The 57,671-nt window shown below is 31.6% G+C and carries 28 protein-coding genes, 1 tRNA gene and 4 pseudogenes (2 of these 33 cut by a window edge); 17 read left to right on the top strand and 16 right to left on the bottom strand.

The genetic code is table 11. The features are described from left to right. Both AAGD42_RS06335 and AAGD42_RS06330 read left to right on the top strand, forming a co-directional pair. Positions 1-31,249: the 3' portion of a non-ribosomal peptide synthase/polyketide synthase gene (locus AAGD42_RS06335; protein WP_341752674.1), read on the top strand. The gene continues 8,576 nt to the left of window position 1, outside the view; only the last 31,249 of its 39,825 coding nucleotides appear in the window; its start codon lies off the left edge, out of view; it ends in the stop codon at positions 31,247-31,249. Positions 31,250-31,277: 28 nt separating this feature from the next. Then, positions 31,278-32,480 carry a hypothetical protein gene (locus tag AAGD42_RS06330; RefSeq protein ID WP_341752673.1) on the top strand — a complete coding sequence of 401 codons (1,203 nt, stop codon included), beginning with the start codon at positions 31,278-31,280 and terminating at the stop codon, positions 32,478-32,480. 279 nt (positions 32,481-32,759) lie between these two features. Here the strand turns inward: AAGD42_RS06330 and AAGD42_RS06325 are convergent. Beyond that, positions 32,760-33,317 (bottom strand): annotated as a pseudogene (locus tag AAGD42_RS06325) (integrase core domain-containing protein); the annotation flags it as partial. A 51-nt stretch (positions 33,318-33,368) separates the two neighbouring features. Here AAGD42_RS06325 and AAGD42_RS06320 point away from each other — a divergent pair. Continuing rightward, positions 33,369-33,740 (top strand): helix-turn-helix domain-containing protein, encoded by a 372-nt coding sequence (locus AAGD42_RS06320; protein WP_341749594.1) that lies wholly within the window; start codon positions 33,369-33,371, stop codon positions 33,738-33,740. Then, positions 33,704-34,225: an IS630 family transposase gene (locus AAGD42_RS06315; RefSeq protein WP_341749620.1), complete on the top strand. Its 522-nt coding sequence runs from the start codon at positions 33,704-33,706 to the stop codon at positions 34,223-34,225. Before AAGD42_RS06320 ends, AAGD42_RS06315 begins: the two co-directional genes overlap by 37 nt. Here the strand turns inward: AAGD42_RS06315 and AAGD42_RS06310 are convergent. Genes AAGD42_RS06310 through AAGD42_RS06290 form a run of 5 tightly spaced genes read right to left on the bottom strand, consistent with a single transcriptional unit; the run spans position 34,178 to position 37,557 of the window. Beyond that, positions 34,178-35,434 (bottom strand): TraB/VirB10 family protein, encoded by a 1,257-nt coding sequence (locus tag AAGD42_RS06310; protein ID WP_341752672.1) that lies wholly within the window; start codon positions 35,432-35,434, stop codon positions 34,178-34,180. The genes AAGD42_RS06315 and AAGD42_RS06310 overlap by 48 nt on opposite strands. Further along, positions 35,427-36,161, bottom strand: a complete 735-nt coding sequence (locus tag AAGD42_RS06305; protein ID WP_341752671.1) for a type-F conjugative transfer system secretin TraK — start codon at positions 36,159-36,161, stop codon at positions 35,427-35,429. Before AAGD42_RS06305 ends, AAGD42_RS06310 begins: the two co-directional genes overlap by 8 nt. A 27-nt stretch (positions 36,162-36,188) precedes the next feature. Further along, entirely contained in the window at positions 36,189-36,800 is a 612-nt protein-coding gene (locus tag AAGD42_RS06300; protein WP_341752670.1) for a TraE/TraK family type IV conjugative transfer system protein, read from the bottom strand. 50 nt (positions 36,801-36,850) lie between these two features. After that, the gene (locus AAGD42_RS06295) at positions 36,851-37,135 is read right to left on the bottom strand and encodes a hypothetical protein (RefSeq protein ID WP_341752669.1); all 285 of its coding nucleotides are present in this window, start codon (positions 37,133-37,135) and stop codon (positions 36,851-36,853) included. 59 nt (positions 37,136-37,194) lie between these two features. After that, positions 37,195-37,557 (bottom strand): hypothetical protein, encoded by a 363-nt coding sequence (locus tag AAGD42_RS06290; protein WP_341752668.1) that lies wholly within the window; start codon positions 37,555-37,557, stop codon positions 37,195-37,197. A gap of 542 nt (positions 37,558-38,099) precedes the next feature. Between AAGD42_RS06290 and AAGD42_RS06285 the strand changes: the two genes are divergently transcribed. From AAGD42_RS06285 to AAGD42_RS06275, 3 genes are all read left to right on the top strand, one after another. Then, entirely contained in the window at positions 38,100-38,345 is a 246-nt protein-coding gene (locus AAGD42_RS06285) for a hypothetical protein (RefSeq protein ID WP_341752667.1), read from the top strand. A gap of 256 nt (positions 38,346-38,601) precedes the next feature. Next, the gene (locus tag AAGD42_RS06280; RefSeq protein ID WP_341752666.1) at positions 38,602-39,414 is read left to right on the top strand and encodes a hypothetical protein; all 813 of its coding nucleotides are present in this window, start codon (positions 38,602-38,604) and stop codon (positions 39,412-39,414) included. Positions 39,415-39,512: 98 nt separating this feature from the next. Continuing rightward, complete coding sequence (locus AAGD42_RS06275) at positions 39,513-40,235, top strand: HD domain-containing protein (protein ID WP_341752665.1); 723 nt, start codon at positions 39,513-39,515, stop codon at positions 40,233-40,235. On the opposite strand, the gene AAGD42_RS06270 is transcribed toward AAGD42_RS06275, so the two are convergent. From AAGD42_RS06270 to AAGD42_RS06260, 3 genes are all read right to left on the bottom strand, one after another. Continuing rightward, positions 40,126-41,472 (bottom strand): MFS transporter, encoded by a 1,347-nt coding sequence (locus AAGD42_RS06270; protein WP_341752664.1) that lies wholly within the window; start codon positions 41,470-41,472, stop codon positions 40,126-40,128. The two genes, AAGD42_RS06275 and AAGD42_RS06270, sit on opposite strands and share 110 nt — an antisense overlap. Positions 41,473-42,035: 563 nt before the next feature. Next, entirely contained in the window at positions 42,036-42,683 is a 648-nt protein-coding gene (locus tag AAGD42_RS06265; protein WP_341752663.1) for an HD domain-containing protein, read from the bottom strand. Positions 42,684-42,853: 170 nt separating this feature from the next. Beyond that, complete coding sequence (locus AAGD42_RS06260) at positions 42,854-44,476, bottom strand: Sca4 family protein (protein WP_341752662.1); 1,623 nt, start codon at positions 44,474-44,476, stop codon at positions 42,854-42,856. A gap of 773 nt (positions 44,477-45,249) precedes the next feature. On the opposite strand from AAGD42_RS06260, the gene AAGD42_RS06255 reads away from it, so the two are divergent. From AAGD42_RS06255 to AAGD42_RS06240, 4 genes are all read left to right on the top strand, one after another. Further along, complete coding sequence (locus AAGD42_RS06255; RefSeq protein ID WP_341752661.1) at positions 45,250-45,537, top strand: GIY-YIG nuclease family protein; 288 nt, start codon at positions 45,250-45,252, stop codon at positions 45,535-45,537. Positions 45,538-46,127: 590 nt separating this feature from the next. Next, positions 46,128-49,019, top strand: a complete 2,892-nt coding sequence (locus AAGD42_RS06250; RefSeq protein ID WP_341752660.1) for a sodium:solute symporter family protein — start codon at positions 46,128-46,130, stop codon at positions 49,017-49,019. Positions 49,020-49,044: 25 nt separating this feature from the next. Beyond that, a complete protein-coding gene (locus AAGD42_RS06245; protein WP_341749594.1) occupies positions 49,045-49,416 on the top strand; it encodes a helix-turn-helix domain-containing protein in 372 nt (123 codons plus the stop codon). Beyond that, entirely contained in the window at positions 49,380-49,901 is a 522-nt protein-coding gene (locus AAGD42_RS06240) for an IS630 family transposase (protein WP_341749620.1), read from the top strand. Before AAGD42_RS06245 ends, AAGD42_RS06240 begins: the two co-directional genes overlap by 37 nt. Positions 49,902-50,137: 236 nt before the next feature. On the opposite strand, the gene AAGD42_RS06235 is transcribed toward AAGD42_RS06240, so the two are convergent. The 5 genes from AAGD42_RS06235 to AAGD42_RS06215 form a co-directional block, all read right to left on the bottom strand. Then, on the bottom strand, positions 50,138-50,425 hold the full coding sequence (locus AAGD42_RS06235; RefSeq protein ID WP_341752659.1) for a helix-turn-helix transcriptional regulator: 288 nt from the start codon (positions 50,423-50,425) through the stop codon (positions 50,138-50,140). A 13-nt stretch (positions 50,426-50,438) separates the two neighbouring features. Continuing rightward, positions 50,439-51,095: a hypothetical protein gene (locus AAGD42_RS06230; RefSeq protein ID WP_341752658.1), complete on the bottom strand. Its 657-nt coding sequence runs from the start codon at positions 51,093-51,095 to the stop codon at positions 50,439-50,441. 151 nt (positions 51,096-51,246) lie between these two features. Beyond that, on the bottom strand, positions 51,247-51,549 hold the full coding sequence (locus tag AAGD42_RS06225; RefSeq protein ID WP_341752657.1) for a hypothetical protein: 303 nt from the start codon (positions 51,547-51,549) through the stop codon (positions 51,247-51,249). Beyond that, the gene (locus AAGD42_RS06220) at positions 51,536-51,976 is read right to left on the bottom strand and encodes a DUF1376 domain-containing protein (protein ID WP_341752656.1); all 441 of its coding nucleotides are present in this window, start codon (positions 51,974-51,976) and stop codon (positions 51,536-51,538) included. The genes AAGD42_RS06225 and AAGD42_RS06220 overlap by 14 nt, the downstream gene beginning before the upstream one ends. 519 nt (positions 51,977-52,495) lie before the next feature. Further along, positions 52,496-52,735 carry a hypothetical protein gene (locus AAGD42_RS06215; protein ID WP_341752655.1) on the bottom strand — a complete coding sequence of 80 codons (240 nt, stop codon included), beginning with the start codon at positions 52,733-52,735 and terminating at the stop codon, positions 52,496-52,498. Between the two features lie 671 nt (positions 52,736-53,406). On the opposite strand from AAGD42_RS06215, the gene AAGD42_RS06210 reads away from it, so the two are divergent. The 3 genes from AAGD42_RS06210 to AAGD42_RS06200 all read left to right on the top strand — a co-directional run bounded on the left by AAGD42_RS06210 (position 53,407) and on the right by AAGD42_RS06200 (position 55,627). Next, positions 53,407-53,790, top strand: a complete 384-nt coding sequence (locus tag AAGD42_RS06210; RefSeq protein WP_341752654.1) for a hypothetical protein — start codon at positions 53,407-53,409, stop codon at positions 53,788-53,790. A gap of 64 nt (positions 53,791-53,854) precedes the next feature. After that, positions 53,855-54,016, top strand: a complete 162-nt coding sequence (locus AAGD42_RS06205; protein WP_341752653.1) for a hypothetical protein — start codon at positions 53,855-53,857, stop codon at positions 54,014-54,016. 123 nt (positions 54,017-54,139) lie between these two features. Then, the gene (locus AAGD42_RS06200) at positions 54,140-55,627 is read left to right on the top strand and encodes a recombinase family protein (protein WP_341753412.1); all 1,488 of its coding nucleotides are present in this window, start codon (positions 54,140-54,142) and stop codon (positions 55,625-55,627) included. On the opposite strand, the gene AAGD42_RS06195 is transcribed toward AAGD42_RS06200, so the two are convergent. Then, a tRNA-Arg gene (locus AAGD42_RS06195) sits at positions 55,583-55,659 on the bottom strand. The genes AAGD42_RS06200 and AAGD42_RS06195 overlap by 45 nt on opposite strands. A 591-nt stretch (positions 55,660-56,250) precedes the next feature. Between AAGD42_RS06195 and AAGD42_RS07185 the strand changes: the two are divergent. The 3 pseudogenes from AAGD42_RS07185 to AAGD42_RS07175 all read left to right on the top strand — a co-directional run. Continuing rightward, positions 56,251-56,484: pseudogene (locus AAGD42_RS07185) on the top strand (transposase); the annotation flags it as partial. 25 nt (positions 56,485-56,509) lie between these two features. Continuing rightward, positions 56,510-56,725, top strand: a pseudogene (locus AAGD42_RS07180) (hypothetical protein); the annotation flags it as partial. Between the two features lie 77 nt (positions 56,726-56,802). Next, a pseudogene (locus AAGD42_RS07175) lies at positions 56,803-56,937 on the top strand (transposase); the annotation flags it as partial. Positions 56,938-56,957: 20 nt separating this feature from the next. On the opposite strand, the gene AAGD42_RS06190 reads toward AAGD42_RS07175, so the two are convergent. Beyond that, positions 56,958-57,671: the 3' portion of a glutamine synthetase gene (locus tag AAGD42_RS06190; protein WP_341750899.1), read on the bottom strand. It continues 96 nt past the right edge of the window; only the last 714 of its 810 coding nucleotides appear in the window; its start codon lies off the right edge, out of view — the gene reads right to left on this strand; the stop codon is at positions 56,958-56,960.

The raw sequence follows: 57,671 nt of genomic DNA, 5'->3' as shown, positions 1-57,671 counted from the left end.
CACTCTTATAATAGGAGGAGATACAATTGATAAGAAATTATTAAGTTGTTATCAGAATAGTAATTTAACAATAATAAATGCTTATGGTCCTACGGAAATTACCGTATATACAAGTTTAAAGCACTATAATTCCAGATTTTCTAAAGAGATAGGCAAGCCTATTTCAAATACTAAAGTATATATTTTAGATAATAACCTAACTCCTCTTCCTATTGGAGCTATAGGTGAGTTGCATGTAGGAGGAGTGGGACTTGCCAGAGGATATTTAAACAGAGCGGATTTAACGGCTGAGAAATTTATAGCAAACCCGTTTAGAACAGAGGAAGAACTAGGGCAAGATAAGAATGCAAGATTGTACAGAACAGGAGACCTGGCTCGTTTACTTCCTGATGGTAATTTGGAATATATAGGACGAAATGACTCTCAGGTTAAGATTAGGGGATATAGGATAGAGCTAGGAGAGATAGAGTCAGCTCTTCTGTCATATGAGGATATTAAGCAAAGTGTTGTAGTAACTCGAGAATACGTAAGTGCTGATGATTCTACAGGTAACAAATATCTGGTGGGATATTACGTATCGGAACACAAACTCAAGGAATCAGATATTCTTACTTATCTAGAGTCTAAATTACCAGAATATATGGTACCGAGTACTTTAGTACATTTAGAGAAACTACCATTAACAATCAATGGCAAATTAGACAGAAAAGCATTACCAGATACTGAGTTTACTGATAAGGATAATTATCTTGCCCCACGCAATGAACTGGAAGCAAAGGTGTGTCAAATATGGGCTGAAGTATTGGGGATAGAAGTAGATAAAGTAGGAATTCATGATAATTTCTTTAGATTGGGAGGGAATAGTATTCTAGCAATTAGGCTAGTAAGTAAATTAGGTAAAGAGTTAAATATAAATGTAAGTATAGCCAGCATTTTTAAATCTCACAGCATAGAAAGATTAATAGAGTATTTAAAAGGCAATGCAGAATCTGGCACTAATATAAGTAAAGTTAGTATAAGTAATGCAGAAAAACAAAAGTTATCATTTGCACAAGAGCGTCTATGGTTTATTGAAAAGTATGAAGAAGGAACAAATGCATATAATATACCAATGTTATACAAGTTATCTGCTGATATCAATCTTGATACATTAGAAATGAGCCTTAAAGCTGTAGTAGCAAGACATGAGATTTTAAGAACATTAATTAAGGAAAATACAGAAGGACTAGGGTATCAACTAGTATTGGATAATACCAAAGAGTTATTAGAGATAAATAAAATATCTATAACAAGCAAAATAGAATTAGAAACGGAATTACAAAAAGCAGTAAATTATGTATATGATTTATCAAATGAAATACCAATAAGAGTTTGTTTTTATTACTTACAACCTAACAAAGAGTACTATACAAGTATAGTAGTACATCATATAGCATTTGATGGATGGTCAACCAATATATTTTTTAATGAGCTACAAGAATATTATAACTATTATTTAGCCAAATTAAAAGGGCTTGAGGCTAAACTAAATCTTCCTGATATTACTATTCAATATAGAGACTTTGCATTATGGCAAAGGAATTACTTAAGTGGCGACAGGCTAGATAGTCAGTTAAACTATTGGAGAAGTAAACTAGAAAATTATGAGACATTAAATCTAGTTACAGATAAACAAAGACTAAAACAGGTAAATTATAGTGGAAAGAATATTTATTTTGAAATTGATAAAGGAGTATCAATAAGCTTAAGAGAGCTGGCAAAAGAATTAAAAGTAAGTCTATATAGTGTATTATTGTCAGCATATTATTTAATGCTAAGAGTTTATAGTAATCAGGATGATATAGTAATAGGGACAGCTGTATCTAACAGGCATTATAATCAAGTAGAGAGCTTGATAGGATTTTTTGTAAATACTATAGTTTTAAGAACTAAAATAAGGTCAACAAGCACAATTAAAGAGTTTATAGAAACTGTAAGCAAGGAGGTAATAGAAGCACAACTTCATCAAGATTTACCATTTGAGAAATTAGTAGAAGAGTTACAAGTAGAAAAGGATACAAGTAGGCACCCTATATTCCAGGTTATGTTTGGGTTGCAAAATTTTGGTTTTAATACAAAATCAGAGCTATTACAAGGATATGTATCAGATACAAATTTGTATAACGTGGCAAAATTTGATATAGAAACATTTATAGATGATAGTCAAGAGATTTTAAGAGGAGGTTTTAATTATGCAGTAAGTCTATATACAGAAGAGACAATAAATAGATTAAAGGATACATATCTTGAAATAGTGAAGCAAATAAGTAATTGTCAAGTAGAAGAGAAGATATCAGATATAGGTTACTTAAATAAGGAAGAGTATGAACGGATAGTTTATGGTTGGAATGATACAGGTAAAGAATATCCATGTGATAAGACGATACATGGATTATTTGAAGAGCAGGTAGAAAGGAGTCCAGACAGTATTGCACTGGTATATGAAGATATACATCTTAGCTACAGGGAAGTGAACGAAAGAGCAAACAAGCTAGCACATTATATAAGAAGTAGAGAGGAGATTGAGCCTGATACATTAATAGCACTTTGTTTGGATAGAAGTGAACACATGCTAATTAGTATACTTGCGGTACTTAAGGCAGGGGGAGCATATGTACCAATGGATCCAGGCTATCCTGATAGCAGAATAGAGTATATAGTTAATGATACGAGAACGAAGGTGTTATTAACTAACAGTGTATATCAGGAAAGACTTGATGGTATTGATAAGGGAGCTAATACAAATGTGATTGCAGTAGATTCTGCAGAAGTGCAAGAAGCCTTGGTCACTGCATCTATATTCTCTCCTGTTACTAGAATAGAAAGTACGAACCTTGCCTATGTAATATATACTTCAGGTACTACAGGTAATCCTAAAGGTGTAATGATAGGGCATAAGGGAATAACAAACTTAGTAACACTACAAAGCGAAGAACTTGGGTTAAATGATGCTAAGAAAAGTAAAAATTGTTTGTGGTATGCAAATTATGTATTTGATGCTCACGTATGGGAAATTTATTCAACTATATGCAACGGAAATACTACATATGTAATAAATAATAATATTAGGCAAGATATAAGCTTATTAAGCGGATACATAGAAGATAATGCTATTGATATAGCACTTTTGCCACCTATATTATTAAATAATAATGATATTTTAAAATTAGACACTCTTATAATAGGAGGAGATACAATTGATAAGAAATTATTAAGTTGTTATCAGAATAGTAATTTAACAATAATAAATGCTTATGGTCCTACGGAAATTACCGTATATACAAGTTTAAAGCACTATAATTCCAGATTTTCTAAAGAGATAGGCAAGCCTATTTCAAATACTAAAGTATATATTTTAGATAATAACCTAACTCCTCTTCCTATTGGAGCTATAGGTGAGTTGCATGTAGGAGGAGTGGGACTTGCCAGAGGATATTTAAACAGAGCGGATTTAACGGCTGAGAAATTTATAGCAAACCCGTTTAGAACAGAGGAAGAACTAGGGCAAGATAAGAATGCAAGATTGTACAGAACAGGAGACCTGGCTCGTTTACTTCCTGATGGTAATTTGGAATATATAGGACGAAATGACTCTCAGGTTAAGATTAGGGGATATAGGATAGAGCTAGGAGAGATAGAGTCAGCTCTTCTGTCATATGAGGATATTAAGCAAAGTGTTGTAGTAACTCGAGAATACGTAAGTGCTGATGATTCTACAGGTAACAAATATCTGGTGGGATATTACGTATCGGAACACAAACTCAAGGAATCAGATATTCTTACTTATCTAGAGTCTAAATTACCAGAATATATGGTACCGAGTACTTTAGTACATTTAGAGAAACTACCATTAACAATCAATGGCAAATTAGACAGAAAAGCATTACCAGATACTGAGTTTACTGATAAGGATAATTATCTTGCCCCACGCAATGAACTGGAAGCAAAGGTGTGTCAAATATGGGCTGAAGTATTGGGGATAGAAGTAGATAAAGTAGGAATTCATGATAATTTCTTTAGATTGGGAGGGAATAGTATTCTAGCAATTAGGCTAGTAAGTAAATTAGGTAAAGAGTTAAATATAAATGTAAGTATAGCCAGCATTTTTAAATCTCACAGCATAGAAAGATTAATAGAGTATTTAAAAGGCAATGCAGAATCTGGCACTAATATAAGTAAAGTTAGTATAAGTAATGCAGAAAAACAAAAGTTATCATTTGCACAAGAGCGTCTATGGTTTATTGAAAAGTATGAAGAAGGAACAAATGCATATAATATACCAATGTTATATAAGTTATCTGCTGATATCAATCTTGATACATTAGAAATGAGCCTTAAAGCTATAGTAGCAAGACATGAGATTTTAAGAACATTAATTAAGGAAAATACAGAAGGACTAGGGTATCAACTAGTATTGGATAATACCAAAGACTTATTAGAGATAAATAAAATATCTATAACAAGCAAAATAGAATTAGAAACGGAATTACAAAAAGCAGTAAATTATGTATATGATTTATCAAATGAAATACCAATAAGAGTTTGTTTTTATTACTTACAACCTAACAAAGAGTACTATACAAGTATAGTAGTACATCATATAGCATTTGATGGATGGTCAACCAATATATTTTTTAATGAGCTACAAGAATATTATAACTATTATTTAGCCAAATTAAAAGGGCTTGAGGCTAAACTAAATCTTCCTGATATTACTATTCAATATAGAGACTTTGCATTATGGCAAAGGAATTACTTAAGTGGCGACAGGCTAGATAGTCAGTTAAACTATTGGAGAAGTAAACTAGAAAATTATGAGACATTAAATCTAGTTACAGATAAACAAAGACTAAAACAGGTAAATTATAGTGGAAAGAATATTTATTTTGAAATTGATAAAGGAGTATCAATAAGCTTAAGAGAGCTGGCAAAAGAATTAAAAGTAAGTCTATATAGTGTATTATTGTCAGCATATTATTTAATGCTAAGAGTTTATAGTAATCAGGATGATATAGTAATAGGGACAGCTGTATCTAACAGGCATTATAATCAAGTAGAGAGCTTGATAGGATTTTTTGTAAATACTATAGTTTTAAGAACTAAAATAAGGTCAACAAGCACAATTAAAGAGTTTATAGAAACTGTAAGCAAGGAGGTAATAGAAGCACAACTTCATCAAGATTTACCATTTGAGAAATTAGTAGAAGAGTTACAAGTAGAAAAGGATACAAGTAGGCACCCTATATTCCAGGTTATGTTTGGGTTGCAAAATTTTGGTTTTAATACAAAATCAGAGCTATTACAAGGATATGTATCAGATACAAATTTGTATAACGTAGCAAAATTTGATATAGAAACATTTATAGATGATAGTCAAGAGATTTTAAGAGGAGGTTTTAATTATGCAGTAAGTCTATATACAGAAGAGACAATAAATAGATTAAAGGATACATATCTTGAAATAGTGAAGCAAATAAGTAATTGTCAAGTAGAAGAGAAGATATCAGATATAGGTTACTTAAATAAGGAAGAGTATGAACGGATAGTTTATGGTTGGAATGATACAGGTAAAGAATATCCATGTGATAAGACGATACATGGATTATTTGAAGAGCAGGTAGAAAGGAGTCCAGACAGTATTGCACTGGTATATGAAGATATACATCTTAGCTACAGGGAAGTGAACGAAAGAGCAAATAAGCTAGCACATTATATAAGAAGTAGAGAGGAGATTGAGCCTGATACATTAATAGCACTTTGTTTGGATAGAAGTGAACACATGCTAATTAGTATACTTGCGGTACTTAAGGCAGGGGGAGCATATGTACCAATGGATCCAGGCTATCCTGATAGCAGAATAGAGTATATAGTTAATGATACGAGAACGAAGGTATTATTAACTAACAGTGTATATCAGGAAAGACTTGATGGTATTGATAAGGGAGCTAATACAAATGTGATTGCAGTAGATTCTGCAGAAGTGCAAGAAGCCTTGGTCACTGCATCTATATTCTCTCCTGTTACTAGAACAGAAAGTACAAATCTTGCCTATGTAATATATACTTCAGGTACTACAGGTAATCCTAAAGGTGTAATGATAGGGCATAAGGGAATAACAAACTTAGTAACACTACAAAGCGAAGAACTTGGGTTAAATGATGCTAAGAAAAGTAAAAATTGTTTGTGGTATGCAAATTATGTATTTGATGCTCACGTATGGGAAATTTATTCAACTATATGCAACGGAAATACTACATATGTAATAAATAATAATATTAGGCAAGATATAAGCTTATTAAGCGGATACATAGAAGATAATGCTATTGATATAGCACTTTTGCCACCTATATTATTAAATAATAATGATATTTTAAAATTAGACACTCTTATAATAGGAGGAGATACAATTAATAAGAAATTATTAAGTTGTTATCAGAATAGTAATTTAACAATAATAAATGCTTATGGTCCTACGGAAATTACCGTATATACAAGTTTAAAGCACTATAATTCCAGATTTTCTAAAGAGATAGGCAAGCCTATTTCAAATACTAAAGTATATATTTTAGATAATAACCTAACTCCTCTTCCTATTGGAGCTATAGGTGAGTTGCATGTAGGAGGAGTGGGACTTGCCAGAGGATATTTAAACAGAGCGGATTTAACGGCTGAGAAATTTATAGCAAACCCGTTTAGAACAGAGGAAGAACTAGGGCAAGATAAGAATGCAAGATTGTACAGAACAGGAGACCTGGCTCGTTTACTTCCTGATGGTAATTTGGAATATATAGGACGAAATGACTCTCAGGTTAAGATTAGGGGATATAGGATAGAGCTAGGAGAGATAGAGTCAGCTCTTCTGTCATATGAGGATATTAAGCAAAGTGTTGTAGTAACTCGAGAATACGTAAGTGCTGATGATTCTACAGGTAACAAATATCTGGTGGGATATTACGTATCGGAACACAAACTCAAGGAATCAGATATTCTTACTTATCTAGAGTCTAAATTACCAGAATATATGGTACCGAGTACTTTAGTACATTTAGAGAAACTACCATTAACAATCAATGGCAAATTAGACAGAAAAGCATTACCAGATACTGAGTTTACTGATAAGGATAATTATCTTGCCCCACGCAATGAACTGGAAGCAAAGGTGTGTCAAATATGGGCTGAAGTATTGGGGATAGAAGTAGATAAAGTAGGAATTCATGATAATTTCTTTAGATTGGGAGGGAATAGTATTCTAGCAATTAGGCTAGTAAGTAAATTAGGTAAAGAGTTAAATATAAATGTAAGTATAGCCAGCATTTTTAAATCTCACAGCATAGAAAGATTAATAGAGTATTTAAAAGGCAATGCAGAATCTGGCACTAATATAAGTAAAGTTAGTATAAGTAATGCAGAAAAACAAAAGTTATCATTTGCACAAGAGCGTCTATGGTTTATTGAAAAGTATGAAGAAGGAACAAATGCATATAATATACCAATGTTATATAAGTTATCTGCTGATATCAATCTTGATACATTAGAAATGAGCCTTAAAGCTATAGTAGCAAGACATGAGATTTTAAGAACATTAATTAAGGAAAATACAGAAGGACTAGGGTATCAACTAGTATTGGATAATACCAAAGACTTATTAGAGATAAATAAAATATCTATAACAAGCAAAATAGAATTAGAAACGGAATTACAAAAAGCAGTAAATTATGTATATGATTTATCAAATGAAATACCAATAAGAGTTTGTTTTTATTACTTACAACCTAACAAAGAGTACTATACAAGTATAGTAGTACATCATATAGCATTTGATGGATGGTCAACCAATATATTTTTTAATGAGCTACAAGAATATTATAACTATTATTTAGCCAAATTAAAAGGGCTTGAGGCTAAACTAAATCTTCCTGATATTACTATTCAATATAGAGACTTTGCATTATGGCAAAGGAATTACTTAAGTGGCGACAGGCTAGATAGTCAGTTAAACTATTGGAGAAGTAAACTAGAAAATTATGAGACATTAAATCTAGTTACAGATAAACAAAGACTAAAACAGGTAAATTATAGTGGAAAGAATATTTATTTTGAAATTGATAAAGGAGTATCAATAAGCTTAAGAGAGCTGGCAAAAGAATTAAAAGTAAGTCTATATAGTGTATTATTGTCAGCATATTATTTAATGCTAAGAGTTTATAGTAATCAGGATGATATAGTAATAGGGACAGCTGTATCTAACAGGCATTATAATCAAGTAGAGAGCTTGATAGGATTTTTTGTAAATACTATAGTTTTAAGAACTAAAATAAGGTCAACAAGCACAATTAAAGAGTTTATAGAAACTGTAAGCAAGGAGGTAATAGAAGCACAACTTCATCAAGATTTACCATTTGAGAAATTAGTAGAAGAGTTACAAGTAGAAAAGGATACAAGTAGGCACCCTATATTCCAGGTTATGTTTGGGTTGCAAAATTTTGGTTTTAATACAAAATCAGAGCTATTACAAGGATATGTATCAGATACAAATTTGTATAACGTGGCAAAATTTGATATAGAAACATTTATAGATGATAGTCAAGAGATTTTAAGAGGAGGTTTTAATTATGCAGTAAGTCTATATACAGAAGAGACAATAAATAGATTAAAGGATACATATCTTGAAATAGTGAAGCAAATAAGTAATTGTCAAGTAGAAGAGAAGATATCAGATATAGGTTACTTAAATAAGGAAGAGTATGAACGGATAGTTTATGGTTGGAATGATACAGGTAAAGAATATCCATGTGATAAGATGATACATGGATTATTTGAAGAGCAGGTAGAAAGGAGTCCAGACAGTATTGCACTGGTATATGAAGATATACATCTTAGCTACAGGGAAGTGAACGAAAGAGCAAACAAGCTAGCACATTATATAAGAAGTAGAGAGGAGATTGAGCCTGATACATTAATAGCACTTTGTTTGGATAGAAGTGAACACATGCTAATTAGTATACTTGCGGTACTTAAGGCAGGGGGAGCATATGTACCAATGGATCCAGGCTATCCTGATAGCAGAATAGAGTATATAGTTAATGATACGAGAACGAAGGTATTATTAACTAACAGTGTATATCAGGAAAGACTTGATGGTATTGATAAGGGAGCTAATACAAATGTGATTGCAGTAGATTCTGCAGAAGTGCAAGAAGCCTTGGTCACTGCATCTATATTCTCTCCTGTTACTAGAACAGAAAGTACGAACCTTGCCTATGTAATATATACTTCAGGTACTACAGGTAATCCTAAAGGTGTAATGATAGGGCATAAGGGAATAACAAACTTAGTAACACTACAAAGCGAAGAACTTGGGTTAAATGATGCTAAGAAAAGTAAAAATTGTTTGTGGTATGCAAATTATGTATTTGATGCTCACGTATGGGAAATTTATTCAACTATATGCAACGGAAATACTACATATGTAATAAATAATAATATTAGGCAAGATATAAGCTTATTAAGCGGATACATAGAAGATAATGCTATTGATATAGCACTTTTGCCACCTATATTATTAAATAATAATGATATTTTAAAATTAGACACTCTTATAATAGGAGGAGATACAATTGATAAGAAATTATTAAGTTGTTATCAGAATAGTAATTTAACAATAATAAATGCTTATGGTCCTACGGAAATTACCGTATATACAAGTTTAAAGCACTATAATTCCAGATTTTCTAAAGAGATAGGCAAGCCTATTTCAAATACTAAAGTATATATTTTAGATAATAACCTAACTCCTCTTCCTATTGGAGCTATAGGTGAGTTGCATGTAGGAGGAGTGGGACTTGCCAGAGGATATTTAAACAGAGCGGATTTAACGGCTGAGAAATTTATAGCAAACCCGTTTAGAACAGAGGAAGAACTAGGGCAAGATAAGAATGCAAGATTGTACAGAACAGGAGACCTGGCTCGTTTACTTCCTGATGGTAATTTGGAATATATAGGACGAAATGACTCTCAGGTTAAGATTAGGGGATATAGGATAGAGCTAGGAGAGATAGAGTCAGCTCTTCTGTCATATGAGGATATTAAGCAAAGTGTTGTAGTAACTCGAGAATACGTAAGTGCTGATGATTCTACAGGTAACAAATATCTGGTGGGATATTACGTATCGGAACACAAACTCAAGGAATCAGATATTCTTACTTATCTAGAGTCTAAATTACCAGAATATATGGTACCGAGTACTTTAGTACATTTAGAGAAACTACCATTAACAATCAATGGCAAATTAGACAGAAAAGCATTACCAGATACTGAGTTTACTGATAAGGATAATTATCTTGCCCCACGCAATGAACTGGAAGCAAAGGTGTGTCAAATATGGGCTGAAGTATTGGGGATAGAAGTAGATAAAGTAGGAATTCATGATAATTTCTTTAGATTGGGAGGGAATAGTATTCTAGCAATTAGGCTAGTAAGTAAATTAGGTAAAGAGTTAAATATAAATGTAAGTATAGCCAGCATTTTTAAATCTCACAGCATAGAAAGATTAATAGAGTATTTAAAAGGCAATGCAGAATCTGGCACTAATATAAGTAAAGTTAGTATAAGTAATGCAGAAAAACAAAAGTTATCATTTGCACAAGAGCGTCTATGGTTTATTGAAAAGTATGAAGAAGGAACAAATGCATATAATATACCAATGTTATATAAGTTATCTGCTGATATCAATCTTGATACATTAGAAATGAGTCTTAAAGCTGTAGTAGCAAGACATGAGATTTTAAGAACATTAATTAAGGAAAATACAGAAGGACTAGGGTATCAACTAGTATTGGATAGTACCAAAGACTTATTAGAGATAAATAAAATATCTATAACAAGCAAAATAGAATTAGAAACGGAATTACAAAAAGCAGTAAATTATGTATATGATTTATCAAATGAAATACCAATAAGAGTTTGTTTTTATTACTTACAACCTGACAAAGAGTACTATACAAGTATAGTAGTACATCATATAGCATTTGATGGATGGTCAACCAATATATTTTTTAATGAGCTACAAGAATATTATAACTATTATTTAGCCAAATTAAAAGGGCTTGAGACTAAACTAAATCTTCCTGATATTACTATTCAATATAGAGACTTTGCATTATGGCAAAGGAATTATTTAAGTGGCGACAGGCTAGATGATCAGTTAAACTATTGGAGAAGTAAACTAGAAAATTATGAGACATTAAATCTAGTTACAGATAAACAAAGACTAAAACAGGTAAATTATAGTGGAAAGAATATTTATTTTGAAATTGATAAAGGAGTATCAATAAGCTTAAGAGAGCTGGCAAAAGAATTAAAAGTAAGTCTATATAGTGTATTATTGTCAGCATATTATTTAATGCTAAGAGTTTATAGTAATCAGGATGATATAGTAATAGGGACAGCTGTATCTAACAGGCATTATAATCAAGTAGAGAGCTTGATAGGATTTTTTGTAAATACTATAGTTTTAAGAACTCAAATAAGGTCAACAAGTACAATTAAAGAGTTTATAGAAACTGTAAGCAAGGAGGTAATAGAAGCACAACTTCATCAAGATTTACCATTTGAGAAATTAGTAGAAGAGTTACAAGTAGAAAAGGATACAAGTAGGCACCCTATATTCCAGGTTATGTTTGGGTTGCAAAATTTTGGTTTTAATACAAAATCAGAGCTATTACAAGGATATGTATCAGATACAAATTTGTATAACGTGGCAAAATTTGATATAGAAACATTTATAGATGATAGTCAAGAGATTTTAAGAGGAGGTTTTAATTATGCAGTAAGTCTATATACAGAAGAGACAATAAATAGATTAAAGGATACATATCTTGAAATAGTGAAGCAAATAAGTAATTGTCAAGTAGAAGAGAAGATATCAGATATAGGTTACTTAAATAAGGAAGAGTATGAACGGATAGTTTATGGTTGGAATGATACAGGTAAAGAATATCCATGTGATAAGACGATACATAGATTATTTGAAGAGCAGGTAGAAAAGAGTCCAGACAGTATTGCACTGGTATATGAAGATATACATCTTAGCTACAGGGAAGTGAACGAAAGAGCAAACAAGCTAGCACATTATATAAGAAGTAGAGAGGAGATTGAGCCTGATACATTAATAGCACTTTGTTTGGATAGAAGTGAACACATGCTAATTAGTATACTTGCGGCACTTAAGGCAGGGGGAGCATATGTACCAATGGATCCAGGCTATCCTGATAGCAGAATAGAGTATATAGTTAATGATACGAGGGCGAAGGTATTATTAACTAACAGTGTATACCAGGAAAGACTTGATGGTATTGATAAGGGAGCTAATACAAATGTGATTGCAGTAGATTCTGCAGAAGTGCAAGAAGCATTGGTCACTGCATCTATATTCTCTCCTGTTACTAGAACAGAAAGTACGAACCTTGCCTATGTAATATATACTTCAGGTACTACAGGTAATCCTAAAGGTGTAATGATAGGGCATAGAGGAGTGGTATGTTTTTGTTTTGAAAACAATTATCTTTTTATGAATAGTAATACTGCCGTACTTGGTTATTCAAATTATGTATTTGATGGTAGTATTTTTGATATTTTTTCAACATTGTTAAATGGAGGAAAATTAATTCTTTCTAATAAAGATGTTATCCTTAATGAATTTGAACTGTACAATATACTAACTCAACATTCTATTAATACACTGTTTATAACAACAGTATTGTTTTCTTATTATTCTAAATTAAAAGATGCTAATCCATTAAATCATTTATCTAATATTTTATTTGGTGGAGAAAAATTAAATATTAATGATTTAGAAGAATTTCTAAGCACTAATAATACCACTAATTTAATTCATGTGTATGGTCCTACTGAAAATATTGTTTTTTCAACGTATTACAATGTAATTCTTAATGATAAAATAATAGCTTCAATAGGTAAGAAATTATTAGATAAAACATTATACATACTAAGCACAAACCTAACTCCTCTTCCTATTGGAGCTATAGGTGAGCTGTATGTAGGAGGAGTGGGACTTGCCAGAGGATATTTAAACAGAGCGGATTTAACGGCTGAGAAATTTATAGCAAACCCGTTTAGAACAGAGGAAGAATTAAGGCAAGGTAAGAATGCAAGATTGTACAGAACAGGAGACCTGGCTCGTTTACTTCCTGATGGTAATTTGGAATATATAGGACGAAATGACTCTCAGGTTAAGATTAGGGGATATAGGATAGAGCTAGGAGAGATAGAGTCAGTTCTTCTGTCATATGGGGATATTAAGCAAAGTGTTGTAGTAACTCGAGAGCATGTAAGTGCTGATGATTATACAGGTAACAAATACCTGGTGGGATATTACGTATCGGAACACAAACTCAAGGAATCAGATATTCTTACTTATCTAGAGTCTAAATTACCAGAATATATGGTACCGAGTACTTTAGTACATTTAGAGAAACTACCATTAACAATCAATGGCAAATTAGACAGAAAAGCATTACCAGATATTGAGTTTACTGATAAGGATAATTATCTTGCCCCACGCAATGAACTGGAAGCAAAGGTGTGTCAAATATGGGCTGAAGTATTGGGGATAGAAGTAGATAAAGTAGGAATTCATGATAATTTCTTTAGATTGGGAGGGAATAGTATTCTAGTAATTAGGCTAGTAAGTAAATTAGGTAAAGAGTTAAATAGAAATGTAAGTATAGCCAGCATTTTTAAATCTCACAGCATAGAAAGATTAATAGAGTATTTAAAAGATAATGCAGAATCTGGCACTAATATAAGTAAAGTTAGTATAAGTAATGCAGAAAAACAAAAGTTATCATTTGCACAAGAGCGTCTATGGTTTATTGAAAAGTATGAAGAAGGAACAAATGCATATAATATACCAATGTTATACAAGTTATCTGCTGATATCAATCTTGATACATTAGAAATGAGCCTTAAAGCTGTAGTAGCAAGACATGAGATTTTAAGAACATTAATTAAGGAAAATACAGAAGGACTAGGGTATCAACTAGTATTGGATAATACCAAAGACTTATTAGAGATAAATAAAATATCTATAACAAGCAAAATAGAATTAGAAACGGAATTACAAAAAGCAGTAAATTATGTATATGATTTATCAAATGAAATACCAATAAGAGTTTGTTTTTATTACTTACAACCTAACAAAGAGTACTATACAAGTATAGTAGTACATCATATAGCATTTGATGGATGGTCAACCAATATATTTTTTAATGAGCTACAAGAATATTATAACTATTATTTAGCCAAATTAAAAGGGCTTGAGGCTAAACTAAATCTTCCTGATATTACTATTCAATATAGAGACTTTGCATTATGGCAAAGGAATTACTTAAGTGGCGACAGGCTAGATAGTCAGTTAAACTATTGGAGAAGTAAACTAGAAAATTATGAGACATTAAATCTAGTTACAGATAAACAAAGACTAAAACAGGTAAATTATAGTGGAAAGAATATTTATTTTGAAATTGATAAAGGAGTATCAATAAGCTTAAGAGAGCTGGCAAAAGAATTAAAAGTAAGTCTATATAGTGTATTATTGTCAGCATATTATTTAATGCTAAGAGTTTATAGTAATCAGGATGATATAGTAATAGGGACAGCTGTATCTAACAGGCATTATAATCAAGTAGAGAGCTTGATAGGATTTTTTGTAAATACTATAGTTTTAAGAACTCAAATAAGGTCAACAAGCACAATTAAAGAGTTTATAGAAACTGTAAGCAAGGAGGTAATAGAAGCACAACTTCATCAAGATTTACCATTTGAGAAATTAGTAGAAGAGTTACAAGTAGAAAAGGATACAAGTAGGCACCCTATATTCCAGGTTATGTTTGGGTTGCAAAATTTTGGTTTTAATACAAAATCAGAGCTATTACAAGGATATGTATCAGATACAAATTTGTATAACGTGGCAAAATTTGATATAGAAACATTTATAGATGATAGTCAAGAGATTTTAAGAGGAGGTTTTAATTATGCAGTAAGTCTATATACAGAAGAGACAATAAATAGATTAAAGGATACATATCTTGAAATAGTGAAGCAAATAAGTAATTGTCAAGTAGAAGAGAAGATATCAGATATAGGTTACTTAAATAAGGAAGAGTATGAACGGATAGTTTATGGTTGGAATGATACAGGTAAAGAATATCCATGTGATAAGACGATACATGGATTATTTGAAGAGCAGGTAGAAAGGAGTCCAGACAGTATTGCACTGGTATATGAAGATATACATCTTAGCTACAGGGAAGTGAACGAAAGAGCAAACAAGCTAGCACATTATATAAGAAGTAGAGAGGAGATTGAGCCTGATACATTAATAGCACTTTGTTTGGATAGAAGCGAACACATGCTAATTAGTATACTTGCGGTACTTAAGGCAGGGGGAGCATATGTACCAATGGATCCAGGCTATCCTGATAGCAGAATAGAGTATATAGTTAATGATACGAGAACGAAGGTATTATTAACTAACAGTGTATATCAGGAAAGACTTGATGCTATTGATAAGGGAGCTAATACAAATGTGATTGCAGTAGATTCTGCAGAAGTGCAAGAAGCCTTGGTCACTGCATCTATATTCTCTCCTGTTACTAGAACAGAAAGTATGAACCTTGCTTATGTAATATATACTTCAGGTACTACAGGGAATCCTAAAGGTGTGTTACAACTACATAGTAATATAATAAGGTTATTAACCGCTACACATGAATGGTATAAATTTAATCATAACGATGTTTGGACATTATTTCATTCATATATATTTGATTTTAGTGTATGGGAGATATGGGGTGCATTTAATTATGGTGGAAAATTAATAATTCTATCTAATGAAAAATCAAGAGACTTGAATATATTTTATGAACTTTGTCAGCAACAAAAAGTTACAGTACTAAATCATACACCTACAGCTTTTTATCAATTTGCTGATATAGTTATTAGTAATAATAAGCTAACAAGTTTTAGATATATAATATTTGGAGGAGAGACCTTAAATTTAGAACAACTAAAAGGTTGGTTTGAGTATTATAGTGATAATACTCAAAAATTAATAAATATGTATGGAATTACGGAAACTACGGTACATGTTACATATAAGCAGTTGAAAGAAAATGGTATAAACAACAATTCAGATATAGGAAAGCTTATACCTGATTTAAAAGCCTATGTTTTAGATAATAACCTAACTCCTCTTCCTATTGGAGCTATAGGTGAGTTGTATGTAGGAGGAGTAGGACTTGCCAGAGGATATTTAAACAGAGCGGATTTAACGGCCGAGAAATTTATAGCAAATCCGTTTAGAACAGAGGAAGAATTAAGGCAAGGTAAGAATGCAAGATTGTACAGAACAGGAGACCTGGCTCGTTTACTTCCTGATGGTAATTTGGAATATATAGGACGAAATGACTTTCAGGTTAAGATTAGGGGATATAGGATAGAGCTAGGAGAGATAGAGTCAGCTCTTCTGTTATATGAGGGTATTAAGCAAAGTGTTGTAGTAGCTCGAGAGCATGTAAGTGCTGATGATTCTACAGGTAACAAATATCTGGTGGGGTATTACGTATCGGATCACAAACTCAAGGAATCAGATATTCTTACTTATCTAGGGTTTAAATTACCAGAATATATGGTACCAAGTACTTTAGTACATTTAGAGAAACTACCATTAACAATCAATGGTAAATTAGACAGAAAAGCATTACCAGATCCTGAGTTTACTGATAAGGATAATTATCTTGCCCCACGCAATGAACTGGAAGCAAAGATGTGTCAGATATGGTCTGAGGTATTAGGGATAGAAGTAGAGAGAGTAGGAATCCGTGATGATTTCTTTAGATTGGGTGGAGATAGTATTTTAGCAATTAGGTTAGTAAGTAAGGTAAATATAGAATTTAAATCAGGTGTTAAAGTTAGAGATATATTTAAATTAAAATGTATATCTAACTTAGCAGAAACTATTTTTACTACTAACAATGATGGACAAGCTATATCATATGTACCGTTTAATCTAGTAAATATAGAAGATTATAAGGATATAATCTCTAATTTTGAATTGATAGAAGATGTTTATCCTGCAAGCTATTTACAAATTGGCATGTTGTTAGAATCTAATATGGATGATAAAAGTACATATCACAATATTTCTAATTATTTAATTAGTACTAAATATGATGAATACAAATTTTTATCTATCTGGAAATCTTTAGTCGATAAACATGAGTTATTGAGGGCAGCATTCGTCCTAAATGATAACGGTTGGAATGTTATTATACACAAAGATAGTAAACTAGATTATCAACTCTATAAAAATCGAAATATTGTAGATATAGTAACACAGGAAAAAAGGAATAGTTTTGATTATAATAAACCTGGTTTATTTAGATTAATAGTTAATGATTTAGGTAATAGCTTTGATTTTATACATTCATTCCATCATGTAATTGAAGATGGTTGGAGTGTAGCGTCTTTAATAAATGAGTTTATTCAAACTTATGTAAATGATAAGCCTATCATACCCATTCCAGATTTGCGATATGGCGAATTTGTTCAAAATGAAATATTGGCAATCGAGGATCAAGGGAATGCAACTTTCTGGAAAGAATATTTAGACAATTACAATGTTACAAAAGTTAATTGGAAATTTGATAAATTAACATCTGAAGATAGTCTATATAATAAATCTATTAATTTATCTACCGAACAAGTCACTTTGATACATAGGTTGGCAAAAGATTTAGTGATTAGCATTGATAGTATATTTTTATTAGCGTATCTAGAAACTTTATCATTTTTTACAAATAACACTGATATGATAGTTGGTCAAGTAGTAAATAATCGTTTGGAAAAAGAAGGAGGAGATAAGTTATTTGGTTTATTTTTAAATACTATTCCATTTAGATTTAATATAAATAATACATCAAACTATTCTAGTAAGCTATTAGAAGTATTTACAACTAAAGTTAGATTGCAACAATATAAACATTTACCTTATGGATATATAAAATCGTTATTTAAACAAGAATTGTATGATTTTGCATTTAATTTTATACATTTTCACATATTTAATGATAGTTATTCTAATCTGCAATCTTTGGGAGGATATGAAAGAACAAATATACCATTTGTTCTTAGTGTATCTCAGTATAAAGAATCCATGTTTTTAGTAAAATTTAGTGTGCATGATAATTATATTAGCCAAGATTTTCTGGATTATTTTACAGTATATTATCAAGAATCCTTACTTAATATATTAAATAATCCAGGTGGTACTAAATTACGTCTTACTGAACAGGATTATAAACAGATAGTTTATGATTGGAACAATACAGGTAAAGAATATCCATGTGATAAGACGATACATGGATTATTTGAAGAGCAGGTAGAAAGGAGTCCAGACAGTATTGCACTGGTATATGAAGATATACATCTTAGCTACAGGGAAGTGAACGAAAGAGCAAACAAGCTAGCACATTATATAAGAAGTAGAGAGGAGATTGAGCCTGATACATTAATAGCACTTTGTTTGGATAGAAGTGAACACATGCTAATTAGTATACTTGCGGTACTTAAGGCAGGGGGAGCATATGTACCAATGGATCCAGGCTATCCTGATAGCAGAATAGAGTATATAGTTAATGATACGAGGGCGAAGGTATTATTAACTAACAGTGTATATCAGGAAAGACTTGATGGTATTGATAAGGGAGCTAATACAAATGTGATTGCAGTAGATTCTGCAGAAGTGCAAGAAGCCTTGGTCACTGCATCTATATTCTCTCCTGTTACTAGAATAGAAAGTATGAACCTTGCCTATGTAATATATACTTCAGGTACTACAGGGAATCCTAAAGGTGTAATGATAGGACATAGGGGAGTGGTATCTCTTGTAAAGAATAGTGAGTATGTAAACATTGATTCTGATGATTCGTTAATTCAATTTGCTGATATGGCATTTGATGCTACAACTTTTGAAATTTGGGGTTCTTTGTTAAATGGAGCTAAATTATTTATTCCAAGTAACAAAGTGGGTTTAGTTACTGATATTAATTTATTTTATGAGACATTAATAACAAATAAAGTTTCTATATTATGGTTAACAAAAACTTTATTTGATCAATTATTTTTGATTAATGAAAGTATTTTTAAAAATATTAACTATTTATTAATAGGAGGAGAGTCATTAAATAAAGGTCTAATATCTAGATTAATAGATTCAAATAACGTCCCACAAAATATTATTAATGGTTATGGTCCTACTGAAAATACAACATTTAGTTGTACATTAAATATTAATAAAGATAATATTAAAGTTACAGATTCTATACCTATTGGTATACCATTGGTTAACAGAAAAGCCTACATTTTAAATAGTAACCTAACTCCTCTTCCTATTGGAGCTATAGGTGAGTTGCATGTAGGAGGAGTGGGACTTGCCAGAGGATATTTAAACAGAGCGGATTTAACGGCTGAGAAATTTATAGCAAATCCATTTAGAACAGAGGAAGAATTAAGGCAAGGTAAGAATGCAAGATTGTATAGAACAGGAGACCTGGCTCGTTTACTTCCTGATGGTAATTTGGAATATATAGGACGAAATGACTCTCAGGTTAAGATTAGGGGATATAGGATAGAGCTAGGAGAGATAGAGTCAGCTCTTCTGTCATATGAGGATATTAAGCAAAGTGTTGTAGTAACTCGAGAATACGTAAGTGCTGATGATTCTACAGGTAACAAATATCTGGTGGGATATTACGTATCGGAACACAAACTCAAGGAATCAGATATTCTTACTTATCTAGAGTCTAAATTACCAGAATATATGGTACCGAGTACTTTAGTACATTTAGAGAAACTACCATTAACAATCAATGGCAAATTAGACAGAAAAGCATTACCAGATACTGAGTTTACTGATAAGGATAATTATCTTGCCCCACGCAATGAACTAGAAAAGCAAATAATTCATATCTGGTCAGAAGTTCTAAAATTACCTATAGAAATCATAGGCATTAATCAAAGTTTTTTTAAGCTTGGTGGTAATTCTATATTAATCATAAAATTAAAAAGCAGATTAGTCAGAATTCAGTTATTAAAAGATATCACTGTTACAGATTTATTTAGATATTACACCATTCAAAAGTTAGTTGAACATTTTATTGTAAAAGAAGTCCAGGACGAGTTTAAATTATTAAATCCTAAATTAACATCTGAAATAGATATTGCAATACTTAGTTTATCTGGAGCATTTTCTGGAAATGATAATGTAAGTAACTATTGGAATATGATTAAAAATGGCTTAGAAGGAATACAAAAATATAACATGGAAGAATGCCGTAATTTAGGTGTTGCAGAAGACAATCTTATTAACCCAAATTTTATACCAGTTAGTGGACATGTTCCTAATATAGATTTATTTGATCCATTATTTTGGAATTTATCTGGGATAGAAGCAAAATTAACTGATCCTCAAATAAGAAAATTCTTGGAACATTGTTGGTACAGCTTAGAATTAGCTGGTTATATAACAAAACGTAAAGAACTTAATATAGGAGTGTTTGCTGGAAGTGGTCATAGTGATTATTTTTACAACAATGTGATAAACAGTGATGACAGGGATAGTATTAATATGTGGGAAGCATCTACTATGAATAATAAAGATGCTCTAACGACTAAAATTAGCTACTTGCTGGGGCTAACAGGTCCTGCTAATAATATTAATACTTCCTGCTCTACAAGTTTAGTAACTGTAGTTGAGGCTTGTAAGAACCTATCATTTGGTATATGTGATATGGCTCTTGCCGGAGGAGTATCATTCTTACTACCTAATCAAGTTGGATATATATACCAAGAAGGGATGATTGCATCTAAAGATGGCCATTGCCGACCTTTTGACAATGAGGCTAGTGGTACTATCAGTGGCTCAGGTGTAGGAGTGGTTTTATTAAAACGCTTAAGTGATGCTATAAAAGATGGGGATAGGATTTTAGCAGTAATAAAAGGATACGCAACCAATAATGATGGTGATAGAAAAATAAATTATACCTCACCAAGTATAATTGGTCAAGCAGAATGTATTATCAATGCTCAAAGAATGGCAGGATTATTATCAGATAGTCTTGATTATATAGAAACTCATGGTACAGGCACGAACATAGGGGATCCAATAGAAATACAAGCATTAAATCAAGCATTTCATTATAATAAATCCAACGAGGAAAGGTTAACTAAGTGCATTTTAGGAGCTGTTAAAGCAAATATAGGTCATTGTAATTCTGCTGCTGGAATAGCTGGTTTAATTAAAATATGTAAAATGTTAGAAGATAGGATCATTCCTAAACAAATAAATTATGTTCACGCAAACCAAGAACTAAGTTTAGATAAAACCAATTTTGATATTATTACTGCAAATAGGAAATGGCTACCACGAGATGACAAACCTAGAATTGCTGGAGTTAGCTCTTTTGGAATTGGAGGAACAAATGCACATGTCATTATTAGTGAATTTATATCTGATACTAGTTTACAAAATAAGGCTCAATTAAATAATAATGATTATAATATAATAGTTAATAACCCTTTAGTATATACATTACCAATTACTGCAAAGACTAAGAAATCATTAATAGAATATAAAAAAGAGTTTATAAAATATTTAAAAGATACAAATGACGATATATCTGATATTGCTTATACACTAGAACAAAGGCGTGAACATTTTAATTACAGATATGTAATTAGCTGTAATTCTTTACCAAATGCTATTAAGAAGTTAGAAAGTAACGATGAAATTATAAAGGTTTCAGATAAAATTATATCCCAAAATCTTAAAAATATTTTTATGTTTCCCGGTCAAGGTTCTCAATACATAGACATGGGTTTTGAACTTTATCAAAATGATGAAGATTTTAAATCAATAATAGATAACTGTATTGAAATAATTAAAAAACAGAGCGATATAGATATTGGATTAATTTTATTTCCAAGGCTATATGGAAAAGTAGAGGAGGATATCAATTTAACCAAATGGACACAACCGTCCTTATTTATTATATCATATGCATTAGCTAGATTATTAAACAAAATCGGAATAACAGCAGAAGCATACATAGGTCATAGCATAGGTGAGTATGTAGCAGCAACTTTATCCGGTGTCTTTAGCTTAGAATCTGCACTAAAGTTGGTAATGGCAAGAGGCAGATTAATGCAGGAAATGCCAGCTGGTAAGATGTTATCAATACAAGCGTCGGTAGATGAAATAGCAAAATATGTAGAACAAAATAATTGTGAGGTGGCAGTTATTAACTCTAATACTAATTGTGTTGTATCTGGTTTAGAATTAGATATTAATAAATTAAAAGCCAAGCTAAATAAGCTAAGTATTACATCTTTAATTCTAAATACATCTCATGCATATCATTCGTGTACTATGGAGGAAGCAGCGAAAAGATTTATAAAAGAATTTGACAGAGTTACAATAAATAAACCTAAAACCAAATTTATTTCTAATGTAACAGGAGAATTTATTCAAGATAAAGAGGCAATAAGTCCATTATATTGGGCAAATCAAATAAGAAAGCAGGTGCAATTTGCTAAAGGAGTCGATACCATATTTAATTATTATAATGGAGATGTTGTCTTTATAGAATCTGGTCCAGGTAGAAGTTTAAATTCATTTGTTCAACAATATAAAGAAGTAAGATCAAATGAGATTATAAGTATTCAATTAATGAGGTCATTAAAAGAACAAGGTAGTAAACAGAATATAAAGAATAAAAAAGATATATTAAGTATTTTGTGGTTTAACGGATTTGCTGTTAATCTAAATAAATATACCAGTCCTCAAGTAGTTTTATTACCAACCTATCAATTTGATTATAAGTCTTATTGGATTAAAGAATCTAGAATCAATAATTTTAAACATAATAAATTAAATCCTTTAAATGATATGTTTTATGCCAGGGAATGGAAAAGAATTGGCAAATTAATGATTAGTAATAATTATAGGAATTTAGCTAAAAAAAATATTTTAATTTTTAACAACGAGAATAATTCTGATTACATCGATCAATTAGTTTTTAAAATATCTTTAATTACAAAAAACTTTAAATACATAAAAAATAGCTTGGGTGAATACATTGAAGATGGTAATTCTGTATCATTAAATTTGTCAAATCAATTACATATAAATAAGCTAAAAAAGTTAATGAATGATCAATTTGATACAACCATATATTTCTCTTCAGGTATCCGTGATAATGCAATAAATAGCGATATTAGTGCAGCATATTATTTAAATACGGCAATATATAAGAATTTAACTGAGGTACATCAATTTATCTCAATTTCATGTAATAATTATGATGTTTTGGGGGATGAAACTTTAGCACAATTTCCAAGTGTTGTTCCTGGTATAACAAAATCATTACCAATAGAGAATTCAAATCTTAATGCTACACATTATGATATTAATTTTGAAAGTGATGTTGAAGAAATACTTAAATTTTTAGCGTCAATAATTGATAATAAATATGAATCTAATTTAGTGGTAGTTAGGAATAAATATTTATGGGTTCCTATTTATAAAAAAATATCTTTAAATACGATCATACATAAGCCGCTAGTTAAGGATGGTGATTCAATATTGATAAGCGGTGGATTAGGTGGTATAGGATATTCATTAGCACAGTATATTAACACTATCGCAAATGATTTAAATATTATTTTAATCGGTAGAACTGATCAGCTTACATTAAGCAGAAAATACAGAACTAATTTAACCATGCTTAAAGATATTAGAAAAAACAACATATTTTATATCTCATGTGATATTGGTAATTTAGATAGCTGTAATTTATTAATTAATAAATTACAGCAATTAAATATAGCTAAATTAAATTTGGTTATACATGCTGCAGGTATTGGGGCAAAAAGTGCTATAGAGGTTAAGGAAATCTCTGATATCTATGCTGTTACTGATCCTAAGATACAGGGAATGATTAATATAATAAAAATATCTAAACAGCTTAGTTTAGGTACAATAATAACCTGTTCATCATTATCCACTATAGTACCTTCTTACGGTAACATGGAATATACTGCAGCTAATTTATTTTTAGATGAAATATCTTACAGAAAATATTTAAACATCGATAAGATTATAACGGTAAATTTTAATCAAATATCAGATGTAGGAATGGCTTTTGAATTTATCAGTAAGAATAAAAACAACCCTAGTCTTAATAGCATTTGTAGTAGTGATATACCAAACATAATTGACATTATTAATAATACAAAGAACTTGAATCATATTATACTTTCTAAATATGATATAGAAAAGCAGTTATTAGATATAGAGGAGCAGTTATTAATAAATAAATATACTTGCAATTTAGTAAAAGAGGATAATCAGGCAATAATTATAGTTGAAAAAAACTTTACGGAATTGGAGTATAAATTAGCTCAAATATTTTGTACAACCTTATGTTTAGACGAAATAAGTTTGCATGATGATTTCTTTAGGTTAGGCGGCAACAGTATTCTAGCAATAAGATTAGTAAATAAAATAAATAGAGCATTAAACAGTAACATTAATATATCCTCTATCTTTAAATATAATACAGTAGAAAGGTTAGCTCATTACTTAGAACGTAGTAACAAAGATAATGTACTAATAGAAAAAATTATCGTAACTAGAGTAGAAGAACAAAAGTTATCATTCGCACAAGATCGTCTATGGTTTATTGAAAAGTATGAAGAAGGAACAAATGCATATAATATACCAATGTTATATAAGTTATCTGCTGATATCAATCTTGATACATTAGAAATGAGCCTTAAAGCTGTAGTAGCAAGACATGAGATTTTAAGAACATTAATTAAGGAAAATACAGATGGACTAGGGTATCAACTAGTATTGGATAATACCAAAAACTTATTGGAGATAAATAAAATATCTATAACAAACAAAATAGAATTGGAAACGGAATTACAAAAAGCAGTAAATTATGTATATGATTTATCAAATGAAATACCAATAAGAGTTTGTTTTTATTACTTACAACCTGGCAAAGAGTACTATATAAGTATAGTAGTACATCATATAGCATTTGATGGATGGTCAACCAATATATTTTTTAATGAGCTACAAGAATATTATAATTATTATTTAGCCAAATTAAAAGGGTTTGAGGCTAAACTAAATCTTCCTGATATTACTATTCAATATAGAGACTTTGCATTATGGCAAAGGAATTACTTAAGTGGTGATAGGTTAGATGGTCAGTTAAACTATTGGAGAAATAAACTAGAAAATTATGAGACATTAAATCTAGTTACAGATAAACAAAGACTAAAACAGGTAAATTATAGTGGAAAGAATATTTATTTTGAAATTGGTAAAGGAGTATCAATAAGCTTAAGAGAGCTGGCAAAAGAATTAAAAGTAAGTCTATATAGTGTATTATTGTCAGCATATTATTTAATGCTAAGAGTTTATAGTAATCAGGATGATATAGTAATAGGGACAGCTGTATCTAACAGGCATTATAATCAAGTAGAGAGCTTGATAGGATTTTTTGTAAATACTATAGTTTTAAGAACTCAAATAAGGTCAACAAGTACAATTAAAGAGTTTATAGAAACTGTAAGCAAGGAGGTAATAGAAGCACAACTTCATCAAGATTTACCATTTGAGAAATTAGTAGAAGAGTTACAAGTAGAAAAGGATACAAGTAGGCACCCTATATTCCAGGTTATGTTTGGGTTGCAAAATTTTGGTTTTAATACAAAATCAGAGCTATTACAAGGATATGTATCAGATACAAATTTGTATAACGTGGCAAAATTTGATATAGAAACATTTATAGATGATAGTCAAGAGATTTTAAGAGGAGGTTTTAATTATGCAGTAAGTCTATATACAGAAGAGACAATAAATAGATTAAAGGATACATATCTTGAAATAGTGAAGCAAATAAGTAATTGTCAAGTAGAAGAGAAGATATCAGATATAGGTTACTTAAATAAGGAAGAGTATGAACGGATAGTTTATGGTTGGAATGATACAGGTAAAGAATATCCATGTGATAAGACGATACATAGATTATTTGAAGAGCAGGTAGAAAGGAATCCAGACAGTATTGCACTGGTATATGAAGATATACATCTTAGCTACAGGGAAGTGAACGAAAGAGCAAACAAGCTAGCACATTATATAAGAAGTAGAGAGGAGATTGAGCCTGATACATTAATAGCACTTTGTTTGGATAGAAGTGAACACATGCTAATTAGTATACTTGCGGTACTTGAGGCAGGGGGAGCATATGTGCCAATGGATCCAGGCTATCCTGATAGCAGAATAGAGTATATAGTTAATGATACGAGGGCGAAGGTGTTATTAACTAACAGTGTATATCAGGAAAGACTTGATGGTATTGATAAGGGAGCTAATACAAATGTGATTGCAGTAGATTCTGCAGAAGTACAAGAAGCCTTGGTCACTGCATCTATATTCTCTCCTGTTACTAGAACAGAAAGTACGAACCTTGCCTATGTAATATATACTTCAGGTACTACAGGGAATCCTAAAGGTGTAATGATAGGACATAGGGGGGTGGTATCTCTTGTAAAGAATAGTGAGTATGTAAATATTGATTCTGATGATTCGTTAATTCAATTTGCTGATATGGTATTTGATGCTACAACTTTTGAAATTTGGGGTTCTTTATTAAATGGAGCTAAATTATTTATTCCAACTAACAAAGTGGGTTTAGTTACTGATATTAATTTATTTTATAAGACATTAATAACAAATAAAGTTTCTATATTATGGTTAACAAAAACTTTATTTGATCAATTATTTTTGATTAATGAAAGTATTTTTAAAAATATTAACTATTTATTAATAGGAGGAGAGTCATTAAATAAAGGTCTAATATCTAGATTAATAGATTCAAATAACGTCCCACAAAATATTATTAATGGTTATGGTCCCACTGAAAATACAACATTTAGTTGTACATTAAATATTAATAAAGATAATATTAAAGTTACAGATTCTATACCTATTGGTATACCATTGGTTAACAGAAAAGCCTATATTTTAAATAGTAACCTAACTCCTCTTCCTATTGGAGCTATAGGTGAGTTGTATGTAGGAGGAGTGGGACTTGCCAGAGGATATTTAAACAGAGCGGATTTAACGGCTGAGAAATTTATAGCAAATCCATTTAGAACAGAGGAAGAACTAGGGCAAGGTAAGAATGCAAGATTGTATAGAACAGGAGACCTGGCTCGTTTACTTCCTGATGGTAATTTGGAATATATAGGACGAAATGACTCTCAGGTTAAGATTAGGGGATATAGGATAGAGCTAGGAGAGATAGAGTCAGCTCTTCTGTCATATGAGGATATTAAGCAAAGTGTTGTAGTAACTCGAGAATACGTAAGTGCTGATGATTCTACAGGTAACAAATATCTGGTGGGATATTACGTATCGGAACACAAACTCAAGGAATCAGATATTCTTACTTATCTAGAGTCTAAATTACCAGAATATATGGTACCGAGTACTTTAGTACATTTAGAGAAACTACCATTAACAATCAATGGCAAATTAGACAGAAAAGCATTACCAGATACTGAGTTTACTGATAAGGATAATTATCTTGCCCCACGCAATGAACTGGAAGTAAAGGTGTGTCAAATATGGGCTGAAGTATTGGGGATAGAAGTAGATAAAGTAGGAATTCATGATAATTTCTTTAGATTGGGAGGGAATAGTATTCTAGCAATTAGGCTAGTAAGTAAATTAGGTAAAGAGTTAAATATAAATGTAAGTATAGCCAGCATTTTTAAATCTCACAGCATAGAAAGATTAATAGAGTATTTAAAAGGCAATGCAGAATCTGGCACTAATATAAGTAAAGTTAGTATAAGTAATGCAGAAAAACAAAAGTTATCATTTGCACAAGAGCGTCTATGGTTTATTGAAAAGTATGAAGAAGGAACAAATGCATATAATATACCAATGTTATATAAGTTATCTGCTGATATCAATCTTGATACATTAGAAATGAGCCTTAAAGCTGTAGTAGCAAGACATGAGATTTTAAGAACATTAATTAAGGAAAATACAGAAGGACTAGGGTATCAACTAGTATTGGATAATACCAAAAACTTATTGGAGATAAATAAAATATCTATAACAAGCAAAATAGAATTAGAAACGGAATTACAAAAAGCAGTAAATTATGTATATGATTTATCAAATGAAATACCAATAAGAGTTTGTTTTTATTACTTACAACCTGACAAAGAGTACTATACAAGTATAGTAGTACATCATATAGCATTTGATGGATGGTCAACCAATATATTTTTTAATGAGCTACAAGAATATTATAACTATTATTTAGCCAAATTAAAAGGGCTTGAGACTAAACTAAATCTTCCTGATATTACTATTCAATATAGAGACTTTGCATTATGGCAAAGGAATTATTTAAGTGGCGACAGGCTAGATGATCAGTTAAACTATTGGAGAAGTAAACTAGAAAATTATGAGACATTAAATCTAGTTACAGATAAACAAAGACTAAAACAGGTAAATTATAGTGGAAAGAATATTTATTTTGAAATTGATAAAGGAGTATCAATAAGCTTAAGAGAGCTGGCAAAAGAATTAAAAGTAAGTCTATATAGTGTATTATTGTCAGCATATTATTTAATGCTAAGAGTTTATAGTAATCAGGATGATATAGTAATAGGGACAGCTGTATCTAACAGGCATTATAATCAAGTAGAGAGCTTGATAGGATTTTTTGTAAATACTATAGTTTTAAGAACTCAAATAAGGTCAACAAGTACAATTAAAGAGTTTATAGAAACTGTAAGCAAGGAGGTAATAGAAGCACAACTTCATCAAGATTTACCATTTGAGAAATTAGTAGAAGAGTTACAAGTAGAAAAGGATACAAGTAGGCACCCTATATTCCAGGTTATGTTTGGGTTGCAAAATTTTGGTTTTAATACAAAATCAGAGCTATTACAAGGATATGTATCAGATACAAATTTGTATAACGTGGCAAAATTTGATATAGAAACATTTATAGATGATAGTCAAGAGATTTTAAGAGGAGGTTTTAATTATGCAGTAAGTCTATATACAGAAGAGACAATAAATAGATTAAAGGATACATATCTTGAAATAGTGAAGCAAATAAGTAATTGTCAAGTAGAAGAGAAGATATCAGATATAGGTTACTTAAATAAGGAAGAGTATGAACGGATAGTTTATGGTTGGAATGATACAGGTAAAGAATATCCATGTGATAAGACGATACATAGATTATTTGAAGAGCAGGTAGAAAAGAGTCCAGACAGTATTGCACTGGTATATGAAGATATACATCTTAGCTACAGGGAAGTGAACGAAAGAGCAAACAAGCTAGCACATTATATAAGAAGTAGAGAGGAGATTGAGCCTGATACATTAATAGCACTTTGTTTGGATAGAAGTGAACACATGCTAATTAGTATATTTGCGGTACTTAAGGCAGGGGGAGCATATGTACCAATGGATCCAGGCTATCCTGATAGCAGAATAGAGTATATAGTTAATGATACGAGGGCGAAGGTATTATTAACTAACAGTGTATACCAGGAAAGACTTGATGGTATTGATAAGGGAGCTAATACAAATGTGATTGCAGTAGATTCTGCAGAAGTGCAAGAAGCCTTGGTCACTGCATCTATATTCTCTCCTGTTACTAGAACAGAAAGTACAAATCTTGCCTATGTAATATATACTTCAGGTACTACAGGTAATCCTAAAGGTGTAATGATAGGGCATAGAGGGGTGGTAAATACCATCGCATCATTAAATGATGTATATGATTTGAAAAAAGGCAACAAGATAACAGCATTTACATCTTATATTTTTGATGTATCAGTTTCAGAGTTTTTTACAGCATTATTTCGTTGTGGAGAAATTCATTTATTAAATGATGCAATAAGATCTGATTCTTATTTAATTAGTTCTTATGTTAGAAAAAATAATATCAATTATGTATATTTACCTCCAATATTATTATCTAATTTACCAAAGGTTAAATATAAGGCACTTTGCGGAATAATATACGCAGGAGAGCCATGTGATATAAATACAGGTGAGTATTGGTCAAATCATTATAAGTTATATAATTATTATGGTCCAACGGAAGTAACAATATATGCATCAGGTAAAAAAATAAAAAATGGAGATACTAATTTAATAGGCAAGCCTATTTCAAACACTAATGTCTACATTTTAGATAATAACTTAACTCTTCTTCCTATTGGAGCTATAGGTGAGTTGCATGTAGGAGGAGTGGGACTTGCCAGAGGATATTTAAACAGAGCGGATCTAACGGCTGAGAAATTTATAGCAAACCCGTTTAGAACAGAGGAAGAACTAGGGCAAGGTAAGAATGCAAGATTGTACAGAACAGGAGACCTGGCTCGTTTACTTCCTGATGGTAATTTGGAATATATAGGACGAAATGACTCTCAGGTTAAGATTAGGGGATATAGGATAGAGCTAGGAGAGATAGAGTCAGCTCTTCTGTCATATGAGGATATTAAGCAAAGTGTTGTAGTAACTCGAGAATACGTAAGTGCTGATGATTCTACAGGTAACAAATATCTGGTGGGATATTACGTATCGGAACACAAACTCAAGGAATCAGATATTCTTACTTATCTAGAGTCTAAATTACCAGAATATATGGTACCAAATATATTAGTTCACCTAGAGAAATTACCTTTAACTGTTAACGGTAAATTAGACAAGCAAGCTTTGCCATATCCTGAGTTTGGGATAGATATTGATAGCTATGTAGCCCCACGAAATGAACTAGAGAGCAAGGTATGTAGTATTTGGGGAGAAATCCTTAATTTATCTTCAGATAAGATAGGTATTCATGATAACTTCTTTAAGCTAGGTGGTAATTCTATCACTACAGTTAAATTGATCACTAAGATAAATAAAAATTTTGGTACTAGTATTTTAATTCAAGATATATTTTTATACCCCACAATTTCACAAATAGCTAAAGTTATAGAAAGCACAGAAGCATCAAATTTGATGTAAAATGTTTTATAAAAAATAAGAGGACAATATGAATAAAAATTTTCAAAACTTTACAATCTTCCCAAAAGAAGAGTCGCTGGTTTCTTTAGTAACATCAAAGAAAATTCTAGCATTAGATTCTATTGCTCTTGGGAATATTGGACTCAGTGCAATTCAAAATAGTGGGATGAGCAAGACTGATTTTATAGGGAAAATAATGCATAATCAATCTTCATCAGATATTGTTATAGATACTTTTTTAGGGAGGATAGGTGTTTTTGTAATTCCTATTGTAAGTGAAGAAATTTACAATGATGATGGACTTGTTAATGCTTTACAGGATGCTATAGCTTTAGCGGAATTATGTGGTGCTAAATGTGCCTCTTTAACCGGGTTGATACCATCTGCTACTAATTATGGTTACGATATTAAAGATAAGAATCCTAATTTCTTGATAACTACTGGACACGGCACAACTACTTCAGCTATGGTCTTAAACATAGAACATGTACTTGATAGTACAAGAAGAAATATAGAGTTGGAAACTATTGCATGTATAGGACTTGGATCAATTGGTCTAACAACACTACAATTAATGCTATCAGTTTTAAGACATCCTAAAAAGCTAATTTTATGTGATATCTTCTCTAAACTAGGAAAGCTAAAAAAAATATCACATATGTTATCCTCGCACTTTAATTATAAAGGTGAAATTTTAATTGCTGAATCTATTAATTGTAAACTTCCGGAATTAGTTTACAATGAAGCAACATTATTGGTTGGTGCAACTAATATTCCTAATATTGTATCCCATAATTTATTAAAACCAGGAATAATTATTGTAGACGATTCTGCACCACATATTTTTGTTCCTCTTAATTGTATAGAACGCTTCAAAAAACAAAAAGATATTTTAGTACTTCAGGGAGGTAAATTAACTCTACCTGTCCCAATACATTTCACGTACTACTATGATAATAGTTTAGGGATAGGTAAAACAGAATTAGAAGAAGTAATGGTTCATTCTAATCCTTATGAAATTATGGGATGTGTATTGGGAAGTATATTGCCGCTTGCTTCAAATAAAACACCAGCTACCTTAGGATTAGTAGAAACTAAGACAGCTATTTCTTATTATAATTTCCTTAAAGAGCAGAGAATTAAAGGCTCTTCATTACAATGTGAGGATTATTATTATCAACAGAATGATATAGCAAAATTTACCGATATATGCAGGGAAAATTGTAAATGATTCTGCGAAAATTTAGCATAATCCAAGTTGGTACAGAAAAGTGATAAATTAGTGAGCAGGCGTAAGCGTTGCCACTTATGCCCTACAGATGTCAAAAGTTAGAAGAGGAAGAGGTTTTAAAGGGTTTCCATAGGTAAAAAATTGGATATAATTAAGTATTAGTTAAAAGATAAAGAGGCTAATAACGTCAGTTTAGGATAAGTGATTAGGAAGTATGAAGTTTAAATTAGATTTTTTAAGGGTGTAGAAGTCAAGATTTGATCTTACAGACCCCATAAATTAACTTATTAGATTGTCAGATAAGTGTTCAAGATACAAGATCTCATTATTTTTTTCAAACGCTAATTTTTTACTATCTTTAAAGGTTTGCATTGGAGTTTTACCATAGCAATACTTGCCGGAATGAGGACGTTCGTTATTATAATAATGTAACCAGGTATCAAGATCTTTTTGCAATTCAAAAAGTGAATTGTAAATCTTTTTACGCATTGCAGTATCATAAAACTCATTTTTCATGGTTTTATGAAACCTCTCACATATCCCGTTAGTTTGAGGGGAATATACTTTTGTAACGGTGGGTTCTATTCCTTCAATACTTAAAAACAATTCAAAGGCATGATGTTCTATATTTCCTTTATATTCAGTACCACGATCAGTTAATATACGTAGTATAGGAATACCTTGTTCTTCGTACCAAGGTAGAACTCTATCATTTAACATATCAGCAGAGGTTATAGCTGTTTTGTCTGTGTATAATTTGGCATCCGTCACCCTGGAATAGCTATCGATAAAAGTTTGACCATAAACCTTACCTATTCCTTTAAAGTTGCCAACATATAGTAAAGGCAGTTGAGTTATGTTAGTGATTGTGATAATATAAAATGAAAAATGTCAACTAGCCCATACAGTATAGATTTAAGAGAAAAAGTAATAAAATATCTAGAAGCAGGAAATAGTCAAAGGTCAGCATCTAGAGTTTTTCAATTGAGCCCTACAACAGTAAATACATGGCATGTAAGGTATAAGAAAGAAGGTCATTATCAAGCAAGGAAGTATAAAGGAGCAAAGCCTAGTATAGAAATGGATGATTTTATCAAGTATGTAGAAGAAAATCCTAATAGCAAAACGGAAGATATTGGTAAGAAATTTGGGATAAGCGCTAGTGGGGCAAGATATTGGCTAAGACAATTGGGATTTAGTTATAAAAAAAAGCCTTTACCTATGTGGAAGCTAATGCTGAAAAGCGATGTAAGTATTTAGAAGATATCAAAGATCTAGCTACAGATGCGCTTGTGTATATAGATGAGAGCGGAATAGAGATGAACATTACCCAAGATAGAGGTTGGGGAAAGAAAGGTCAAACACTACAAGCAAAGAAGAGTGGGAAGTATTACCAAAGGACGAATATTATAGCAGGTTTGGTAGGTAATAAATCTATAGCCCCTTTTGTATTCAATGGCACCTGTAATACCGAACTATTTAATAATTGGGTAGAGCAATTTTTGATAAAAGAGCTTATAGCTGGTCAAGTTGTGATTTTAGACAATGCTGCTTTTCATAAGTCTAAGAAGACTAAAGATTTAATAGAATCAGTAGGATGTAGGGTAATATTTTTACCACCTTACTCTCCTGACCTAAATCCAATAGAGAAATTTTGGGCTAATATGAAAAGGTGGATTAAACAAAAAATCGGGCTTTCACAAGAATTGTATAACACCATTTGTGCATTCTTTGCTGTAACATAACTTAACTGCTTTTACTATAGTAAGAACAGGCGACATACTTTCTGCCATTCTTAAGTAATAATCAGCTACTTTCTCAGCAGCATTAGATGCACCCGATAAAGCACCATTTGTTACTATATCCTTAAAACCTTTCTTTTGGGTGGCAACTGCTCCAAGGCTTGTTATAGCCATACTTTCCTGACCTTTGCTACTTTGGCTAAGTCCGCTAATCACTCCACCGATCATAGCATTTTTTATATGTTTACTACTGGTGGATACTATTTTGCCCTTAATACCATTCATACCATCTGATCCATACACAAGACCTGCTATATTACTGGTGGTTATTAGTTCTGTAGTTGGGTCAATGCAAACCATTTTCTCTAGGCAAATAGTTGCTCTTTCACTTGATAGGTCACTATAGCTGCTTCCTAAAATGCGACAGGTAGTGATATCAAGATTAAAGTTCTTCGGTAAATTGCCTCTTGCCGTTAGTCTAATTACTACAGGACTAGCATTTTCATCAGGAGTATTTAATGCGGTAGATACAGCAAGACCGCCTAATAAATAACCACTAACATAAGAAGTCTCTGGAATATAAATCTTGGCATCTTTTGGTTTATCAAATTCTATTTGGCTGTTTAAGTCTACGGTACTAATATTTGCATCATTAGTTAAATCTTTGACATTTTGCTCTGCTTCTTGGTGAATTTGCTGCATTCTTTTTAGCTCTTCTGTCGCACTTATTAGCTCACTTTTAGCAAAATTTAGCTGAACCTGCATTTTAGCTAGTTCCAATTTTATCTCTTCTTGTAGTTTTTGTTCTTTTTCGATAAAGTTTGTTTCTGCTCCTTGTAAACGTTCATCAAATTTACGTTTATTGTCATTTAGTAAATCCTCAAAGTGGTTACGCCACATTTTCTCTGGGTCTAACGCTTCACTTGCCACCTCTACTTTTGGTTTAGGATTATCATTAATAATTGCTTTGTGCTTATTCTTTCCCTGCATTATGCTGATTAGAACAAGTACAGCAATAATGCTACTGCCAAAAATCATTAATAATAAATTATACTGTTTGTATCTAATAGCCTGATTAGGAGTAATTTCTTCTTTCCCGTCTAATAGCTCTTCACTTGAAGTTTTAAGCTGCTTGCCTTCTGGTAGTTTGTTATTTCTTGTTAGAAATGGTATTTTTTCTTTAAGTTTAGCAAATATGGTCATATCAATCATCGTCTTGCTCCTTTGCTACTACCCAGACAAATCCTTTAGTTTTAGGAGAAAGTATGGTGTTTTCAATAGTGGTAGCTAAACAAAAATCAAATAGATTATTAAAGTATGCTTCTTTAAGATGAATTAGTTTCTTAGAGTTTTTGTTAGTGACGTTTAGCCTTGCTCCAATAAGTTTACCAAAACGATAAATCCTATCTTGCTCTACGGATAGCCCGATATTTTGTAAACGGTTAATTTTTCTCTTTACTCTAATTACGTAATATTTATCTTCTTTATCCAAAACCATACTCCTTATCATCCTTGCAATTTCTTGTTCTTGGGATTGTACTAACCATTTATTGTCAAGAGATGAGGAAAAGATGTTAGATGACTTATTATAAAAATTATCCATGGAAATTTTGATAATTTGCCCCTCTATATCTTCTACCTTAAGTATTAAATCAGCAACGTTCCCAGAAGAATTAACTAAGGCTAGTTCAAAAATTTCAGGAGCTAGAACTTTTGGTAACAAAAAAATATTTTGTGCTTTATCATCAGCTATGATCTTATATTTACTTTCATCACCAATAATTTGTGCTATAGCTATTTTTCCAAATTCTATTCTATTAACATTACTTGCACTTATTTTAGCCTTGATTTTTCTTCCTGGTATATATTCAAATTCCTGTGCTGCAAGTACTCCGCTACTCGTTAATATCATGGCAATCATTAGTGTTATTTTGGTCATCATGTTATTCTCTAGTTTTCTGGTCCTTTATTTTTTCTCTTTATCATTTTCTCTGCTGTGCCGCACTATCTCTGCTTCTTGATTTTCATTGATTCTTACAAATTCTTTGAGTCTAAGCTGCCCACCTAGCCACTCATAAGATAATTGATAAGAAGTAGGGCTGACCTCAAAACCTTTATCGCCAAATCTTGAGGTTAGCATGCCGGCTGCTATTACTTGCAAATTCTTACTATCAACTTCTAAATTCTTGATGGAAAAGTATGTTGATAAGGCAAATTTTTTGTATGTTTCTTTGCTATCGGCAAAATAGTCTTGGATATTTTTCATATAAGTATGATCACTTTGTGAAATATATTTAAATATGATAGCTGCTTTGTAATCTATTATTTCTGAATTTAAATCAAGGAGCAGTGGTAGGTACATTAGGCTTGTTTCTTCCAGATATCCTTTGGAAACTCCATTATTACTAGTCCATATTTCTTGACTAAGACTTGGTACCAAAATTACTTTTTCATTGCTCGTCAATAATTTAACTGATAACCCTAAGCAACTAACGCAAAGTAGCGTCGTTAATATTAAAAACAAATTCCGCTGTCTTGCTACTTGTTGGATGTTACCTATAGCTATTATCTTTTCCATTCTTTAATCCCTAGTTATTCATGTCTATTTACATTTAATATTTAGTATTACTACATAAACAGCCTTATGTGAGACTCTGGTAAATTGGCTGATATAACCAGTCTACCAAATGGCGGATGCCAATAGAGCCAACGCTGGATTATACCAATCCACCATTTATCCATAAACCAACCACCTATCGCAAAACCAATGCTACTCGCCAAAAAAGACCATAACACCCCTTTAAAACATAAAATGATTAACCCAAAGCTAATACCCCCTACTATTGACCCAATAGATATGTTCCAAAATCTCACCGGTTTGTTTAAGCAATTATTAAAACGTACTCTTTCCATAATTGAATCTCGTAAGTAAAAAAGTTAAAAATCAAATATTATGACAATTTATCCTTGATTTAAGCTATAGCAGCCAGTATACCCATACAAATAACACTACTACCGACAAAAACTGTGCCACCACGAACTACTCGAATGCGACCACCACCTTCAGATAGAATAGTTGTGAAAATACCACCAAGCCCAGCTCCATAAACCCAGTAATCCGTTGCAAATTTTACCAGTGGTTCGATGACACCTTTGCCAAATCTACCTAAATCTACCGCTAAACTTTCAGAGGCAATAGTGCTAAGTAAAATGATAATTATTCCATAGCTGAAATATGAGAGAGTATCGCCCCAGTTATTATCTAGGCAATGCTGATCTTTTTGTTTGCTAGTTATTTTGTTAGTTGTGTTTGGTATTTTCTTCGAATCCACCATAATATTCCTCTTTTGTTAATTATTTGCTATTGCCTTTTCTTACTACTTTCTCCGTTGTAGCGACATAACTAAGCTTAAGATGATAAATTATGTTATTTTATTGAAAATAAATAGGGGGCATTATCACCCATTGTTTTTAAGGCAAAAAGTTTTAAAGTAAGTAGTTGTAGGAGATTATGGGGTTTTTGTAAGAGACGTAAGTTTTATAAGGAATATTTTAGCTTATTTGTTGAGACAAATTATAATATTTAATTTAACTGTTCTGTTTGCATGTTTCAGCGGTTATTTTTTTGCTGTCTCTTGTTTGCAGCTTCTTTGTTTTCTTTAGAAAAACATTTGATTTTACTTGCTAATTCGCTGTACTCCTCTTCAGATGTGGGATATGTGTGGTGTTGATAGCACTTAACATATTTAGGTTTGTTGTTAAGTAGTAAGTGCCATCTAGTTAACAAGTACAGAGGTTAGAATAAAACGCAAATTTTACCAATCTAACCTCTAGTACCACATTTTTTTTGTAACCCAAAAAACGGTAGGAAAATCATATGACTAATAACGATCAAAATCAACAACAAGTTAAGGAAATTATTAATCTGCATGAGCTTCAACCAGAATTGATTGAAGCAAGGCTAACATTAACAAAGGTCTTAAAAACACTTTGTTCTAATGATGAGCTAATGCAAAAAGTATACGATTATTCAGAGGATAGTGCTACAATCATTATATGGTATTTACAACAAGTCATAAAGTATTTAGATGCCATCATTGCTAATAATAAAAGTGATACTTGATGCTTTATTAGCTAAATTAGATGTTTATTTAATAATAATTTTAGCCACTGTCTCTAGTTCAACACTGCTATAATAAATTTTACAAAAAAATCACTATATAGTGAAAAACCTCTGTACTTCTGGGGTTAATGAAGATATCTGTGAAGATGACACTACGTGGTGTGGTGTCAAGCACCGAGGTTAGAAGAAACAATCGCAAAATTTTTAAATCTAACCTCAGTGTCCATTTTCTATAACAAAAATAGGGGTTAATTTTATGACTACCAATGTTAAAAATCAACAAAAAAATAATTCAACAAATGAAGAAATAAATAATATCACTAATATTGCTGGACAAATACTTAGAAATGTTTTGCAGAGCAATAACATAACCCACATAGACCTTAGCGAAGAGCATATAGGTTTAGAAGGAATTGAGATACTTAGCAAGGCTTTGGAACATAATGAACTTATAACCACAATAAATCTTTGCGACAACGATATTGGTTTTGAGGAACTAAGTCTCCTTATCAAAATGTTAGAGACTAATCATAGTTTGATTAATATAGATATTGGGTATAACAACATTGGTATTCAGGGGCTAATCATACTAGCGGAATTTCTAGAAAATAATGAAACTATAAAGCAAATAAATCTTAATCACAATAATATTGGTGATCAGGGAGCAGATATATTAGCAGAACTTCTAACAAAAAATAAAATTATAAAGCAAGTGAATCTCTGTGACAATAATATTAGTGATCAAGGAGCAATCATACTAGCAGAGTTTCTAAAAAATAATAGCACTCTAAAGCAAATGGATATCAATATTAATAATATTGGTGACGTTGGGCTTGTCCAGATTGTTAAAGCTTTGGAAACTAATAGAACCATCAGCCAAATAGATATTAGCTATAATTACATTACTGACAATGGGGCAATAGAACTGGTGAAAATTCTGGAGTCTAATAAAATTAGAAGCAAAATAATAATAGATTTCTCAGATTTTGAAAATAAAAATACTAGTTATGAAGTAGAAGAGTTGTTAACTCAGGTTTTAGAGAACCATAACAAAAAACTAATGGTATAATTTTTAAAAATATTCACCTTTTAAAATAGTAAATGCTTGAAAGTAGCAGAATTTTAGTTTAATCTAACTTATGATTAAACTAATGTGTTAGGTGTTTAATGGAAGATATTCATAATTGGCAGTCAAAATTTGAATCTTGTGAGTATGCTGAAAGGTTACTCAATAAACTAACTCGACTGAATCAGCAAGTAAAACAACCAATAGATATTGATGAGGTTAAAAAAGGTATATATTACGCCAAAAAATATCATGGTTCGCAAATGCGACAATCCGGCGAACCGTATTACTCTCACCCGATAGAAGTAGCGTACATGGTTGCACAGCACACAGCATTAGAAATGCCCCAATATTTCAGGACTGATATGATTATTACCAGTTTACTTCATGATACTATTGAAGATACAGCTCTAACTAAAACTATGATTGATAGTATTTTTGGTAGTCAGGTTGCTAATCAGGTAGAAGACTTAACCAGAGTGAAGGTAGACAGAAAAATTAGTGCAGCAGAAACAGTAGAATTATTATGGCTACAAAAGAAATATGATGTCTTAATCATTAAGCTATTCGATAGAATTCATAATGTACAAACTATTGGAGTAAAATCTCCAGAAAAAATTAAGAAGATAATAGAAGAAACTCTTAGCAGATTTATGAGTCTTAGTATTTATCTTGGAACCCCAAAAGTTGAGCAAATATTAGCAAGGCTATGTTTTAAGAATATGCAGAGACAGAATGATCACCAAACTTTACATGATAATTTCCGGCTTCCTTCTCTAGTCTCACAAAGTAAAATATCCCAAATCCATAACCTATTGCCATAGACACTATGATCAACGACACTCCCCATTGTCCAAAATATTTCTCACAATAGATAATTCCAAATGATGTAGTAATATGCATGAGAATACGAGATATAGCATATATAAAACCACCATAAGTAAAACGTTGGAAAATGGGAATATGAGTATAAAAAACAGGGGTAGCTGGATTAGTGCTAAGCACAAATAACATAAAAAATGATTGCAGTGCAAATATATGTAATGGACTGTTTATATGGCTTAGCAAGTAAGGACAAAGCAAGGCAACCGGACAGAATATAAATAGTTTTGCTTTCAATATCTTTAATGGATGTATTCTATAACTTAAATACATTAATAATATATAGCCAACTAAATTCACCATTGATACGATAAAATTTTGATTAATTACTTCTTCTGGTTTATAACCAAACTGAGTTTTAAGGATATTCCCACAATAAATATACGTAAAATAAAAACATAATGGCCATCCACATTGTATTAGAAATAAGGCTATAGTTGTTTTTTTGCTTACTTTTTCATGTAATATAGGGTCATCTTTTAATTTAGCCATGCTCACACCGGATTTATCTAAGATATTTTTTAACCGACGTGTTGCATCTGCAAAATCCGTTGTTTCTTTTAGTGCTGTTCTAGCAACACCACCAACCATTGCAATTAGTGCACCGATCCAAAATGCAATACGCCAATTAAATTGATATTTAGTTGTAATAGATGCAACGCCCAAAGCTGTTGTCCCTCCTAAAATAGAAAAAATTGCAACTAACATTACAGCCGGATATTGCATAGGTGGTTTCACGAATTCAGTTAAATAAATTTCTGCACCTACTATTTCTCCCATAGATGACATGCCCTGTAACATGCGGCACACGGTAACTAACCATGCAGCTGCTATACCTATTTGTTCATATGTTGGAAGAGTAGCAATTATAATGCATGAAATAGACATAATAAAGGTTGTGATAATAACTATTGGTTTACGACCGATTTTATCACCTATCCTACCAAAAATAAGTGCACCAACAGGTCTTAAAACAAACACTGAACAAAATGCAAAAGCAGACTGCAATGAAGAGGTAAAAGGATCGCTTTTTGGGAAAAAGAGCTCATTTAAAAGAACTGCCATATGTACATATAGCATCAGATCAAAATACTCAAGAAACGTCCCAACTGAAAGTAATCCGACAGCTTCTTTTTGCTCCTTGGTTAGGCTACTTTGTTGTTGCTGATACCCTATCATTTCTCCACCTATATAAATTAGTGCTAATAACTATACTAATGATTTAAGTAATGATAGCAAGAAAAATATATGTAGAAAACTGAAATAATAAATTGTTGCTTGTAACAATATCACGGTATTCAATAAAGCGTAAATGTTATAGAAAAGATTTCTTGTACATGGTAAATTTGCAAAATTCTTTTTGCAATATCTATGCCAATTGTAGTAATCTAATCATTTTGGTTTCCAATTTGTTGGCTTAAATTTATTATATAGTAAAAGCTATTGAATTAGGTGATAATATATGAAAAAATAAGAGGAAAATGTCAATTTTATGTTAATTTGATGTGTATTAGTTCTTATAACACTCCCAATTATCGCTATGTTCTTTATCACCTAATTCAATCTGTTTCACTATAACTTTAGAAGATACTAATAATATGAAAACTGTTTTACCTGAACGCTCCCTGATCATTCAAGAAAGACTTGAATTAAAAACAGTGACGGAAAAATTTTGTTTGGAGAGAATTAATAAAGAGATAATCTAACTAAACTATTAATAAAAAGTAAATAAATTGTATTAATTAATTTTCCTCTAATATTTTGCTAGCTAATACGTATAGTTTCTGTTCTATCCATTTTACTCGAACTAGTTTTGCTAGAGGTATAAAGTTGTTTAAAGTATCCAAGGCTATTCTTTTTTGTTTTTCTCTTGACTTAATATAATGAAGGGTTTGCATATTATGTAATCTGTCAGCAAGCTTGATATACCATGCATCCGTATCTTCCGGTTGAAGCAGTTTCTGTAAGGCATGTTCTCCTTCAATTTTTACTTTCTTTGTTATAAGATCGTCAAGCTTCGTCAGTTTGTTAACTAATTCTGCTATTTTGCTACCAAATAAAAACTGTATCTGATCAATAGTAATAGATGTATCCTCTACAATATCATGTAATAATGACGCTGCTATTATTTCAGTTTTACAGGAAAGTTTGGCTGCTATTAACGCAACTTGTATTGGATGATGGTAATATGACTCACCAGAGTGTCGTTTCTGATCTGCTTGGTATTGGATAACATATTTTAATGCCAATGTTATAACGGGGATGTTTATTATAGTACTGCGTCTTTTACTATATGCTATAATTTTATCCAAAAACTCCTTCATCAAAGAGTCTTGTAGTTGCCGGCTATGAGGCGGATATGAAAATAACAGGACTTTTTCATCGGTCATAAATAACTCCCTATTGAATGTTTTCTCTGGATATTGCTTAGTCATTGCGAGAAGGCGTGAGCCGACGTGGCAATCCATAAAAATGATTAAAAATGGATTGCTTCGACCTACTTGCGTGGTCTCGCAATGACGAGTTATAGGCACATACGTCACTTAAATAGCTGGCATAGTTACCTCCTATTTACTTGAGTGTTCTTTGATTGTAGTTTTGATGCATTCAGTGGTAGTGCTTTATTAGATGGAGAATCTTTACTCATGAATCTTTCTATCATCCGAGCTGCTTTTTTTTCTGGTTCTAAAGAATCATCTATTTCTTTATTTTTTGCTAGCGGTGCAGTTGTTGTATTTGGCTCTTTCTCTTCTAGCTTTGATTTTAAAAAAATATTTAATTTTTCTTTATCGGGATTAGATTCTGGTAATATATCAGCAACTAGTTGTGTTTTCTTCAGTTGCTCATGATAAGATTTCTCAGATGTTTCTAACTGCACTATCAGTTTATCTACTTCTTTCATGCTTTGGATAGATTCTTTTCGTGTTTTATCCAACTCAGATAATTGTTTCTTTATAGAAGTTAAGCCTAATTTTTTATGACCACCGCATATTTTTACACTATTCTCTAACTCTTCTAATGCTGTACTACTTGCATCTGCTGTTTTCTCGTTGTGATATACTACTGCATGGGTAGCATAATGTTCTGCTACTAACTTACCGGCTAAATTAGGGTCTTGCTCGGCAAGTTGTTGTAATAATTTTCTTTGTTTATCTTCAGACAATTTCTGATTACTAACTGCTTGCTCAGCTGTTTTTTCTAATATTTCTTCAGCTAACTTTTGCCTATCATGATGATATTCTTTCTTTTCTTGTTGAATGGGTAAATCACTATTGACAACATTAGTAGTAATCATCATATCCTGAGCAGTAGTGATAGTTTGAGAAAGGTTGATTTCTTGCCCTTTATTCTTCTCCAAAGCTAACATCATTTCTTGATATTTACCTTGGGTTACTGGCAAACTATAGACCTGTCCTAAATGCTCTATATAGCCTATCGCATCATCTCCTTTACCATTAAATCTCACTGGTTTTGGACTACTGATCTCTGACAATTTACCTTGACTATCATAATGAGCAGTAAAATATACTGCTCGGTCTAAGGCGATATTTCGACCATTTTCATCTTTTACCGCTAATGACAAATGCATTGAACCAGTTTTATTTGGCAATTCTGTTGGAAAATCTATTGTTCGGTAGTTGTTGATTTGCTTAAGAGTGCCATCTGACAAAGAGACTAGAGAATTAATTTTATGAGTTGTTTCCTTGATAGTAGCTAATTCATCACCTGAATCATTTCTTACTATCTGGCTTCTGATATTACCTTGCCTATCACCATCTTGCCAGTTCATTGTATGAAATTGATCAGCAAAATTATGATGAACTTGCTTGTATCCTGCTATCTCTGTTTTTTCTAGTTCAGTTTTAACTTGGGTATTTGCAAATGCTTGATCAATTATTGGTCTATTATTGACATTTTTCAGATATTCAGCAAATTCCTGATCGTCATAGTTAGTTACGGTTAGATCATGATTCTGAGCTATATATTCTCTTAAAATATCACGCTGTTTTTGCAGAATTTCCTGCCTGATGGCTTTGGTGATCGGATCTAAGTCGTCTATATCCAGAAAGTTGCTACTAACTGAATTGGTTAAAACAACTAAGTCCTGTGCTTCTTCTATTTGTTCTGTAACCTCATTACTATTCTCTTCAAGAATATTAGTGGGTTGTGTGTTATCTTTCATAATCCTACTCTATTAATGACATGTGTATATAACTGTCATTGCGAGGAGACCGTAAGGTCGACGAAGCAATCCAGAAAAATTAAATTTGGATTGCTTCGTCGGCTGACGCCTTCTCGCAATGACGCTAGTACTTTTACCCAAATGTCATTGCGAGGAGCCACTTTAGTGGCGACGTGGCAATCCAGGAAAGTTGTTAGAAATGGATTGCTTCGACCATTACATGGTCTCGCAATGACGAGTTATAGGCACAGATGTCATTGCGAGAAGCTACTTTAGTAGCGACGAAGCAATCTATTATGTGGTCTCGCAATGACGCTATTGCTAATACTTACGTTATAAGACTGCAAAAATAATAGAGTTTGACTATTTGAAGAAATTTTTGTATGATCATAGTTACACCTCAATAACGGTTGTAATTTAATAGCAATGCTATTGGATTGATTTCACTAGTAAGTACTTTTGAGCTGGGAAACTTTCGAGTACTTACTAGTGTATCAGCAAGTCTAATACCCAAATTTTAGCTTTATTAATAAGCTAAACGTTTGGGTTGTTACACTGGCTTTTTTAGTTTGAGATTTATAGCTAACCCGATTAGCATTATGCCGTCACCGTCATTGCGAGAAGGCGTGAGCCGACGAAGCAATCCAAATTTAACTTTTATGGATTGCCACGACCACTACGTGGTCTCGCAATGACATGTATGCATCCCAAACGTCATTGCGAGAAGTGCGGAAACACGACGAAGCAATCCAAAAAATTAGTATAAATAAAATATGAAACAACCAGCTGTATATATCATGGCAAACAAAAAGAATGGCACCCTATATACTGGTGTTACTTCAAATCTTATTAAGAGAGTTTATGAGCATAAGCATGATATTATTGTAGGGTTTACTTCAAAATATAAGTGCAATGACTTAGTATTTTATGAAGTATTAGAAACAATGGATACTGCTATTGCTAGAGAAAAGCAAATTAAAGCTGGCTCCAGAGCTAAAAAAATAAAATTAATTACTATTATGAACCCAGAATGGCGTGATTTATATGAAGATATTGTTTAATGTATGTTTTGGATTGCTTCGTCGTGCTTACGCATAAGCGTCAGTTTAAGAAAACAATAATTAAGAAACCGTCATTGCGAGGAGACCTTAGGTCGACGAAGCAATCCAGAAAAGTGATTAGAAATGGATTGCCACGCCACCTACGGTGGCTCGCAATGACGACTTTTCTACTTTATTTTCTTAAGCCTATGCGTGCTTACGCACTTCTCGCAATGACGTTTGTGGTACATATACGTCATTGCGAGACCATGTAATGGTCGAAGCAATCCAGGATAAAAAAATATATATTGACTTTAGGTGTGTATATAATTTAGAATTCGAGGTGGAATTACTGTAAAGTAATTCTGGGGTTTAGCAACCTTCACCTTAGGGGTCATCAACCTACAATGATGATACTTGACTTTTTATGGTCGGGGAGACGTTAGTTATGTCCAGGGCTTAAATGTTTACATTTAAGCCTAAAGACTATCGTAACTGTCCTAAGGCGGTTTTGCTAACTCCCCGATCACCAATCTAGATTACTTACTTCTAAAAATCTTGTCTTTGGTGGTCAAAAACTTACAGTTTTTTGACATTTAGGGGAAGATTATATGCATTTAAGTTGGGATTTGGACACAGCCATTTTTGCCACCTTTTTAATTTTTAACTTAGCAGTAGGTCTATTTTATAGTCGTGGTATAAAAAATATTAAAGAATATGCTATAGGCAACCGCAATTTCTCCACCAGCACCATAACTGCTACAATTATTGCCACTTGTATAGGAGGTGGTCTCTTTTCTGAAGCAGTTAGTGAATCCTATAAACAAGGTTTATATTTTATCATTCCGGCATTGGGTGAACCTTTAGCTCTCGTAATTGTTGGTTACTTTTTAGCTCCACGTATGGCAGAGTTTTTGGGTAATCTTTCCATAGCTGAAGCCATGGGGACTCTTTATGGTAAAAAAGTTCAATTGCTTACAGCTATAGCAGGCATCTTTCTTTGTATAGGAATAGTTGCAGTGCAATTTAAAGTTTCAGCTACCATGTTGCAACTTTTCTTTAATGTTTCTAGTTTTCATGCTGTTTTGGCAAGTGCTGTTATAGTAATATTATATTCAGCTTTTGGCGGTATCAAGGCTGTTACTTTTACAGATATAATACAATTTCTTACTTTTGGCACTGTTGTTCCTATCATTACTTTGATAATTTGGGGAACTCTGCATGATCCTCACAAAGTTTTTGTAACAATCACAGAAAATCCTTTATTCGATTATAGGCAAGTATTTAATTTCAATGATTTTAAGTTCATAAGCTCTTTTTTCCTGTTATTATTTTTTCTAATTCCAGCTTTTCAACCGGTTTTTTTTCAAAGATTGGCAATGGCTAAGAATATCATACAAGTTAGAAAGTCTTTTATAACAGGAGGTTTAATATCTCTTACGATATTAGTAATAATAATCTGGGTTGGAATATTATTACTGGCAAATAATCCTAATCTTGACCCTGAGAAGTTATTAGCCCATATTATAGAGAATCACAGCTATCCAGGATTAAGAGGGCTTACTGCTATAGGTATTGTAGCAATAATCATGTCTACGGCAGATTCGTACATTAATTCTTCAGCTATATTATTCACTAATGATATTTTAAAATTATTAGATTTTGATGTTATAAAAAAGGTTCATAATAATCTTAGTGATCTCATTATATTACGTGTTTTCGCTATTTTTGTTGGTATTTTTGCTATTTTTCTAGTTTTCGAAGCAAGTAACATACTTGATTTGCTGTTAATAATATTAGGTTTTTATATGCCTGTAGTTTCAGTGCCTTTTCTTTTAGCAATTCTAGGCTTTCGTACTAGTAGTAAAGCAGTATTAATAGGAATGTTTGCTGGATTTATTATAGCAGTTAGTTTTAAAGTCTTAAATGTACAAATGAAAGCTGTCATACCAGCTATGGCAGCTAATTTGTTAACTTTGATGTTTAGCCATTACTTTTTTAAACAACCTGGTGGTTGGATTGGCGTAAAAGACCCTAGTCCTATAATTGCTCTCAGACTTGAACGTAAAAGAAAATTCAGAAGAATTATTAATTCAATCAAACAATTTAATCTGGTGAATTTTTGTAAAGGTAATCTACCAAAAAATGAAATTACTTTTTCTCTATTTGGTTTCTTTGTAATAATTTCCACTTATTCATCATTATTCACTATCCCAGAATATTATACCACAAAATATGCTAATATTTATCACTTCATCTACCACTCAGTATTACTAATATCTACCGGGTTTGTAGCTTATCCAATATTGCCTCCTAGATTTAAAAGCGAGAGGTTTATAGCTGTAATATGGAATTTAGGTGTGCTATATATGTTGATTTGTGTTGGAAGTATGCTGGTCATTATTAGCGAATTTCATCAACTACAATGTATGATATTTATTATTAATTTACTAGTTACTGGTATTTTGCTCAGATGGCAGATAGCTTTATTTATAGCGATTTTTGGTACATTTGCATCATTTCAATTTTTTAAATGTTATATGGGTGAAGACTATTTAACCAGTAGTTTCAGCGATATACAATTCCAAATGAATTATCTTTTGTTGCTATTTAGTAGTGCATTAATAGCATTTCTAAAACCAAAACAAAAACATGAAGAATTATCTGAAATCATGAAGAATGTATGGGAAACAAAATCAATAAAACTAACGCATGATTTGATCAAATTAGCACAACATGAAGAAGAGTTTTTTAACAGAATAGAAGAGCAAGAACAACAGCAACTTCATACCTTGCGACTCCAACTTGAAGCATTATGTACAAAACTACAAAACACAGCTAATGAAGACCAAATTTCTTGGATTACTGAAGAATTACATGACGTAGCAAAACGAATAAAGGGCTGGGCTTCATATCTTTCTACTATTACTCATAGAGTAAGACATCAAGTGCATATTAAGCTTACTGAAATTAACATTAAGAATTTAATAGATGAAGTAGTAGGTGAATGTGAAAAATTATCTGATCAACCATTACAGTTTATTGTCCGTAGTAAACAAAAAGATCATAACATAACATGCGATTTAGAAAAAATGAAGTCAGTAATAAAAAGTCTATTGATTCATGTTATCAACAATAATGTCGATGGTAATATTGTGAGTATTTTTCTAGAAGATGATATTCTAGATTTTGAGCTAAATATATCAGAAACTACTAAAAGTAAAAAACCAATCAAAGCAATAAAGCTAATAATACAGGATCAAGGCGGTACACTTACTGAGCAACAACTGCAATTACTTCTTACTCCAACTTTTAAGCAGACGAATGAACTAACTTTTTTGGAGTGTTTTAATGTTATAGATGCTCATTATGGGAATTTAAAGGTTCATAGTAACCGAGACCAAGGTATAAATTATAATATCACTATTCCTGTTAATATTAAGGAGATTCGACCTAAAGTAATGGATTTACCTGATATAGTAAAGGCAGTTGAGTTATGTTAGTGATTGTGATAATATAAAATGAAAAATGTCAACTAGCCCATACAGTATAGATTTAAGAGAAAAAGTAATAAAATATCTAGAAGCAGGAAATAGTCAAAGGTCAGCATCTAGAGTTTTTCAATTGAGCCCTACAACAGTAAATACATGGCATGTAAGGTATAAGAAAGAAGGTCATTATCAAGCAAGGAAGTATAAAGGAGCAAAGCCTAGTATAGAAATGGATGATTTTATCAAGTATGTAGAAGAAAATCCTAATAGCAAAACGGAAGATATTGGTAAGAAATTTGGGATAAGCGCTAGTGGGGCAAGATATTGGCTAAGACAATTGGGATTTAGTTATAAAAAAAAGCCTTTACCTATGTGGAAGCTAATGCTGAAAAGCGATGTAAGTATTTAGAAGATATCAAAGATCTAGCTACAGATGCGCTTGTGTATATAGATGAGAGCGGAATAGAGATGAACATTACCCAAGATAGAGGTTGGGGAAAGAAAGGTCAAACACTACAAGCAAAGAAGAGTGGGAAGTATTACCAAAGGACGAATATTATAGCAGGTTTGGTAGGTAATAAATCTATAGCCCCTTTTGTATTCAATGGCACCTGTAATACCGAACTATTTAATAATTGGGTAGAGCAATTTTTGATAAAAGAGCTTATAGCTGGTCAAGTTGTGATTTTAGACAATGCTGCTTTTCATAAGTCTAAGAAGACTAAAGATTTAATAGAATCAGTAGGATGTAGGGTAATATTTTTACCACCTTACTCTCCTGACCTAAATCCAATAGAGAAATTTTGGGCTAATATGAAAAGGTGGATTAAACAAAAAATCGGGCTTTCACAAGAATTGTATAACACCATTTGTGCATTCTTTGCTGTAACATAACTTAACTGCTTTTGCTATATAAGGATTGAGAATTTACAAAAGATTGCAGAAATATTTTTACAGGCACAAAAGGATGACAGGTTTAATATAGCACAGAAACTTTTTCAAGCATGTGTTGACTTTGATATCATTGAACGAATTACCTTAATTAAAAAAGAAGAATTTACCAATATTAAAAATTAAAGTTACTTGAAAACGGTATTTATTATTACGCATAATTTGTTATTAACACTTCATTAGATGTTCTTCGGTAATTTGATATCGGATATTTGATTGTAATAGTCAGGGTGTTTAAATATCTGACTAGAAAATAAAAAATCAATTAATTGTCTATGATTATAAATGCCAATTTTATTTTTAGCATTTGTTATATGTTTTTCTGCAGTTCTGTATGATATGCCTAATCTACTTGCTATGTGCTTTTTAGGAAACCCAAGGGCTGCAAGTATAAGACATTCCAGAGCTCTTTGGGTAAGAATGAAAGATTTGCCTAGATAATTTATGTGAAGTTTAGTTATTTTCATAATGGAACCATTTTTAGTTATTGCTTGAGATCCTTTCTGGAAATAATTCGTCCAAGCTATTTTGACTAAAAATTTTTACGTATAAATCATTGTGCTGTAAAGTTTCACAGTATGAATTATTGCATCTTATGCTACTTAGAACTATACTAACATAAAGACTGACAATGTTAATAAACTGCTCAAAAGATTCAAGATGGTTAATGTAATAGCTAATAATCTCTGGATTGTTACTTGAAGACAAAAAGTAAAATCCTTCAATTTTATCTTTTGTTCTTTGGTAGATGATAAAGCTGTTACATGTTTCCTGATTATAGAATCTTCTCAAAGTTTCGTATTCGTAGCCTAGATTTTTGCTTTGGGTGTTTGTGATATTGTCAATATTTCTTGTGCAAAAACCGATAGTTGTTCCATCGCTTAGAAATTGACGATAGCCAAATTCCTGAATATTTAAGTTAAATATCGCCGTCAATTGGTCAGTTAGCTTTGCTTGTAATTCATTTTTTACTAACTGTGCAAGAATAAATTGATTGATTAGGCATTTACTCATTACACCTTCAGCTATTTTTTTATCCCTTTGTTCATAGTCACTCTCATTACTTTGATAAAATTCATCAGAAGCTTGTTCGACTAAAGCAAGTTGTAGTCCATATTTGATAGCTTTTTTGTTCATAATTTTTACTTTAATTGCTGTTATTATTCAGATTATGACAAGGATTTTTCTAAAAACAATAGGTATTTCATTACGTGAAACGCTATTTTATATAGAAATATAAGACAAGAGCTGTAAAATAATTAAAATTAGTTCATGTGATGACACAAGCTTAACAACATCGTTGTATTTCAGCAGTGAAATAAGCAAAAGATTTTGGATGTTCTAGACCTTGCTTGCTAATATGCTGGAGTATTAGGACAATCTTTTGATAAATAGAATCGATACTAATGCCAGTTTTTATCCATTCAACTAGCAAAAATTGATCCCTAGGAAAAAGCATACTATGCTCACTAAAGAGTAATTGCAGTTTATTGTATAATTCGTGATAAACGGCTAATTGCCCTGAGTTATCCACAAGCCTATCTATATCATCTAATCTTAAATCAATATCTTTCTTTTTAGACGCATGCACGTAGCATTGATTTTGCATATGCTATAGCATCATTTGATTTACAATCTTTACTTCCTATTGATATAATATTTTCAACTATTTTGTCATCTATATTACAATTCTGTTTACCCCATCTCTTTCTAGCTTTCAGAGAATTCTTTTGTGATATTAAAATAGTTTTTTGGTATTCTTTTTTGAGTTCAGTATGAGTAAATGTTTTGTCAGAAAAAATGAAAAAATTTTGTAAAATTTTTTTGTAATTTTGCCATTTTTTTGGTGTAATGCGTAAATAATGAGCAATTTTTGTATCATCATGTGGTAGTTTTCCACCACTTATCCACATATGTTCCAATAGACGAATATAAACACCATATTCATCATGTTTTAGTAACTCTGCATCCTTAATAATAGCTGATGGATAAAAGAGTTTACGGTAAAATTCTGTCATAATTAATGTCCTTGTTAATTAATATAAATTGGTAAAATATTTGTACTAAAAAGACTGTTCATTTTATGAAACCAAAAAAAATCTTTAAAAAATTGGTAAAAAGTTCTAATTTTCTGAAAAATTTCCTAAAATTTTCTGCTAACTTTTATAGTTTTTATAGTTTTAAAAAACTTATCCATGCGTTGCCCACAAAGTTATCCACAATATTTGCGAATAACTTTAATATCATTAATGGTTGTTTAATAGTATTTTATAATTAATGGTTTTATTAAAACTACTTATGCAAAGAGATAATGCTAAAGATTAGAGGAACATTGCGTACCGATTAAAACTTAAAATGACCATGAAAGATTGGACAAGCAAATATCCTGTAAAAAGATATATGAATTATTTTATTGTCTTATGTAACCAGCTCTTCATGGTCATTTAATGTGCTTAAAACATCAGAAATATGGAAATTATTATCTGATACATAAGAGTTATTGATTGGATTTTAATATGTTAATTACGATTGATATACTAATCCCGAAAAGAATTAGTATGTAATTTTTCTTTCTCAAATAATTTATCAGAAAGCCTATGGAAATCATTAGCTGAAACTGCTCCAAAAGTTGTAATATAAATTTTAAAAATGACATTATGCTTGGGTACAACATCTTCATGGATATATTTATGTACTTGACTTCTATTCTTACCTATTTTCTTAGCAAATATATGAATTGGCATGTGTTGCAGCTCTAACCACTTTTCTAATCTCATACAACCTTTAAATAATCAACCAACAAATTGTAGATATATTCATTTAAAAAAACATCGTTTGCTAAATATTCCAAAGGATTTAGTTAATTAGTTCATCACATGAACTAATTTTTAAACCCTTTTACAAAATTATACTGCTTATAAAGCTAAAGTTACAAGACAACAAAACTTTATAAAACAAATTATTTTATGTTGCATGTAATGAACTGACAGTTGTGTAATGTAAAATTATGTTGGATGCTAAGATAAAATTATAAAAATAAGAAGAGCTGAAAATATTATGCCTATAAAAGAATATTAATTGCAAGATGAAAAAGCAAGAACAGAAAGACAACGAAAATAACAATTAATGGTAAAAAAACTGTTATTGACTTTAGGGGAGTATAGTTTAAAATTAAAAATAGAGTAACTGCAAAGTTACTTTGGGGGGTAGTAACCTTAAAAACACAAAGCGGTAGATATCAACCGTTAAAACGATGTTCCTCGACTGTTATGGTTGGGGGGATGGTAGTTATGTCCAGGGCTTAAGGTGTAAATCTTAAGCCTAAATGCTATCATAGCTGTTCTTTGTGATGGTTTTACTAACTCCCTGATCACCAAAGTAATCTTTAAAGATTCTTTGGTGGTTAAAACTTGATAACTTTAAGTTTAATCATAAAGGGGATACCATCATGACAGATAAAACAACTTTACCTTCCAAAGCAATAGTCTTACTGAACCCAGCTTATGACGATCCTACTAGTCTTAAGCTTCGCAACAATATTATCACTGCCAGCCAAAAGAACGGGCTAACGATAGTAGGAATTATCCAATCTACAGAACCTTATGATCATGCCACTCTTGGGCAATTAATTCGCCAAATAATGACTTGTACTAATAAGCCTGTCACCATCCTAATTGACGAAGATCTGCGGCATACAACAATTAATACGCTACTTTGGGCTGTACTTGGTACTTTGTCATCTGCTAACCTAATTGCCATTACTACTTACAACAGATGCTATGAAAAAGTACTCTTGCAAAAGGTAAATATAGAGGACGATTATCTTCTATAAGTTGCTGCTACTTATTGTAAAAGATACCATACATTTGGTAGTAAAAAATCAAATTTAAATATAGATGAATAATATATCCAATAAGGTAACTAAAACTATTCTTTTAGCTCGTGTCTCATCAAAAGAACAAAAAAATAGCTATTCTATTGAAGTCCCAAAATACCATCTGCAGGAATATAGTATCTGTAAAGGTTTAAAAGCCCTGAAAATCTTTGAGAGTCTATAAGATAGTATTGAACCCTTAATCCAAAACTTATTAACTAAAATAGGAGAAATTTTATGACAGAAAAAGCCAAGAAAGCAGTAATATTAGCTAGAGTTTCCAAGAGAACAAGAAGATGGTTATTCTATTGAGGCACAAAAATATCGCTTACAAGAGTATTGCACTCGTAAAGGTTTAGAAATTTTAAAAATCTTTGAATTTTCAGAATCTTCTACTATTGGTAATCGCAAAAAATTCATGGAAGCTATAGATTTTGCTAAGAAACAGAAGGAGTTAGTTGCAGTTGTAACTGATAAAGTTGATCGGTTGCAACGTAGCTATAAGGAAACACCACTATTAAACGATCTAATTGAGAAAGGCAAAATAGAATTGCATTTTTATACAGAAAATTGTGTTATTCATAAAAACTCTACCTCACAAGAGCGGATGATGTGGAACATTTTTGTGATGATGGCTCAGTCTTATGTCGATAGCTTGAAAGATAATATCAATCGTAGTATAGAGCAAAAACTACGTCTAGGTGAGTGGGTTAGTACTACACCTATTGGTTATCTGCATGTGACAAGTAAAAAGTCAGAACGTGGCAAAGGACAAATCATCATTGATCCTGATCGTGCACCACTTGTGAAGAAAATATTTGAAACTTATGCTACAGGTAATTATACGTTGTTAGCAATACTGAAAAAAACTCGAAAGTGGGGCTTACGTAATTCTCATGGCAACCAAGGTTATTTATGTTGTTCTCATATATACAAAATTATTCAAAATCCGTTTTATTACGGGGTAATGAGATTATTAAAAACTGGAAAACAATATCCGCATATATATCCTCCTATAATTAGTAAAGAACTATTTGATGCTTGCCAAAGGATGCGTCTTAACTGGAATAAAAAACCTTTTAAGTATGGAGAAAAAGAATATATATTTAGAGGATTGATAAAATGTGCTGCTACTGGTCGAGTTGTTACTGCTGAAACCAAAAAGAAGACCTATGTTAATGGTAAAACAACAGAGTGGACATATTTACGAGTTTGGCAGCATGGCAATACTAATAAAAGAATCTACGTACAAGAGAAACAAGTATTAGGAGAAGTAGAAAAGGTATTAGCAATGCTCTATTTGAATCCTAAGTTATTAGTTGAAGTAATTTCTTATATTAAAAGCTCAGCAAAAATTGAACAAGATTTTCATAAAAGGAGAATAGGTGAGTTATACACTGAACAGACAAAGATAACAACACGTATGAACAGGCTCACTGATCTATTTTTAGACGGTGACATTACAAAAGGAGAACATGAAGAAAAACGTAAAGAATTAACACAAAAACGAACAGATATTGCTATAGAAATAGAAAACCACGAAGTAGCCGATGATAAATTTTCACAACAGCTGATAAGCCTAGTAGAACTGGCTTCTGGGGTATTAGAAACGTTTAAAGGTTCGACTGCTACAGAAAAACGTAAATTGTTAAATTTCGTATTTGCTAACCTAGAACTGAACGGTTGTAAGCTAGACTACACCTTGCGTCCACCGTTCGACATGTTCATAAAATGTAGCGAAATAGGAGAATGGTACACCCGGAGGGAGTCGAACCCCCAGCCTTATGATCCGTAGTCATATGCTCTATCCAATTGAGCTACGGGTGCCTTATATTATGCCTTGGACTGGATATTGGATGACATTGTTGCTTATTTTTATAAAGTATCCTAAAAAGTAGTGAAATTTTTAAGAAGAGTAAATTATATCCTTAAACTTCTATTATGTCAATATATCACTGTCAATGAAAATTCCTCCATTATGGGATCGTTGAAAGATAAAAAATTGTTCTAATTTCAAAGAAAATCTTTTGTCTAAAAAATTACAAAAAAATCATCAACTATGAGGTTTTTAAAAGATTGCAATTTTTTTTCATAAATTTTAGCTTTTTGTTCTGCCAGATACTTAATTTTATATAGCCATAATGGTTAAGCATTTCAAATTAAAATATATTCCATTCATAAATTCAGTAAATTAATTTTTTGTAAATTGTAATCAACTATTGACCCCTTTAAAGGAAAAATTGTAATGAAAATTGCCCCCTAAATAACTAACAATATCTCCGAAAAATTAATATTGTTAATATTTTTTACTCTGACAAACTTTGTTCACCTGAACTTACTGTTATCTCAAGCGGCAAATTAAAGCTTTGTTCCTTAGCTGACTTAAGCTCTGGCAAATTTTGTCCACAAGAACAATTTTTTTGTGGCGTTCTGTATGTACTGAGGACGGGGGTGTCTTGGCGTGACCTTTTATCAGAATATGGAAATTGGCACACAATCTATACAAGATACAAAAGATGGAGTGAGAATGGATTCTTTTGGCACTTGTTGTATCACCTTCAAAGTGTTAAACAGTTGTTAATGGATATAGTATTCGTTGATGGCTCAATTGTACCATTACATCGACATGGAGGAGGTGCTTTAAAAAAATAAAGGTTTACAATCGACAGGGAGGGGTAGGAAGGGATTAGGCACTACAATCCATTTAGCAATTACCAGTAATGCTTGTATTAACTGCCAATTATTTCCCGCTCAAAGGCAGGATTGCAAAACAGTTGAGCAATTATGGCAAGACTGGCCTTGGGAAGAAGTTGACTTTGTTGTTGCGGACAAGGGATACGATAACTGCAATATTAGAAATTTTATCAAATCAAAAAATGCTATTCCCGTTATTCCATATAAAGGAGTTTATTTGCCTAATGACTCCAATTTAACACCAAAGGATTTTTATGATACCAAAATTTACCGCAACGGCATATTATTGAAAGGCTTTTTGGCAGACTTAAGGAAAATAAAAGAATTGCCATGCGTTTTGATAAGCTTGATTCCACCTTCCTCAACTTTATTGCATTGGCTCTTGCTAAATTATTCAAATTATTTTGTTAACAGTGCCATAATTAAGCTAACTATAAAAAAAACTGCAAATTAAACAATTCTAGTGCTTCTGCTAATGATTTTGGTAATGGTACTAAATTATATTGTTGATCAAAAGCATTGCCATATATTTTGTTGATATTATTGATTTTATCAGGAAATTCTAGACCTAATAAGATAGAGTTTAAAATAGTAAAAATTGCTAAATAAGGGTCGGTTAGTGGGCTAGCTATTCTGTGTTCTAGTCTTCTAGGAAATGAGTCAGGAATGCGTACGGCGACAGTTCTATTATTATTACCAAAAGACACATTAGTTGGTGCCATAAAATTTTCATCTAAACGAAGATAATCATCTTCATTCGGCATAAATACCAAAAAACTATCGAGCATATAATGACAGATGCTCTGCCCCATTAGATCGATATCAACTATACTACTCGTTAAAGCAGAACTATCTATAAAATTTACATGAAAATGTATACTACTACCATAATCGTTTGGCAATGGTTTTGCAGAAAAATTTACCTTGCCCTGCAATTTTTTTGCAATAATTTGTATTTTAGACTTAGTGCTACTAATTTTTCCTATATACTCAATTATGTTAGTAGAAGGTGGCAAATCTATCTCAAATTGATTATCGCCTTTTTCTTTCTTAACTGTTATGCCAAGCAGAGTTTGCAATTCGAGTGAATCAATATTTTTACTTAAATAAAATTCTATTTCCACTCCAATGCAAGGTATTAGTGA

This window comes from Candidatus Tisiphia endosymbiont of Dioctria linearis, assembly GCF_964026545.1.
In the GTDB taxonomy this organism is placed as follows: Bacteria; Pseudomonadota; Alphaproteobacteria; order Rickettsiales; family Rickettsiaceae; genus Tisiphia.
Note: the sequence above shows the minus strand (reverse complement) of the source record. Positions and strands in the feature narration are given on the sequence as shown.

Coding starts and splice junctions, on each gene's coding strand:
- AAGD42_RS06330 (WP_341752673.1), top strand. CDS start 31,278: ATGAATAAAAATTTTCAAAACTTTACAATCTTCCCAAAAGAAGAGTCG.
- AAGD42_RS06320 (WP_341749594.1), top strand. CDS start 33,369: ATGTCAACTAGCCCATACAGTATAGATTTAAGAGAAAAAGTAATAAAA.
- AAGD42_RS06310 (WP_341752672.1), bottom strand. CDS start 35,434: ATGATTGATATGACCATATTTGCTAAACTTAAAGAAAAAATACCATTT.
- AAGD42_RS06305 (WP_341752671.1), bottom strand. CDS start 36,161: ATGACCAAAATAACACTAATGATTGCCATGATATTAACGAGTAGCGGA.
- AAGD42_RS06300 (WP_341752670.1), bottom strand. CDS start 36,800: ATGGAAAAGATAATAGCTATAGGTAACATCCAACAAGTAGCAAGACAG.
- AAGD42_RS06295 (WP_341752669.1), bottom strand. CDS start 37,135: ATGGAAAGAGTACGTTTTAATAATTGCTTAAACAAACCGGTGAGATTT.
- AAGD42_RS06290 (WP_341752668.1), bottom strand. CDS start 37,557: ATGGTGGATTCGAAGAAAATACCAAACACAACTAACAAAATAACTAGC.
- AAGD42_RS06285 (WP_341752667.1), top strand. CDS start 38,100: ATGACTAATAACGATCAAAATCAACAACAAGTTAAGGAAATTATTAAT.
- AAGD42_RS06280 (WP_341752666.1), top strand. CDS start 38,602: ATGACTACCAATGTTAAAAATCAACAAAAAAATAATTCAACAAATGAA.
- AAGD42_RS06275 (WP_341752665.1), top strand. CDS start 39,513: ATGGAAGATATTCATAATTGGCAGTCAAAATTTGAATCTTGTGAGTAT.
- AAGD42_RS06270 (WP_341752664.1), bottom strand. CDS start 41,472: ATGATAGGGTATCAGCAACAACAAAGTAGCCTAACCAAGGAGCAAAAA.
- AAGD42_RS06265 (WP_341752663.1), bottom strand. CDS start 42,683: ATGACCGATGAAAAAGTCCTGTTATTTTCATATCCGCCTCATAGCCGG.
- AAGD42_RS06260 (WP_341752662.1), bottom strand. CDS start 44,476: ATGAAAGATAACACACAACCCACTAATATTCTTGAAGAGAATAGTAAT.
- AAGD42_RS06255 (WP_341752661.1), top strand. CDS start 45,250: ATGAAACAACCAGCTGTATATATCATGGCAAACAAAAAGAATGGCACC.
- AAGD42_RS06250 (WP_341752660.1), top strand. CDS start 46,128: ATGCATTTAAGTTGGGATTTGGACACAGCCATTTTTGCCACCTTTTTA.
- AAGD42_RS06245 (WP_341749594.1), top strand. CDS start 49,045: ATGTCAACTAGCCCATACAGTATAGATTTAAGAGAAAAAGTAATAAAA.
- AAGD42_RS06235 (WP_341752659.1), bottom strand. CDS start 50,425: ATGAAAATAACTAAACTTCACATAAATTATCTAGGCAAATCTTTCATT.
- AAGD42_RS06230 (WP_341752658.1), bottom strand. CDS start 51,095: ATGAACAAAAAAGCTATCAAATATGGACTACAACTTGCTTTAGTCGAA.
- AAGD42_RS06220 (WP_341752656.1), bottom strand. CDS start 51,976: ATGACAGAATTTTACCGTAAACTCTTTTATCCATCAGCTATTATTAAG.
- AAGD42_RS06215 (WP_341752655.1), bottom strand. CDS start 52,735: ATGAGATTAGAAAAGTGGTTAGAGCTGCAACACATGCCAATTCATATA.
- AAGD42_RS06210 (WP_341752654.1), top strand. CDS start 53,407: ATGACAGATAAAACAACTTTACCTTCCAAAGCAATAGTCTTACTGAAC.
- AAGD42_RS06205 (WP_341752653.1), top strand. CDS start 53,855: ATGAATAATATATCCAATAAGGTAACTAAAACTATTCTTTTAGCTCGT.